Origin of the sequence: Sellimonas catena, from assembly GCF_027924685.1 — a bacterium.
GTDB classification, from domain to species: Bacteria; Bacillota; Clostridia; order Lachnospirales; family Lachnospiraceae; genus Sellimonas; species Sellimonas catena.
In genome coordinates, this window is sequence record NZ_BSBO01000006.1 from 57,672 (window position 1) to 113,884 (window position 56,213).

Annotated in this window: 45 protein-coding genes, 1 tRNA gene and 1 pseudogene (1 of these 47 only partly in view); 8 read left to right on the forward strand and 39 right to left on the reverse strand. The window is 46.4% G+C overall.

What is annotated here, in order from left to right; genetic code table 11:
- From gatB to purF, 8 genes are all read right to left on the reverse strand, one after another.
- Positions 1-1,124: the 5' portion of an Asp-tRNA(Asn)/Glu-tRNA(Gln) amidotransferase subunit GatB gene (gatB, locus tag Selli1_RS04250; RefSeq protein WP_281872388.1), read on the reverse strand. It extends 310 nt beyond the left edge of the window; 1,124 of the gene's 1,434 nt are visible here — the first part of the coding sequence; it begins with the start codon at positions 1,122-1,124; its stop codon lies off the left edge, out of view.
- A 2-nt stretch (positions 1,125-1,126) separates the two neighbouring features.
- A complete protein-coding gene (gene gatA / locus Selli1_RS04255; RefSeq protein WP_087168135.1) occupies positions 1,127-2,611 on the reverse strand; it encodes an Asp-tRNA(Asn)/Glu-tRNA(Gln) amidotransferase subunit GatA in 1,485 nt (494 codons plus the stop codon).
- 12 nt (positions 2,612-2,623) lie between these two features.
- On the reverse strand, positions 2,624-2,914 hold the full coding sequence (gene gatC / locus Selli1_RS04260; RefSeq protein WP_087168136.1) for an Asp-tRNA(Asn)/Glu-tRNA(Gln) amidotransferase subunit GatC: 291 nt from the start codon (positions 2,912-2,914) through the stop codon (positions 2,624-2,626).
- A 13-nt stretch (positions 2,915-2,927) separates the two neighbouring features.
- Entirely contained in the window at positions 2,928-4,256 is a 1,329-nt protein-coding gene (gene aspS / locus Selli1_RS04265) for an aspartate--tRNA(Asn) ligase (RefSeq protein WP_087168177.1), read from the reverse strand.
- A 128-nt stretch (positions 4,257-4,384) separates the two neighbouring features.
- Positions 4,385-5,866, reverse strand: a complete 1,482-nt coding sequence (locus Selli1_RS04270; RefSeq protein WP_087252430.1) for a glutamate synthase subunit beta — start codon at positions 5,864-5,866, stop codon at positions 4,385-4,387.
- Positions 5,867-5,868: 2 nt separating this feature from the next.
- Complete coding sequence (gltB, locus tag Selli1_RS04275) at positions 5,869-10,407, reverse strand: glutamate synthase large subunit (RefSeq protein WP_138373232.1); 4,539 nt, start codon at positions 10,405-10,407, stop codon at positions 5,869-5,871.
- Positions 10,408-10,431: 24 nt separating this feature from the next.
- A complete protein-coding gene (locus tag Selli1_RS04280) occupies positions 10,432-12,033 on the reverse strand; it encodes a CTP synthase (protein WP_281872390.1) in 1,602 nt (533 codons plus the stop codon).
- 170 nt (positions 12,034-12,203) lie between these two features.
- Positions 12,204-13,646 carry an amidophosphoribosyltransferase gene (gene purF, locus Selli1_RS04285; protein ID WP_242958942.1) on the reverse strand — a complete coding sequence of 481 codons (1,443 nt, stop codon included), beginning with the start codon at positions 13,644-13,646 and terminating at the stop codon, positions 12,204-12,206.
- A gap of 293 nt (positions 13,647-13,939) precedes the next feature.
- Here purF and Selli1_RS04290 point away from each other — a divergent pair, with 293 nt between their 5' ends.
- The gene (locus Selli1_RS04290) at positions 13,940-16,051 is read left to right on the forward strand and encodes a glutamine synthetase III family protein (protein WP_191434551.1); all 2,112 of its coding nucleotides are present in this window, start codon (positions 13,940-13,942) and stop codon (positions 16,049-16,051) included.
- 92 nt (positions 16,052-16,143) lie between these two features.
- Here Selli1_RS04290 and Selli1_RS04295 read toward each other — a convergent pair whose 3' ends face one another.
- The 15 genes and pseudogenes from Selli1_RS04295 to Selli1_RS04365 all read right to left on the reverse strand — a co-directional run bounded on the left by Selli1_RS04295 (position 16,144) and on the right by Selli1_RS04365 (position 33,924).
- Positions 16,144-16,845, reverse strand: a complete 702-nt coding sequence (locus Selli1_RS04295; RefSeq protein ID WP_281872392.1) for a hypothetical protein — start codon at positions 16,843-16,845, stop codon at positions 16,144-16,146.
- Entirely contained in the window at positions 16,826-18,232 is a 1,407-nt protein-coding gene (locus Selli1_RS04300; protein WP_281872393.1) for an AAA family ATPase, read from the reverse strand. The genes Selli1_RS04295 and Selli1_RS04300 overlap by 20 nt, the downstream gene beginning before the upstream one ends.
- Before the next feature lie 233 nt (positions 18,233-18,465).
- A complete protein-coding gene (locus tag Selli1_RS04305) occupies positions 18,466-20,127 on the reverse strand; it encodes a DUF4091 domain-containing protein (RefSeq protein ID WP_281872394.1) in 1,662 nt (553 codons plus the stop codon).
- Between the two features lie 91 nt (positions 20,128-20,218).
- Positions 20,219-21,427: a molybdopterin-guanine dinucleotide biosynthesis protein B gene (gene mobB / locus Selli1_RS04310; RefSeq protein WP_281872395.1), complete on the reverse strand. Its 1,209-nt coding sequence runs from the start codon at positions 21,425-21,427 to the stop codon at positions 20,219-20,221.
- A complete protein-coding gene (locus Selli1_RS04315) occupies positions 21,409-22,620 on the reverse strand; it encodes a molybdopterin molybdotransferase MoeA (RefSeq protein WP_281844642.1) in 1,212 nt (403 codons plus the stop codon). The genes mobB and Selli1_RS04315 overlap by 19 nt, the downstream gene beginning before the upstream one ends.
- Positions 22,592-23,209 carry a molybdenum cofactor guanylyltransferase gene (mobA, locus tag Selli1_RS04320; RefSeq protein ID WP_281844641.1) on the reverse strand — a complete coding sequence of 206 codons (618 nt, stop codon included), beginning with the start codon at positions 23,207-23,209 and terminating at the stop codon, positions 22,592-22,594. The genes Selli1_RS04315 and mobA overlap by 29 nt, the downstream gene beginning before the upstream one ends.
- Positions 23,210-23,644, reverse strand: a complete 435-nt coding sequence (locus Selli1_RS04325) for a 4Fe-4S dicluster domain-containing protein (protein WP_204864066.1) — start codon at positions 23,642-23,644, stop codon at positions 23,210-23,212.
- Positions 23,622-24,314: a molybdopterin dinucleotide binding domain-containing protein gene (locus Selli1_RS04330; protein ID WP_330677487.1), complete on the reverse strand. Its 693-nt coding sequence runs from the start codon at positions 24,312-24,314 to the stop codon at positions 23,622-23,624. Before Selli1_RS04330 ends, Selli1_RS04325 begins: the two co-directional genes overlap by 23 nt.
- Positions 24,312-25,706, reverse strand: a pseudogene (locus Selli1_RS04335) (molybdopterin-containing oxidoreductase family protein); the annotation flags it as partial. The gene Selli1_RS04330 and the pseudogene Selli1_RS04335, both read right to left, overlap by 3 nt.
- A gap of 119 nt (positions 25,707-25,825) precedes the next feature.
- On the reverse strand, positions 25,826-27,481 hold the full coding sequence (locus tag Selli1_RS04340; RefSeq protein WP_281844638.1) for a DUF4091 domain-containing protein: 1,656 nt from the start codon (positions 27,479-27,481) through the stop codon (positions 25,826-25,828).
- Positions 27,482-27,563: 82 nt separating this feature from the next.
- Positions 27,564-28,760 carry a Gfo/Idh/MocA family protein gene (locus tag Selli1_RS04345; RefSeq protein WP_281844637.1) on the reverse strand — a complete coding sequence of 399 codons (1,197 nt, stop codon included), beginning with the start codon at positions 28,758-28,760 and terminating at the stop codon, positions 27,564-27,566.
- A gap of 11 nt (positions 28,761-28,771) precedes the next feature.
- Positions 28,772-30,457 carry a right-handed parallel beta-helix repeat-containing protein gene (locus Selli1_RS04350; protein WP_281872396.1) on the reverse strand — a complete coding sequence of 562 codons (1,686 nt, stop codon included), beginning with the start codon at positions 30,455-30,457 and terminating at the stop codon, positions 28,772-28,774.
- 28 nt (positions 30,458-30,485) lie between these two features.
- Positions 30,486-31,376 (reverse strand): carbohydrate ABC transporter permease, encoded by an 891-nt coding sequence (locus tag Selli1_RS04355; RefSeq protein WP_087252419.1) that lies wholly within the window; start codon positions 31,374-31,376, stop codon positions 30,486-30,488.
- A 10-nt stretch (positions 31,377-31,386) separates the two neighbouring features.
- Positions 31,387-32,274, reverse strand: a complete 888-nt coding sequence (locus Selli1_RS04360; RefSeq protein ID WP_087252418.1) for an ABC transporter permease — start codon at positions 32,272-32,274, stop codon at positions 31,387-31,389.
- A 12-nt stretch (positions 32,275-32,286) separates the two neighbouring features.
- Positions 32,287-33,924, reverse strand: a complete 1,638-nt coding sequence (locus Selli1_RS04365; protein ID WP_191427337.1) for an extracellular solute-binding protein — start codon at positions 33,922-33,924, stop codon at positions 32,287-32,289.
- 229 nt (positions 33,925-34,153) lie between these two features.
- Here Selli1_RS04365 and Selli1_RS04370 point away from each other — a divergent pair, with 229 nt between their 5' ends.
- The 4 genes from Selli1_RS04370 to arfA all read left to right on the forward strand — a co-directional run bounded on the left by Selli1_RS04370 (position 34,154) and on the right by arfA (position 40,008).
- Positions 34,154-35,932 carry a sensor histidine kinase gene (locus Selli1_RS04370; RefSeq protein ID WP_281844633.1) on the forward strand — a complete coding sequence of 593 codons (1,779 nt, stop codon included), beginning with the start codon at positions 34,154-34,156 and terminating at the stop codon, positions 35,930-35,932.
- Positions 35,910-37,565, forward strand: a complete 1,656-nt coding sequence (locus Selli1_RS04375; RefSeq protein WP_281844632.1) for a helix-turn-helix domain-containing protein — start codon at positions 35,910-35,912, stop codon at positions 37,563-37,565. The genes Selli1_RS04370 and Selli1_RS04375 overlap by 23 nt, the downstream gene beginning before the upstream one ends.
- Before the next feature lie 39 nt (positions 37,566-37,604).
- Complete coding sequence (locus Selli1_RS04380) at positions 37,605-38,222, forward strand: YesL family protein (RefSeq protein ID WP_281844631.1); 618 nt, start codon at positions 37,605-37,607, stop codon at positions 38,220-38,222.
- A gap of 283 nt (positions 38,223-38,505) precedes the next feature.
- Positions 38,506-40,008 carry an arabinosylfuranosidase ArfA gene (gene arfA, locus Selli1_RS04385; protein ID WP_281844630.1) on the forward strand — a complete coding sequence of 501 codons (1,503 nt, stop codon included), beginning with the start codon at positions 38,506-38,508 and terminating at the stop codon, positions 40,006-40,008.
- A gap of 192 nt (positions 40,009-40,200) precedes the next feature.
- Here the strand turns inward: arfA and Selli1_RS04390 are convergent.
- From Selli1_RS04390 to Selli1_RS04410, 5 genes are all read right to left on the reverse strand, one after another.
- Positions 40,201-40,274: transfer RNA gene (locus Selli1_RS04390), tRNA-Arg, on the reverse strand.
- Positions 40,275-40,416: 142 nt separating this feature from the next.
- A complete protein-coding gene (locus tag Selli1_RS04395) occupies positions 40,417-41,610 on the reverse strand; it encodes an FprA family A-type flavoprotein (RefSeq protein WP_281844629.1) in 1,194 nt (397 codons plus the stop codon).
- A gap of 20 nt (positions 41,611-41,630) precedes the next feature.
- Positions 41,631-42,500: a YitT family protein gene (locus Selli1_RS04400; RefSeq protein WP_087168154.1), complete on the reverse strand. Its 870-nt coding sequence runs from the start codon at positions 42,498-42,500 to the stop codon at positions 41,631-41,633.
- Positions 42,501-42,537: 37 nt separating this feature from the next.
- Complete coding sequence (locus Selli1_RS04405) at positions 42,538-43,143, reverse strand: GNAT family N-acetyltransferase (RefSeq protein WP_281844628.1); 606 nt, start codon at positions 43,141-43,143, stop codon at positions 42,538-42,540.
- 3 nt (positions 43,144-43,146) lie between these two features.
- On the reverse strand, positions 43,147-43,419 hold the full coding sequence (locus tag Selli1_RS04410) for an acylphosphatase (RefSeq protein WP_281844627.1): 273 nt from the start codon (positions 43,417-43,419) through the stop codon (positions 43,147-43,149).
- A 143-nt stretch (positions 43,420-43,562) separates the two neighbouring features.
- On the opposite strand from Selli1_RS04410, the gene Selli1_RS04415 reads away from it, so the two are divergent.
- Complete coding sequence (locus Selli1_RS04415) at positions 43,563-45,272, forward strand: ABC-ATPase domain-containing protein (protein WP_281844626.1); 1,710 nt, start codon at positions 43,563-43,565, stop codon at positions 45,270-45,272.
- On the opposite strand, the gene Selli1_RS04420 is transcribed toward Selli1_RS04415, so the two are convergent.
- Genes Selli1_RS04420 through Selli1_RS04435 form a run of 4 tightly spaced genes read right to left on the reverse strand, consistent with a single transcriptional unit; the run spans position 45,269 to position 48,673 of the window.
- Entirely contained in the window at positions 45,269-46,021 is a 753-nt protein-coding gene (locus Selli1_RS04420) for a sulfite exporter TauE/SafE family protein (protein ID WP_087168158.1), read from the reverse strand. The two genes, Selli1_RS04415 and Selli1_RS04420, sit on opposite strands and share 4 nt — an antisense overlap.
- The gene (locus Selli1_RS04425; protein ID WP_191435216.1) at positions 46,009-47,334 is read right to left on the reverse strand and encodes an amidohydrolase family protein; all 1,326 of its coding nucleotides are present in this window, start codon (positions 47,332-47,334) and stop codon (positions 46,009-46,011) included. Before Selli1_RS04425 ends, Selli1_RS04420 begins: the two co-directional genes overlap by 13 nt.
- A 16-nt stretch (positions 47,335-47,350) precedes the next feature.
- The gene (locus tag Selli1_RS04430) at positions 47,351-47,797 is read right to left on the reverse strand and encodes a hypothetical protein (protein ID WP_281844625.1); all 447 of its coding nucleotides are present in this window, start codon (positions 47,795-47,797) and stop codon (positions 47,351-47,353) included.
- The gene (locus tag Selli1_RS04435) at positions 47,798-48,673 is read right to left on the reverse strand and encodes a DUF3100 domain-containing protein (RefSeq protein WP_087252408.1); all 876 of its coding nucleotides are present in this window, start codon (positions 48,671-48,673) and stop codon (positions 47,798-47,800) included.
- A 131-nt stretch (positions 48,674-48,804) separates the two neighbouring features.
- Here Selli1_RS04435 and Selli1_RS04440 point away from each other — a divergent pair, with 131 nt between their 5' ends.
- Positions 48,805-49,500, forward strand: coding sequence for a Crp/Fnr family transcriptional regulator (locus tag Selli1_RS04440; RefSeq protein WP_087168162.1), 696 nt, complete (start codon positions 48,805-48,807; stop codon positions 49,498-49,500).
- 48 nt (positions 49,501-49,548) lie between these two features.
- Here Selli1_RS04440 and ptsP read toward each other — a convergent pair whose 3' ends face one another.
- The 7 genes from ptsP to Selli1_RS04475 all read right to left on the reverse strand — a co-directional run bounded on the left by ptsP (position 49,549) and on the right by Selli1_RS04475 (position 55,039).
- On the reverse strand, positions 49,549-51,174 hold the full coding sequence (ptsP, locus tag Selli1_RS04445; protein WP_191435222.1) for a phosphoenolpyruvate--protein phosphotransferase: 1,626 nt from the start codon (positions 51,172-51,174) through the stop codon (positions 49,549-49,551).
- A gap of 61 nt (positions 51,175-51,235) precedes the next feature.
- A complete protein-coding gene (locus Selli1_RS04450; protein ID WP_087168164.1) occupies positions 51,236-51,541 on the reverse strand; it encodes a PTS sugar transporter subunit IIB in 306 nt (101 codons plus the stop codon).
- Positions 51,542-51,659: 118 nt separating this feature from the next.
- A complete protein-coding gene (locus Selli1_RS04455) occupies positions 51,660-52,391 on the reverse strand; it encodes an FGGY-family carbohydrate kinase (RefSeq protein WP_281844715.1) in 732 nt (243 codons plus the stop codon).
- Positions 52,273-52,584: an FGGY family carbohydrate kinase gene (locus tag Selli1_RS04460; RefSeq protein ID WP_281844623.1), complete on the reverse strand. Its 312-nt coding sequence runs from the start codon at positions 52,582-52,584 to the stop codon at positions 52,273-52,275. The genes Selli1_RS04455 and Selli1_RS04460 overlap by 119 nt, the downstream gene beginning before the upstream one ends.
- A gap of 225 nt (positions 52,585-52,809) precedes the next feature.
- The gene (lgt, locus tag Selli1_RS04465) at positions 52,810-53,571 is read right to left on the reverse strand and encodes a prolipoprotein diacylglyceryl transferase (RefSeq protein WP_281844622.1); all 762 of its coding nucleotides are present in this window, start codon (positions 53,569-53,571) and stop codon (positions 52,810-52,812) included.
- A gap of 27 nt (positions 53,572-53,598) precedes the next feature.
- Complete coding sequence (locus tag Selli1_RS04470) at positions 53,599-54,567, reverse strand: sigma-70 family RNA polymerase sigma factor (RefSeq protein ID WP_275532796.1); 969 nt, start codon at positions 54,565-54,567, stop codon at positions 53,599-53,601.
- A gap of 247 nt (positions 54,568-54,814) precedes the next feature.
- A complete protein-coding gene (locus Selli1_RS04475) occupies positions 54,815-55,039 on the reverse strand; it encodes a hypothetical protein (protein WP_087168167.1) in 225 nt (74 codons plus the stop codon).
- A gap of 218 nt (positions 55,040-55,257) precedes the next feature.
- Between Selli1_RS04475 and Selli1_RS04480 the strand changes: the two genes are divergently transcribed.
- Positions 55,258-55,806, forward strand: coding sequence for a hypothetical protein (locus Selli1_RS04480; RefSeq protein ID WP_281844621.1), 549 nt, complete (start codon positions 55,258-55,260; stop codon positions 55,804-55,806).
- Positions 55,807-56,213 lie beyond the last annotated feature (407 nt).

The window sequence follows — 56,213 nt, forward strand, 5'->3', positions numbered from 1 at the left end:
GCTGCCAGGTGGCCCGGAGAAAACTTCATCTCCTCCGGACTTTTTCCTGCTTCTTTCAGAAGCCTCATGGCGTCCTGAGTCATCCAGTTTGCAGCCTTCTTTGGCTGCGAACAGATTTTTGCCGTCTCTTCAAACAGATCTGCCATATTTCTGGACTCTGTCAAAATCCGGGCATCGTATTCCGAAAGAGAAAACTCCCGGATAAACCGTTTTTTCTTTTCTTCCCGCAGTTCCGGCTGCTCCTCTCTAAGCCGTCCGATCCATGTATCGTCAATCACGACCGGAGGCAGATCCGGATCCGGGAAATACCGGTAATCTTTAGCGTCCTCTTTGGAACGCATCGGGAAGGAACATTCCTTATTGTCATCCCACCGCCTTGTCTCCTGAATCACTTCTTTTCCTTCTTCCAGAAGTTCAATCTGCCGCATGGTCTCCCCTTCAATTGCTCTCGCAATGGCCTTAAAGGAGTTCAGGTTCTTCATCTCTGTCCTGGTGCCGTAGCTTTCTGCCCCTGCTTCCCGGACGGACAGGTTGACATCCGCACGCATGGAGCCTTCTTCCAGCCGGCAGTCTGAAATTCCCAGATACTGAGCCATGATCCGGAGCTGTTCCAGATAGGCGATGACCTCCTGGGCACTTCGCATATCCGGTTCCGATACAATCTCAATCAGCGGCACACCGCTTCGGTTATAGTCTACAAGGGAGCTGTCCGTCCATGGATCGTGGACCAGTTTTCCGGCATCTTCTTCCATGTGCATCTCATGAATCCGGATTCTTTTTTCTCCCTGTGCCGTATCAACCGACACATATCCGTCATAGCAGATTGGAAGATACAGCTGGGAAATCTGGTAATTCTGAGGATTGTCCGGATAAAAATAGTTTTTCCGGTCAAATTTGCAGAAAGTATGGATTTTACAGTTCATGGCAAGTCCCGCCTTCAATGCGTACTCCACGACCTTCCTGTTCAGAACCGGAAGGGAACCGGGCATTCCGGTGCACACCGGACAGGTATGGGTATTGGGCTCTCCGCCGAATGCGGTCGGACAGCCGCAGAAAATCTTTGTCCTTGTGGAAAGTTCAATATGCACTTCCAGACCAATCACGGTCTCATACTGTTTTCTCATCGTCAGATTTTCCCCCTTTTTGTTCCAGAATATGCCTTCGGAAATATGCCTCTCTCTTTTTCAAAAGCGGCTGCCGCACGGATAATCTTCTTCTCCTGCAGGCAGTCTCCAATCAGCTGGATTCCGATCGGAAGGCCCGCCTTTGACACCGTACACGGTACGGATATGGCCGGGAGGCCTGCCAGATTGACTGCCGCTGTGTAGAGATCTCCCAGATACATCTGAAGCGGATCCGAAAGGCTTTCTCCGATTTTCGGTGCAGTCTGAGGTGCTGCAGGGCCAAGCAGCACATCGTAAGCGGCAAATGCCCGGTCAAATGCCTCCTTGATGACGGCACGGGCTTTCAGTGCTTTCAGATAATATGCATCATAATAGCCCGAACTTAAAACAAAGGAGCCAAGAAAAATTCTCCTTTTCACTTCCGTTCCGAATCCTTCCGAACGGGTCATTTTGTACATCTCATGGAGCGAGTCTGCATGAGGACTCCGGTATCCATATTTGACACCGTCGAACCGGGCCAGATTGGAACTTGCCTCTGCCGAGGCAATAATATAATAAGAAGGAATGACATATTCTGTCATGCCAAGGGAGAACTCTTCCACTGATGCTCCCCGTTCTTTCAGGATCTCCATGGTCTTCTTCAAAGCATCCCGCACTTCCGGGTCAATTCCTTCGTCCAGATATTCTTTCGGAATCCCAACCTTCATTCCGCGGATATCTCCCGCAAGATCCTCCTCAAAATCCAGAGTCTCCCTCTTCAAAGAAGTACTGTCTCTTCTGTCCTGCCCGGCCAGAAGGGAAAGCATCCGTGCACAGTCCGCCACATCTTTTCCAATAGGTCCGATCTGATCCAGCGAGGATGCATATGCGATCAGACCGTACCGGGAAACAGTCCCGTAGGTCGGTTTGATTCCCGTCACTCCACAAAAGGAACTTGGCTGGCGGATGGATCCTCCGGTATCCGATCCCAGGGCAATAAAACATTCATCCGCCGCCACTGCCGCACAGGAACCCCCGGAAGAGCCGCCCGGCACATGTCCGGTATTCCACGGATTTTTTGTCACCTTCCGCGCAGAAGTCTCCGTCGTGCTTCCCATGGCAAACTCATCCATGTTGGTCTTCCCGAGAATAATGATGCCTGCCTCTTTGAGTTTTTCTACCGCACAGGCATCATAGGGTGGGTAAAAACCGCTTAAAATCCTGGATGCACATGTTGTTTCCATACCTTTTGTGCAGATATTATCCTTGACCGCTGCCGGCACTCCGGCAAATGGCCCCTGATATTTTCCGGATCGGATACCCTGCTCCACTTCCTCTGCCCGGGCAAGCGCTCCTTCCCGGTCAATCTGCAGGAATGCTCCGATCTGCGGTTCCATCCTTTCTATCTGTAACAGGGAAGCTTCCACAGCCTCCGATGGGCGGATCTCCCCTTTTTGAATCTTTCGGGCAAGCTCCCCGGCCGTCCATGTCAGATATTCTTCTCCCATACCATTCCTCCTCTATACTGTCTTCGGCACCAGATACTGCCCCTCTTTTTTCTGCGGAGCATTCTCAAGCAGTGCTTCCCACTGATCTTCCCGTTCCACAATATCCTCACGAAATACATTCTGTACCGGAAAGACATGGGACATGGGTTCCACCCCGTCCGTATCCAGCTCTTCCAACTTTTCCATATAGGCAAGGATTTTTTTTAACTCTCCGGCTGTCTCCTGCTTTTCTTCTTCCGTGAGACTGATCTGGGAAAGGATTTCCAGATATTCCATAGTTTCATCCCAGCTGATTTTTTTCATTGCCATCTCCTTTCTACGGCTCCAGCCGTTTCAAATCTCTCGGAAACAGACAGGTCTCCCGGATATTCTCTTCCCCCAGAAGCTGCATGGTCAGCCGTTCCAGCCCGATTCCAAGCCCGCCGTGAGGCGGCATTCCATATAAAAAGGCAGAAAGATAATCTTCCAGTCCTTCTGTCGTCATCTTCTTTTCTCCGATTTTTGCGGTCAGCTTATCATAATCATGTATCCGCTGGCCTCCGGTTGTCACTTCCAGTCCTCGAAATAAAAGGTCGAAGCTTAATGTCACCTTTGGGTCCGCCGGATCATCCATCGCATAGAACGGGCGTTTTCTGGAAGGATAATGGGTGACAAAGACAAAATCCGCGCCGTATGTCTCTTTAAAGTAACGGCCGATCAGTTCTTCCTCCTCCGGTTCCAGATCATACGGTGCCCGCATCGGTCTTTGGTAAACTTCCGCAACAAGCTGTTTCGCCTCATCGAACCGGACAGACGGGATCTCATCCGTCTTCGGAAGCCGGGCGCCAAGAAGATCCAGCCACGGCCGGTACTCCTGCTCCAGAAGGCGGGTCATATACTGCAAAAATCCGGTTTCCACTTCCATCACATCGGTGAAATCATCAATATAGCCCATCTCCAGATCCAGGCTGGTATATTCATTGAGATGTCGTTTTGTATTGTGTTTTTCTGCCCGGAAAACAGGTCCCGTTTCAAATACCCGGTCAAACACCCCCACCATCATCTGTTTGTACAGCTGGGGACTTTGCTCCAGTACCGCCTTTTTGTGAAAATAGTCAAGCCGGAAGAGGTTGGCTCCTCCCTCTGCTCCTTTTGCTCCGATTTTTGGCGTATGGATTTCCGTGAATCCGTTCTGAAAAAGATACTCCCGGAAAGCCCGGCAGATCCCCTCCTGAATCTTAAATTTTGCCCGCTCTCTGAGATTTCTGAGAGATAACGGCCGCACGGAGAGTTTCGCTTCCAGTGAAGTATTCAGTTTTTTTCTGGATACCGGAAGCGGGAAAGCCTTCTTCGACTCGGAAAGTTTTGTGACTTCTTCTGTCACAATTTCCAGTCCGCCGGGCGAACGTTCTTCTTTCCGAATGGTTCCTTCTGCTTTCAGGGTATCTCCTTCCCGGACCTCCCGGTACCCTTCCTTTGTTTTTCCTTCTTCACAGACAAGCTGCAGCAGGCCGTCCCGCCTCCGCAGAATGAGAAAGGTAATCTCTCCCATCCTTCTGACGGAATGGACCGCACCCTTTACTTTTACATGCGCTCCTTCTTCCATGGCCTTTAATGCCGCAGCCGCGCCGGCCGAATCCTTTGTCACACCAGTTATCTTTTCCATCCAATTCACACCCCTGTCTTTTCTATTGCTGTCAAAGCACTGAAAAAAGGCGCACTTACCGCTCATATTCCGGTAAGAACGCCCTTGTTCTTTCATATCCTGCTATTCTTTTATGATCTTCACTCCTGTCAGGAAAGATTGGTATAGCCCATCAGGGAAAGATCTACTTCCCTTGCTGCTTCCTTTCCTTCCCGGATTGCCCATACAACGAGAGACTGTCCGCGTCTCATATCACCTGCCGTAAACACATTCGGAACACTGGATGCAAATCCAGTATCCTCTACCGTGTTCCTGCCGGTCTTTTTGACCTGAAATGCGTCCATCACATAGTCCTCCGCCCCGGTAAACCCGGCAGCGATCAGCACCAGATCCGCCGGGATCGTCTGTTCGCTTCCCTTGACCGGAACCATATCTATCCGCCCGGTCTTCTTGTTTTTCTTCGGTTCCAGCCGGACTGTCCGGATGGCGCATACTTCCCCGGCCTCGTTTTTGATATATTCTTTTACCGTTGTCTGATAAATCCTCGGATCGTTTCCGGAAAGAGCGATCACTTCCTGCTGTCCGTAATCGGTTTTCAAAACCCTCGGCCACTCCGGCCACGGATTATTTTCGCTCCGCTTTTCAGGCGGTTTTGGCATCATCTCAAGCTGTACCACCGATTTTGCGCTCAGGCGCACGGCCGTTCCGGCACAGTCGTTTCCGGTATCCCCTCCCCCGATAATGACAACGTTTTTATCTTTGGCAAGCTCATACGGTACCTTCGCGAAATCCGAATCCAGAAGGGTCTTTGTCACTTCTGAGAGGAAATCTACCGCAAACCGGATGCCTTTGGCATCTCTTCCCGGCGCATCGATGTCTCTTGGCCTGGAAGCTCCGCAGGCAAGGATGACACGGTCAAAGGATGCCAGAATCTCTTTTGCGTCCTGATCCCGTCCCACATCGGTATTCGTCCGGAAGACAACGCCTTCCTCCTCCATAAGCTTCCGCCTGCGCTCGATGGCTGATTTTTCCAGCTTCATGTTGGGAATTCCGTACATCAGGAGCCCTCCGATCCGGTCATGCCGTTCAAATACCGTCACGCTGTGGCCTCTCCGGTTCAGAAGAAGCGCCGCCGCGAGACCTGCCGGCCCGCTTCCGATCACCGCAACCGTTTTTCCGGTCCGGATTTTCGGAGGATGCGGCACAACAAGGCCTTCGGCAAATGCTCTGTCGATAATCGCACGCTCATTTTCTTTTGTCGCCACCGGATCTGTATTCACATTGCAGGTGCAGGCCGCCTCACACAGTGCCGGACATACCCGGGAGGTAAACTCCGGGAAACAGTTCGTCTTCTGAAGCCGTTTGTAGGCCTGCCCGTACTGCTCGTGGTATACCAGATCATTGAATTCCGGAACCAGATTATTTAACGGGCACCCGGAAGCCATCCCGTTCAGATTTCCTCCGAACTGGCAGAACGGCACGCCGCAGGCCATGCATCTCGCGCCCTGCTCTTTCTGCCTTGCAGGAGGGAGCGGTTCGTGAAATTCATGGAAATCAACAATCCGCTCTTTCGGGAGCCGTTCTTTCCCGGTCTGCCTTTCATATTCTAAAAATCCTGTCGGTTTTCCCATCGCTACTGGTTCCCTCCCATCTTTTTCTGTCCTGTACTCTCATAAAATGCTTCGATCTGGGCCTGCTCGCTTCCAAGTCCCATCTCTTCATAGTGTTTGCTCAGGACAAGCATCTTTTTATAGTCATTTGGAATGATCTTTTTAAACTTCGGAAGGTACTCATCAAAATGTTCCAGAATCATCCGGCCTTTTAAAGAACCGGTCTCCTCCACATGTTCCCGGATCATCCCTCTTAATTCTTCCGCCTCGGATTTCCACGTAATCTCCTCCATGGAAATCATGGACTTGTTGATGTTCCGGTACAGCGAATTCTCCTCATCCAGCACGTAGGCGATACCGCCGCTCATACCTGCCGCGAAGTTCTTTCCGGTCCTGCCGATAACGGCAACCCTTCCTCCTGTCATGTACTCGCATCCGTGGTCTCCCACGCCTTCCACCACTGCTGTTGCTCCGGAGTTGCGCACACAGAACCGCTCTCCGGCCATTCCGCAGATGAATGCTTTTCCGGAAGTTGCGCCGTAAAGCGCCACATTTCCGACAATCATGTTTTCATCTGCCCGATAAGTACTTTCTTTCGGCGGATACACGGCCAGCTTCCCGCCGGAGAGTCCTTTTCCGAAGTAATCATTACTGTCCCCGGACAGGCGGATCGTAAGCCCTGCCGGAATAAATGCTCCGAAACTCTGTCCTCCGGTTCCCGTGCATTCCACTGTATACATATCTTCCTGCACCCCTTCCGGATACCGTCTGGTAATCTCGGAACCGAACATGGTGCCGAATGTCCTGTCTGTATTTTTTACGCGGACCTCCACCCGGCCCGGTTTTTCCTTGGCAAGCTTTTCTCCAAGTTCCCTGATCAGCACCGTTTCATCCAGCGTCTTTTCCAGCCCGAAATCATACTCCCCTTTGATATTGTTTTCTCCGGTATACGGATGATCCAGGACCGCACTCAGATCAATGGTCCTGCCACGCTCGTTTTCCGGCTGTTCCTTTGCTTTTAACAGATCCGTGCGGCCTACCATTTCATCAATCGTCCGTACACCAAGTTTTGCCATATATTCCCGAAGTTCCTGTGCGATAAATTCCATGAAATGAATAACGTACTCCGGTTTCCCTTTAAAACATTTCCGCAGCTCCGGATTCTGTGTTGCCACGCCCATCGGGCAGGTATCCTGATTGCATACACGCATCATGACACACCCGAGAGTCACAAGCGGAGCCGTCGCAAATCCGAATTCTTCCGCTCCAAGAAGCGCTGCTACCGCTACGTCCCGGCCGCTCATGAGCTTTCCGTCCGTCTCGATGTGTACCCGGTTCCTCAAACCGTTTTTCAGAAGAGTCTGGTGTGCCTCCGCAAGTCCCAGCTCCCATGGAAGCCCTGCATTGTGGATGGAACTTCCCGGAGCGGCTCCGGTTCCACCGTCATATCCGGAGATCAGCACGACCTGCGCTCCCGCTTTTGCAACGCCGGCCGCAATCGTTCCAACTCCTGCCTCGGATACGAGTTTCACCGAAATTCTTGCATCCTTATTCGCATTTTTCAGATCGTAGATCAGCTGTGCCAGATCCTCGATAGAATAGATATCATGGTGAGGCGGCGGGGAAATCAGGCTCACGCCCGGTGTGGAGTACCGTGTTTTTGCAATCCACGGATACACTTTCCTTCCCGGCAGATGTCCGCCCTCTCCCGGTTTTGCCCCCTGTGCCATCTTGATCTGGATCTCGTCGGCGCTCACCAGATACCGGCTCGTCACGCCGAATCTTCCGCTTGCCACCTGTTTGATGGCAGAGCACCGGTTCTCCTTTGTCCCCTTGGTCAGGAGACGTTCCGGCGACTCTCCTCCTTCCCCGCTGTTGGATTTTCCATGGATCGCATTCATAGCAAGGGCCAGTGCCTCATGTGCCTCCTGGGAAATGGAACCGTAGGACATAGCGCCGGTCTTGAACCGTTTCACAATGGATTCGACGCTTTCCACTTCCTCGATCGGGACGCCGTTTTCCGGATAGTTGAACTCCATCAGACTTCGCAGATACCCGGTTTTCTCCTTGTCAATCTTCCCGGTATATTCCTTAAACATCTGGTAATCGTTCTGCCATACCGACTGCTGAAGCAGGTGGATCGTCTCCGGATTGTACCGGTGATGTTCTCCCTGGCTTCGGAAACTGTGGCGTCCGATGCTCTCCAGTGTCAGGTCCGTATCCAGCCCCAGCGGATCAAATGCCTGACTGTGGAGCCGTTCCACATCTTCTTCGATTTCCTTCATGGTGATGCCTCCCACCCGGCTGACGGTATGGGTAAAATATTTGTCGATCACTTCTTTGGAGATTCCCACAGCCTCAAAAATCTGGGATCCCTGATAAGACTGGATTGTGGAAATTCCCATCTTGGAAGCGATCTTGACAATTCCATTCAAAATTGCCTGATCGTAATCGTAAACTGCCGCATAATAATCTTTTTCCAGAAGTCCGTTTTCAATCATCTCCCGTATGGTCTCATGCGCCAGATACGGGTTCACCGCGCTTGCGCCGTATCCGAGAAGCGTCGCAAAATGATGGACTTCTCTTGGCTCTGCAGACTCCAGAATGATCGGCATGGACGTACTCTTTTTCGTCCGCACGAGATAATGGTGCACTGCGGAAACCGCCAGAAGCGACGGAATCGCCACATGGTTTTCGTCCACGCCCCGGTCTGTCAAAATCAGGATTGTAGCCCCGTCCTTATAGGCACGGTCCACTTCAATAAAAAGACGGTCCAGCGCCTTTTCCATCGGCATGTTCTTAAAACAGATGATGGAAACTTCCGCCGGGCAGAATCCCGGTTTTTTCATATCCTTGATCTTCAGAAGATCCGTGTCGGAAAGAATCGGATTGTTGACTTTCAGAACCTGACAGTTTTCCGGCTGCTCTTTTAAGATGTTTCCTTCTTTTCCGATGTACACGCTTGTAGATGTCACAATCTCCTCCCGGACCGCATCGATCGGAGGGTTCGTCACCTGCGCAAACCGCTGTTTAAAATAATAGAACAACGGCTGATGCTCTTTTGAAAGCACTGCAAGCGGGGTATCCACTCCCATCGCCGCGATGCCTTCCGCACCGTTTAATGCCATGGTCCGGATGGAATCATGATATTCCTCATAAGAATATCCGAAGGCCTTTCTGAGCTTTGCACATTCTTCCGTTGTATACTGCTCCACCTTCCTGTTCGGAATCTTCAGATCCTTCAGCTCCATCATATGCTGATCCAGCCATTCGCCGTACGGCTGTCTCTTCGCATAGTATTCTTTCAGCTCATCATCGTTGATGATCCTTTGTCCGATTGTATCCACCACCAGCATTTTCCCCGGATGAATTCTTCCTTTCTCCAGGATCTGGTCCTCCCGGATATCCTCTAACACACCGACCTCGGAGGCCAGATAAAGGTGATGGTCTTTTGTAATATAGTATCTTGAAGGGCGGAGACCGTTCCGGTCCAGTACTGCGCCGAGAATGTCTCCGTCACTGAACATGACCGATGCCGGACCGTCCCACGGTTCCATCATGGTCGCATAATACTGATAGAAATCTTTCTTCGCCTGTGTCAGTGTATCATTGTTTGCCCATGGCTCCGGGATGACAGACATGACCGCAAGAGGCAGATCCATACCGTTCATCACAAGAAATTCCAGCGCATTATCCAGCATCGCGGAATCAGAACCGCTCCGGTCCACTACCGGCAGAATCTTGTGAAGCTTGCCCTCAAAATACGGGGAGGACATGTTTTCCTCTCTTGCCAGCATCTTATCCGCATTGCCCTGAATGGTATTAATTTCTCCGTTATGCACAATAAACCGATATGGATGGGCCCTCTGCCAGCTCGGCTCCGTATTGGTGCTGAACCGGGAGTGTACCAGTGCAATCGAGGACTGATACCGCTCATCCTGCAGATCCGTGAAAAAGGTGCGAAGCTGTCCTACGAGAAACATCCCTTTGTACACGATCGTCCTGCTGGAAAGAGAGACCACATAGGTTTCTGTTGTGCTCTGCTCAAACTCTCTCCTTACAACGTAAAGCCTGCGGTCAAAGTCCAGTCCCTTTTCTACATCCTCCGGCTTTGCCACGAATCCCTGCATAATTTTCGGCATGCAGTCTTTTGCTTTCTTTCCGAGTACTTCCGGGCAGACCGGGACTTCCCGCCACCCAAGAAAGGTAAGTCCTTCTTTTTTCACGATGGTCTCAAACATTTTTCGGGCCTGGTTTCTCCTTAGTTCATTCTGCGGGAAGAAAAACATCCCGATTCCGTACTCCCGTTCTTCCCCGATATCGATCTGTGCTTTTTTACATGCTTCGCGGAAAAAAGAATGGGAAATCTGAAGCAGAATTCCGACTCCGTCTCCGGTCTTTCCTTCTGCGTCTTTCCCCGCCCGGTGTTCAAGATTTTCCACAATCTCAAGCGCCTGGCTGACTACCCGGTGTGTCTTTTTTCCCTTTATATTTACGACTGCGCCGATTCCGCAGTTATCGTGCTCCAGCATCGGGCAGTACAATCCTTGTTTTCCTTTCATCTGATTCTTCCTTTCGCTTCGTTTCTATTTCTGATGCTCTGCCGCCGCTTTGACAAAGCCCGCAAACAGCGGATGCGGACGGTTCGGCCTGGATTTGAATTCCGGATGAGCCTGAGTTCCGATATAAAACGGATGATCTGTGATTTCAATCATTTCCACAATCCGTTTGTCCGGTGACAGTCCTGCCAGATGAAGCCCTGCCTTTTCCAGCACTTCCCTGTAATCGTTATTGACTTCATAACGATGTCTGTGCCGCTCGGAAATCTCTGTTTTGCCATAGAGCGCACAGCTTCTGGAATGTTCATCCAGCACACACGGATATGCTCCCAGACGGAGTGTTCCGCCGATGTTTTCCACATCTTTCTGATCCGGCATCAGGGAAATCACCGGATGCAGCGTCTCCGGATGGAACTCGATACTGTCCGCATCGTGATAGCCAACCACATACCGGGCAAAGGCAACGATTGCCATCTGCATTCCAAGGCAGATACCAAGATACGGGATATTCTCTCTTCTCGCATAGTCCGCCGCAAGAATCATTCCCTCCGTACCACGCTTGCCAAATCCACCCGGCACGAGAATTCCGTCCACTCCGCCAAGCTTCTCCTCCAGGTTTTCCTCTGTAATCTCCTCCGAGTCCGTCCATCTAAACTGAATATCCGCATGGCAGCTGATTCCGCCGTGCTTCAATGCTTCCACCACACTGAGGTAGGCATCGTGAAGCTGAGTATATTTTCCTACGATGGCAATCTCGACTTCCTGCTTTGGATGACGAAGCGCTTCGGTCATTTCGATCCAGTCTTGAAGATCCGGCTCTCTGTCTTCCAGATGCAGGCATTTTAAAACCGCCTGTGCCAGATGCTCTTTTTCCATGGCAAGCGGCGCTTCATAGAGATAGTCCACATCCAGGTTCTGAAGAACATTTTCTGACGGTACATTACAGAAGAGTGCGATTTTGTCCCGCATCTCCTGCGGTACCGGATACTCGGAACGGCAGACCAGAATGTCCGGCCAGATTCCAAGCCGCTGCAGTTCCTTAACGCTTGCCTGGGTCGGTTTCGTCTTCATTTCTCCGGACGCTTTCAGATACGGAATCAGCGTTACATGAATGAGGATCGCATTCTCCTTTCCCACATCATGCTGGAACTGGCGGATCGCCTCCAGAAAAGGCTGGCTCTCAATATCCCCGACAGTACCGCCCACCTCAATGATGGCAATCCTGTCTTCCCCCGGATCTTTCGCCCGGTAAAACCGTTCTTTGATCTCATTTGTAATATGCGGAATCACCTGAACAGTGCCTCCGCCGTAATCTCCGTGACGCTCTTTATTTAGCACAGACCAGTAAATCTTTCCGGAGGTGACATTGGAATTCTTATCCAGACTCTCGTCAATGAACCGTTCATAATGTCCCAGATCCAGATCCGTCTCCGTTCCGTCATCCGTCACAAACACTTCCCCGTGCTGGATTGGATTCATCGTTCCCGGATCCACATTGATATACGGGTCAAATTTCTGCATGGTCACCTGATATCCCCTTGCTTTTAACAGCCTTCCAAGTGACGCTGCCGTGATTCCTTTCCCCAGTCCGGATACCACTCCGCCTGTTACAAATACATATTTTACCATTCTTTCTGTTACCTCCTTACGACTTTCCTCCATCCGGCAGGATGGAATTTCAAATAAAAAAGGGGGCAAAAGTGCCCGAAACCGCTTTCGTCCTGCGTTTCTTTATCGACACCTTTGCCGCCTTTATTGCCATATGCTCTTTTCTTTTTTTATTATTCCATTACTATACTCTAATTTTCTTCGTTTGTAAATCCCTTTTTTTCGCTTTCCGCAGGAACCGGATAGTGGTTGTCAAAACATGCTTTACAAATCCCCAGATCTCCTACCATTGTCTGCAGGTCCTCAATTTTCATGTATCCGAGGGAATCTGCACCGATAATTTCACGGATTTCTTCTGTTGTATGGTCCGCCGCAATGAGCTGCTCATTGGACGGTACATCCGTTCCGTAATAACATGGATACAGAAACGGAGGGGCGCTGATGCGTACATGAACCTCTTTTGCCCCTGCCTTTTTCAGCATCTGAATCAGGTTGGCCATCGTGGTCCCCCGAACGATGGAATCATCCACCAGCACAATCCGTTTATCCTTTACAACAGATTCCAGAACGTTCAATTTCAGCTTGACACTGGATTCTCTTTCTTTCTGTGTCGGTTTGATAAAGGTCCTTCCGATATAGCTGTTTTTATAAAAGGCGATTTCGAATGGAAGTCCTGCCTCCATGGCATATCCTTTTGCTGCCGTAAGTCCGGATTCCGGAACACCGGTCACAAGATCCGCATCCACAGGCCACGCTTTTGCCAGGGCCCGTCCGGAACGGATTCTGGCATCATAGATTTTAATGCCGTCCATCTCACTGTCCAGACGCGCAAAATAGATGTATTCAAAAATACAGTGTGCCCGCTCCTTCTGCTGCAGTTCCTTATTGGACGTGATGCCTTTTTCCGTAATTGCAACCATCTCTCCCGGCTCAATGTCCCGGATAAACTCTGCTCCTACGGATGCAAGGGCACAGCTCTCCGATGCGACAATGTAAGCATTGTTCCTCTTTCCGATACAGAGCGGTTTCAGACCGAACGGATCTCTCACGGCGATCAGTTTTCTCGGGCTCATCACGACAAGAGCATATCCACCCCGGATCCGTCTTGCTGTATGGAGAACAGCCTCCTCCACATTTCTGGTGTGGACTCTCTCTCTCGCAATATAATATGCAATCATCTCGGAATCTGTCGTTGTATGGAAAATGGCACCTCCGTATACGAGTTCTTCTTTCAGACTTGCAGCATTGACCAGATTTCCATTATGCGCAAGAGCCAGCGTCCCCTTGATATAATTCAAAACAAGAGGCTGTGCATTCTCTCTTGTAGAGCCTCCCGTTGTTGAATACCGGACATGTCCGATTCCAAGATTTCCATGGAGAGATGACAGCGTATCCGGCTTAAATACCTCGCTGACAAGTCCAAGATCCTTATGATATGCGATGTTTCCCCTGTCTCCTTTTGTATCGGATACAACGATACCGCAGGATTCCTGTCCTCTGTGCTGCAGAGAACAGAGCCCGTAATAAACCGATGACGCAACATCATTCCCGTCAAAATCGTAAATGCCGAACACACCGCACTCTTCTCTGACTCCGGTTTCCTGATACTGATCATACTGTAAACATGTCTTCATTTTCCTTCCTCCGTCCATTGATCTCATCATCTTGTAATAGAAAAAACAAAGTGGTTATTACATACCGCGTTCATATTAAGACATTTTAATGGTCTTTTTCGGTTTTGCAAGGGTTTTTTCTTTTTTTTATTATTTTTCAAAAAAAGGATTGACAGATTTCTTGTTTTGTGTTTATACTACACAGCATAAAGCAAAGGCGCTTTGGACATTGTCCGAAGTGCCTTTTTCTGTTGTATGGATCCGCGGATTCATGCATGATTTCTTCAGGAAATGAAAGGAGCAGTCTCTATATGATGAAAGAAGTATCAAAAACCATACCGGAACTTTACGGAAGTCTTGTATTCAATGACAAAGTCATGCGCGAACGTCTTCCAAAAGACACCTACAAGGCACTTCACAAAACCATACAGAACGGAACACACCTGGAGCTTGATGTGGCAAATACCGTTGCCGCTGCCATGAAAGAATGGGCCATCGAGCACGGCGCAACCCATTTTACCCACTGGTTCCAGCCGATGACCGGATTTACAGCGGAAAAACATGACAGCTTTATTTCCCCGGTGGGCGGCGGACAGGTCATCATGGAGTTTTCCGGGAAAGAACTGATCAAAGGAGAACCGGATGCATCCAGCTTCCCTTCCGGCGGCCTGCGTGCCACCTTCGAGGCAAGAGGATATACCGCCTGGGACCCGACTTCCCCTGCTTTTATCAAGGATGGCTCTCTCTATATTCCGACTGCCTTTTGTTCCTACAATGGTGAAGCCCTGGATAAGAAAACTCCTCTGCTTCGCTCCATGGAAGCTCTGAACAAGGAGGCATTGAAAGTTCTTCATCTTCTTGGAAATACAAAAGTGAAAAAAGTCGATACGACCATCGGGTCCGAGCAGGAATACTTTCTGGTAGACAAGGATCTTTATAAAAAACGGAAGGACCTGCTTTTCTGCGGACGGACGCTGATCGGCGCTCCGGCCCCGAAAGGACAGGAAATGGAAGATCACTACTTCGGTGTCTTAAAACCGAAGGTGGCTGCCTATATGCATGATCTGGACGAAGAGCTCTGGAAACTCGGTGTTCCGGTCAAGACGAAGCACAACGAAGTCGCACCGGCACAGCACGAACTTGCACCGGTATTCGATACAGCAAACGTGGCGGTCGACCACAACCAGCTGACCATGGAAATGATGAAGAAAATCGCTGACTCCCATCATCTTGCCTGCCTTCTCCATGAAAAACCATTTGAAGGTGTCAACGGAAGCGGAAAGCATAACAACTGGTCCCTCGTCACGGATTCCGGCGAGAACCTTCTCGATCCCGGGAAAACTCCGGCGGAAAATACACAGTTCCTTGTCTTTTTGATGGCAGTTATCGCGGCTGTGGACGATTACGCAGATCTGATGCGTGTCTCCGTTGCAAGTGCAGGAAATGACCACCGGCTTGGAGCCAACGAAGCGCCTCCGGCCATCGTCTCCATCTTCCTCGGCGATGAACTGACCTCCGTACTAAAATCCATCGAAGAAGGAACCGACTTCCTCAAGCAGAAGCAGATTCTTATGGAGATCGGTGCAAAAGTGCTGCCGCATTTTGCCAAAGACACAACTGACCGGAACCGTACCTCACCGTTTGCCTTTACGGGAAACAAATTTGAGTTCCGTATGCCGGGAAGCGCCCTGTCCGTCGCAGAGCCAAACGTCATCTTAAATACCGCTGTCGCAGAATCTCTGAGCCGGATCTACGAAGTGCTCAAAGACGTCCCGGAAGAACAGATGGAAGAACAGATTCAGGAACTTTTAAAATCCATGATTACGCAGCATAAGCGTATTCTCTTTAACGGAAACGGATACACCGATGAATGGGTGGAAGAAGCGAAAAAGCGCGGGCTTTTCAACCTGAAATCTCTGCCGGACGCTCTGCCGCAGTTTATCGCGGAAAAGAATATTGATCTCTTTATAAAACACAGGATCTTTACAAAAGAAGAGATCTACTCACGGTATGAAATCATTCTGGAAAACTACTCCAAGACGATCCATATCGAGTCTCTGACCATGCAGGACATGGTGAAAAAAGACTTCACACCGGCACTTTTTGCCTATGTATCCGATGTGACAAAGGAAGCGCTCGACAAACGGAAACTCCTTCCGTCCCTGTCCGCGTCTTACGAAGAAAAAATCGTCCAGACGCTGACCGAATCTTCCGAACAGATCGTACTTGCTCTGGCCGCTCTCACCGAGGACACAAAAAAGGCAGAACAGATGGAGGAACCACTTGAGACCGCACGCTATTATCATGATTCAATTCTGAAAGACATGGATACCCTCCGTGCCTCCGTGGATCAGGCTGAAGCCATCATTCCGGGGAGTTACCTGCCATATCCAACTTACGACGAGTTGCTCTTTTCTTTACGATAGGCAGCGCTGGTTCCCCGGGATACTATCTTTTCCTACAGTAGGCAGAGGAGTCCCCGCATCTTTGCGGCGACTCCTCTGCACCCTCTTTTGGGTTAGTTCTTTACTTCTTCTTCAATACCGATACATAAATTTGTATGACGTTCAATCGAATTCATCCCCTCTTCAATATAAGCCCATGATGTTTGATAATCATGATGTACCGAAAAGTCTGAACAACACATAAAGTCTGTAAAGCCTTTTAAATCTTTTTTGTATTTCCTTGCAAAATCATACGCATCCTCTTCCTTTTCTTCTTCTGTACTATTCCGCTTATTATATAGTACATGATCTAAATTACAAGACATATAGTATACCCTATATTGGATATTCCATATCTGCCCCGTTTTTCTTAACCGGTATAAGTTCTCCTTTTTTTGAAGATTCCGCTCTATAATTTCATCAGGCTTTTGTGTATGAATTCCATCCGATTGATATAATATCTCTTTAGCCGATTCATCTTCAATAATTTTTTCATCTGGTATAAACACGGCATCTGTATCTACAATATGGATAATTTGTTTAAAATCTTTTGCTTTATAATGTTGGGAATTTGCATACTTTCGTATTTCATTTCCGAGTTTAGAAATAATATTAGATGATTGAACTCCCTTTCTGGATGTAATATCCCCATGCATAATATGAATGTAAACTTTATCTCTGTCGAAAAGTTGACTCAATGCCACGCCAAGCGCCGTCTCATCCGAGGGTCCCTCCACAATAACAAGCACAATTTTTCTATGGGACAAATGTCTCACCCGCCTCTCGAAATGCTAACGCAATCTCGTAGTTATTTGTTGGACAGTATACTTGTTCATTTTGTTCCCCAAGAACAATATCTCGATAATAAAAGTCCCGTAAATTATTTGTTCCTTTTACATTTGTAAACCGAATATACCGATTTTCCGGATTTGTTGTTGTAAACGCAACAAACCCTTTGTCCAGTGTCTCCAATGGTCTGAGATTGTGTGAAGTAAAGATAAGTTGTCCCTTCCCTTTCTCAGAAATAATGTGCAGCAGTTCTCCGAGAAGATATTCAAAAATCCCTGCATCCAGTTCATCTACTGCTACAGTAATGGATGGGTTATTATAAACTACAATCAACAACTGTAAAATCGAAACGATTTTTTTTATTCCTTCTGATTCATACCGAAACGGAATCGCCTTGTTGTTTTTTAAAGACATTAATTGAATCATTCTTCCCAGGCTTCCATCTTTTTCCACAACCGGTCCCAAATCAATTATATCAATCGTCAGCCCCGGAACTAATTCCTGAAGCACAATATTCATATTCGCAATAATTTTTCTAACAATTTCCATTGCCTTTTCCGGAATTGATGCTGGGATATTCAATGGAAGCAAAAGATTTCCAAAGGATTCTGAAGTATCATCTTTATATTTAAAAGCCAGCGGAAGCGCATTCATATTGATTAGCCCCTCGTGCTCCGTATCAATTATAAACAGTTCTCTGTTTCCAAATCGATGCAATCCTTCCAAAATATCCAAATACAACTTTACCTGACAGTTTTCCCGGAAGCGCCTCATCATTTCTCTGGAAAAAATAAATGTTCTGGACTGCTCTTGAACCAGCCTTTTTGTCACGAGCATCTCTGTCACGTCTTCCGTGCTGTTTCCCAGTAGTTCCTGATACTTTGATTTTGGGAGAAAAATTCCATCTGCGCTTGTATCAATCAACGGACCTTTCCGAATTTTTTTCTCATTTGATGTGTACCCATAACTCAATACTTCATCAAAAATCTTGACTTTATACTTCGTTTTAGAATTTTCCAATTTGTTATCATGATAAGGAGATTCGTCTATAACTTTTTCCATAGAAAACTGATACCAAAGATTACAGCAATAGTCCTCCTGCTGCAATATAAACTGGAATTTTAATGTAGAAGTCCGCTCCTCTACATTAATATATTCTGCATATTTTTCTGGAATTGGCTGACTGCATAATGCAAAACGCAATAACTGTACTGCATCAATGAGTGCCGTTTTTCCTGACCCATTTTGTCCATATAAGCCAAGAATACTTGCACGATAATTCTTTCTTCTGTTTTTTAAGCTAATCGTTCCCTTCTTCACATTTTTAAAGTTTTCTATCGTAATATTCTCAATTCTGATAAACTGTTTCTCCACTGCATTCACCACCCCTGCATTCATTGATATATACAGTATATCATGACCTTTCCCGGTGTTCAACTTTCATTTTTGCATTTAATATTTCGATTTTTTATTTCATACATATTTATATTAGTATCTTTCCGTCAAAGAAAAATATACATGGATTCTCCATTCCCGCTTACATCTTCCCTAAAACGATAATTTATGCCGCTCAAAATAGAGCGGCATAGCTTTTTCATATAATTAAGTTATTGCTGTACCCTTTTGGCGATTTCCCGGTTGATCCGATTTCTGAGAGCGAGCAGGTAATAATCCGATTTCGGGAAGCGCTTGAATGTCAAAGGCTCCGCCAGATCTTCTTCGATACACTCCATGACAAAATCACGTCCTGCCAGGGATTCCAGCAGTTCACATGCCCGCATGTCCTGAAGTGCCTCTTCGTGCACCATCATACGGATGGATTCTTCCGGATGCCGGTCCTCTCCCGGATATACAAGGAACGCATCCCCGGACGGGAATGCTCCGCCTGCATCCGTCACCTGATACGGATTGATCTTCTCAAGTGAGAACTGGCTGTTGTAGAAGTTGTATCCCCAGTGAAGAATTCCGATGATTTTGTATTTATAGAGCTGCAGCCCGTAGATCCGGTTTCTGAGAGACGGCATGGACATAAACCGGTTGCTCACCTCGTAAAACTGTCCGACGCAGTAGTAGGTCCACATATCCGTGAGGCCGTGCTCCAGGAATTCTTCGATCTCATTATTTCCCGGAATCGGCTTGTCTACAAGACCGTGCTTATAGAACTCATAGCTGGAAAGCGCATCAAAGGTGTGGAATCCGTCCAGCAGTCCCTCGATCGACTCTTTCGCGGCCCTGTAGCTCTCCAGATGCTCCTCTCTTGGCTCATCGGACAGATGGAAGTACGTCACCTTGTCAATGCCCCATTCTTTAAGCTTCTGGGTCAGCTGAGGGAGCAGTGCATGGAGGAATTTCGTATACTCTCCGACTGCCGGCGTATGCCATCCGAAAATCTGCTTCTCTTCTCCATCCACCATCGCCACAACTTTTGGCGCGTATTTTGCTCCCCACTGGGAGAACAGGTGGCACATCTCAAAATACTCGATTCCGCAGGACTGACAGAGGTCAACCCACTGTTTCACCCGGTCAAAGCCAAATACATATTCCCCGTTTTCCACCTTGACATCCAGAAGCTGGGTCGTCGTACGCTCAGCTCCGACCGCCGTATCCAGGGCCGGTGTAAAGAGCGGAGTAAGAATCATATTGCAGCCCCGTTTCACATACTCGTGAAGGTAATTTTCAATAATCTCCCAATGTTCCTCTGAGAATACCGGCACATGGTAATAGTCGGCCAGACAGTCCAGGTAAAACCATTCCGTATGCATGATCTTTTGTTTTGGAAGCACGGCATCATAGATAGTCACTTCGGTTTGTGCACTTACAAGCGTCTCTCCGTCTTTCTCCAAACTTACCGTGATCGGATACATTCCTGCTTTCACTTCTTCTATGATCTCGATGTCGATCCAGATACTTCTCCATTTCTGCGGATAGATATCCACTTCATCGTCCTTCAGTTCCCGCAGAAGATCCGGGTATACGCCGGAATCCGTTCTCAGATAATTATCATCCACGATCGGTCCGCAGGTTCTTCCCACCGGAACCGTTTCCACCTTACGCACATGAATCTGATCTTTCAGTTCTGAGTCAATCCGCACTTTCACCCGGTTTTTCATAAATCCGGTGCAGGTACAGGCTGCCTGAAAGGACACCGTCTCCCCTTTCAGTCCGGTCAGCTTCATACACTCCGGCCGGTAAACCGGCCTATCATCCGGAAATACTTTTTCCAGAGAGCTTACAAGCCTCATCTCATAAATTGTCTCTTGCTTTATCATTGCTTTCCCTCCATGACTATAATGTTCTTCTATTACTATACTGTTTCCCTGGAAGGGTTAGCAAATTGAAAGTACAAATATACGGGGTCTTTTATAGTTTATTTCTATCAATCACACCATAGCCGATTCCGACGTCCTCCCCTGTCATCACAAGCTGTTTCACAGCTCTCTGCAGGCTTGTCTGTTCCGGATAGTTTTCTTTATCTTCCCGGATTTCGCCAAATACCCTTTCCTCCGCCTGGCGGAAAGGATAGATGATCTTTTCCACCTCAAACCGGTTCTGGAATTTCAGAATGTTGCTCTGCTGTTTTAAGAGTTTCTGAAGCTTCGGCGAGAGCAGCCACGATTCACAGTCATACATCGTATACTCCGGTCCGAAAAAGCGGTCTGCCTCCGCAAATGATTTTCCGCATTCCTCATCCAGAAGCGGCTCTCCCTCCGGAATGTGCACATGCAGAACCTTATTCTCCGGATCCGGCTCAAACTGAAGTCTTCCAAGCCGGAAAATTTTCATCTGCAACGGGAGCGACAGCCAGCGTTCTTCCACAATACCCGGAATTCCCTTCGTTTTCATGCACCGCCTGTACCAGATCGTAATATCATAAAAGGTATCAAAATAAACGCGGTCGGAAATCCCTTTCTCCATAAATGCCGGGTACAGATCGCATGCCAGACGCAGGTACAGACAGAGATAGAACTGTTCTTTGTCCGTCCTTTTATCTGCTTCCTCAAAAAATGTCTTTGTATCCTCGTAAAATAAATTCTTCCATTTCTGATAAACTGTCTCCGTCATCGGAAAGGATCCCGCACAGTTCCTTCCCTCCTCCGGAAGCTGAATCTTCTCCATCAATGTTTCCAGCTCCATCATCTGACTCCTTTCTTTTCGTATCTTCTCTTCAATCCGGTCCGCAAGTTTTTCTGCATCCGGCAGTTCCTTCGGATCACAGCACCAGTATTTCTCATGATCCGCGTCCTTCATTCCCTCAATCAAAATCACATCCGCCTCAGGAAAAAATGTGGTCAGTTCTTCCAGTTTCGTACCTCTTTGATTTTTCACAAGCTGATATTTTCCGGAAGAAAAAACTGCGGATGCATAGGCACCTGCCTGATAGTGCCTCCAGCTGTCCGTTCCTTCCCGGTCAGCCTCAAAGTCATGGCCGTCATGCTTTATGGCCGCAACCTGAAAGCCTCTTCCGGTGAGAATCCGGATGAGTGATTCCATCAGCGTTGTCTTCCCGGAATTTTTCTCCCCGGCTATTCCAAAGAGCACCGGATGTCCTGCTATATTCTGATATACCATACCTGTTCTCCCTTTTCAATCCGCTCTCTGCCTTTCTCGATTTTTACCAGACAGTTGCAGCCATTCATAGAACTTAAAATCCCTGATTTTTCTTTATCCTGAGGAATGGTAATTCTGCCGGACTCTTCTCTCCCTCTGATGTAGCGGTCTGTTTTGCATGTCTTATGAAAGGCCGTCATCAAAATCCCCTTTTCTTCTTTTGGAAGCAGGTCCTCACATCCCAAAAGACATGCTGCCGCATATCTTACAAAGAGCTCCATATGAACTGCCGCCGCAAATGGATTGCCGGAAAGGCTTACGACCAGCGTCCCCTGTAAGACGGAACATGCTGTCGGGGAACCTGGCTTTACGAGAACACGTTCAAACAGGAAGTCTGCTCCTTCCTGTTTCAGGACATCCTTTACCAGATCTTTTTCTCCCACAGAGACTCCGCCCGTCGTCACAACCAGATCGGCGCAGCCGGCCGCTTTTCTCAGGCTTGTCCGAATAGTTTCCTCCTCATCCGGTATTTCTTCTGCCAGCACAACTTCTCCTCCAAGCTCCCGAATCCGCTCTGCAATCATAAACAGACTGGAGTCGTAAATCTGCCCGGGGCAAAGCGTTTTTCCCGGGAAGCACAGTTCATTCCCGGTGGTCAGTACCGCAATTTTCACTTTCTCTCGCACCCGGACGGTATGGTACCCCGCTGCAGACGCGATTCCGATTCGGATGGCATCGAGCCTGATCCCTTTTTCAAGCAGAAGGTCTCCCTCTCGGAAGTCCTCTCCTGCCGGGCAGTAATTGTCATATGCATTCTGGCTTTTTCTTATTTGTACTTTCCGTTCTCCACCGTCAGTCTCTTCCTGTTTGACAACAGTATCCGCCCCGTTTGGAATCGGTGCCCCGGTCATGATCCGCGCTGCTTCCCCCGGCCTGATTTCCCGCTTCGGATATTCTCCCGCCCACAGTTTTTCCACAACCCGCAGGCAGACCGGCGTCTCTTTTCCGGCATCCCGGATATCTTCCGCACGGAGGGCATACCCATCATAGGGAGATCTTGGAAACGGAGGATTGTCCTGCCAGGCCCGGATCTCTTCAGCAAGGATTCTCCCTCCCGCATCCATCAGGCTGACTTCCTCTGTTTTTTCTTCCCTTACAGCCACTTTTTTTATCAGTTCCTGCGCTTCATTCACTGTCACTGTTTTCCCGTCCATCGTTCCTCCTTTGAAGTCTTCGATATTCCTGCTCTGTATTCAGATTGACGAGCTTTTTCAGCTGTTTTGTCCCGTCGAGAAACGTATATTCCTTCGCTTCTTCTGTCTCAAACAGGCTCTTCATTCTGTAATTTCCCGCTGTGCGCTGCCGTTCCATAACGGGAATCATTGCTTTTGTATAGATACCCGGGAACGGTTCCGGCCCTTTTTCTGTCCGGTAAAATACCGGACGTCCACTCCTCTCATATTCCCGGATCAGCGTTTCTGCCATCTCCTCATCAAGGCCAAAGGTATCGCACGGTACAACAAACAGAGCATCCTGAGGGCACAGCAAAAGACCGCTCATGATCCCTCCAAGCGGTCCTGCTTCCTCATAGAAATCCGTTATCCATCCGGCACTCCCCACAGTCTCTTCTGGAATCTCAGCCACCGAAATATAAAAATTCTCCAGAGAGCGGAGCGTCTCCATTGCCCATAGAGCCAGATACTTCCCCTGATGCCGCAGATAGAGTTTCTGCCGTCCGCCCATCCTTTTTCCTCTGCCTCCCGCCAGAATGTATCCGGCCAGATCGGTTCTCTGTCTGCTCATCTATTCTTTCTCCAGTGTAATTACATCCAGACAGCAGACGGACACACACGCCGGCTCCCTTCCTTCTTTCAGCCGCTCAATGCAGCCGTCACATTTCGCTGCTTTTTTATTTTCATCCAGAAAAATCACATGATCCGGACAGACCTTTTCACATGCTCCGCAGCCGATACACATCTCCTTGTCAACCAGAATCCATCCGTATTCCTGATCCCGGTAAAGCGCACCTGACGGACATACCTCTGCGCATGCTCCGCAATGAGTGCAGCCCGGACAGATCTCATAAGAAAATCCCTTCTCCTCATCTGTCACCTTCCGGATCGTCCGAAAACTTCTTGCATGAATCTCTTCTGCACCATGATGTGCGTCCAGACATGCCGTATGGCACGCATAACATCCGACGCATCCTGCGGTATTAAACTTCAGTCGATACGGCATTTTCTGTCACCTCCGCCTGTTTTTCTATTTTACAGAAATAGCTTTTATATCCCGGGAAACCAGTATAGGGATCAAGATAGTTCCGGTCAATCAGATTGTTCGCTTCCCCTTTTTTATTTCCATGATAAATATAAACTATGCCCGGATTTCCAGTAATGGAATACACAGCAGTTCCCTTCATTTCCCCGACCGGAGAGGTCACTTTCACCGGATCTCCGTCTGCGATTCCGTAAGTCTTTCCGTCATCCGGATGAATCTCCACCATCGGGTTCGTTTCCAGACCGGAAAGCCATGGAAGCCGGTACATTCTCGCATGGAAAAACTGTGGTTTTCTGGCTCCGGTATTTAAAATCAGCGGATACTCCTTCCGGTCCACCTGATCCTGTTCCCGGAAATCCTTGTAGACAGGCAGCGGATCATATCCTCTGCTTTCCTTATATTTCTCAAGTACCAGTGAGGAAAATTCCACCTTCCCGGACAGCGTATGAAACGGCTCATCCTCGTAAGTCCGTTCCCTCGGCGGAAAAATTACTTTCCCTCTCATTCCGGCCGGATGGCTGCGGAGATCCTCCAGCGTCAGCCCCGACGGTTCCAGAATATAATTCATGTAGGATTCGTATCCGCCGGTCAGCACTTTATCTTTCAACTGCATTCTCCGTGCCAGTTCCATAATGATTTCAATATCATTTTTCGCCTCTCCGACAGGCTCCACTGCCCGCTGATTCAGCGCAAACATTCCTCCCCGAAGCGACTTGACCTCCTCACGCTCAAATGTGGTGCAGGCAGGCAGCACCAGGTCTGCCATTTTAGAAGAATCCGACCAGAACAGCTCTGTGTTGACATAGAAATCCAGCGTTCCAAGTGCTTTCTGCAGATGCTCCGGCTGCGGCCACATCCGGTGATTCAGTCCCATGGCAAAGACTGCCTTCAAAGGATACGGATCCTCCTCCAGGATATAGTCCGCAAGTCTCGTGCACTGGGCCTCCTGACAAGGAAGATCAAACCATACCGGAAAATCTTTCTCCCCGACGGCCTCTTCCTTATTATAACGAATGACTTTTCCAAACTCGTTGCACGGTGATGCAGGCCCCGGCCTGGAGCGGTTTCCTCCCTCTATATCATAGTTTCCCGTCAGCGCAATCAGACAGAACACCGCCCTGTAGTTCTGAAAACCATTGATATGATGGACAATCGTTGAAACCGAAAACTGAATTCCCGAAGGCTTGTTGCAGGCATAGAGCCTTGCCGCCTCCCGGATCAGATCCGCGTCCGCCCCGGTAATCTCCTGTGCCTTCTCCGGTGGAAACTTCCGAACATAATTCTTATATTCCTCAAACCCATGTACATACTTTTCCACGAACTCTTTGTCGTAAAGATTCTCCTCAATAATCACATGGGCCATCGCAAGGGCAAGCGCTCCATCCGTCCCCGGCGTGATCTTCAGATGAATATCCGCCTCCTTCACAGTCACTGTATTACGCGGATCCACCGCAATGATCTTCACACCCCGCTCCTTTAAACTCCGGTACATCTTTCCCATCGGTGTATTAGAATGGAACAGATTGCTCGTCCAAAGCAAAAGCGTCTTCGTATGGGCCAGATCCGGAAAACAGATCCCGTTTCAGTAAACCGACTTCCACGCCAGATCCGAAGCCTGAAAGCAGGTACTCGATTCCGTACAGTAATTCTGACTCCCAAATGCATTCGCGAGGCGCAGAAGTGCAGGTCTGTACCATTTCGGGTAACCCGCATAAAATACCACAGACTTTGCCCCGTACCGCTCCTTCACCCGGTTCAGATTCTCCTCGATCAGATCATATGCTTCCTCCCAGGAAATCCGCTCAAACGCTCCGCTTCCCCTCTCCCCGACACGCTTCATCGGATAAAGGATCCGCTCCTCATTATAAAGGTACTGCTTTGACGCCGCTCCCTTAGAACAAAGTCCCCGGCTCTTTCCATTCTCCACACGGCCCTCAACGGAAACAACCTTTCCATCCTCCACATAAACATCCATCGGACACCCGGTCGAACAAATCCCACAGAAAATCTGCTTTTTCTCCATAAACGCTCCGCTGCCTCCTCCCAAACAAACTTCATAGTACGTCTATTATACGTCGGTACACTTCGGAGTGTAAAATAAGGTTTGTCTATCAGTTTATCATCTTTATCTATAGTTATGGACTAAATCCGTTTTGCGATTTCGCGGTTAATCCGGTTCCTCAGAGCAATCAGATAATAGTCTGTTTTCGGGAAACATGTAAATGTCAGAGGCTCTGCCAGATTCTCCTCTATGCATTCCATGACAGTTTCACGTCCTGCCAGAGATTCAAGAAGTTCACATGCGCGCAGATCCTGAAGCGCCTCTTCCAGCACCATCATGCGAATGGATTCCTCCGGATACCCGTCTGTTCCCGGATAAACAAGGAACGGATCTCCCGCCGCAAAACATCCCCCTGCGTCTGTCACCTGATACGGATTCAGTTTTTCCAAAGAATACTGACTGTTATAAAAATTATAACCCCAGTGCAGAATTCCGGCAATCCGGTATTTATAAAGCTGCAACCCGTAAATCCGGTTACGGAGAGACGGCATTGCCATAAATCGGTTACTCACCTCATAAGACTGCGACACACAATAATAAGTCCACAGATTTTCTACTCCGTGGTTCAGGAATTCTTGAATCGCATCATTTGCCGGAACCGGCTGCTCAACGAGTCCGTGTTCATAAAATTTATAGTCCGAAAGTGCGTCCATCGTATGAAATCCGTCCAGCAGGTCTTCAATAGATTCTCTCGCCGCACGGTAACTATCCAGATCTTCCTCTCGTGGTTCGTCGGACAGATGAAACCAGGTTACCTCAGCGATCCCCCATTCTTTCAGCTTTCCCGTAAGCTGCGGAAGCAGCACATGCAGAAAGTCTGTATACTTTCCTGATGCCGGTGTATGCCATCCAAAGATTTTCTCCTCTTTTCCATCTTTGAGTGCAACCACTTTTGGCGCATATGCGGCTCCCCACTGGGAGAAAAGATGGCTCATCTCAAAATACTGAATGCCGCAGCTTCTGCAAAGATCGACCCAGCGTTTCAGTTTTTCAAACCCAAAGTGATACTCTCCTGATTTCACTTCAATATCGAGGAGCTGTGTTGTCGTCCGCTCATGCCCGATGGCCGTATCAAGCGCCGGTGTAAAAAGCGGTGTGAGAATCATATTGCCGCCGCGTTTTACATACTCCCGGATATAGTTTTCCATAATCTTCCAGTGTTCTTCCGAAAAGACCGGCACATGATAATAATCCGCAAGACAGTCCGCATAAAACCATTCTGTATGCAGGATCTTCTGCTTTGGAAGTACCGCATTGTATATGGTAACTTCTGTCCTTGCTTCCGCAAGTTTTTCCTGGCCTTTCGTTAAGATAATCGTAACAGGATATACTCCGGCCAAAACATCTTCTGGCGTTTCAATATCAATCCAGAGACTCCTCCATTGCTGAGGGTAAATATATGTTTCATTATGTTCCAGTTCTCTTAACAGATCCGGATATAAGCCCGCTTCTGTTTTCAGGTAGTTATCATCTGTCCTGTTTCCGCATGCCTTACATACCGGTACATTTTCCACCTGTCTGACACGGATCAGATCCTTAATCTCTGATTCTACCTGTACCGTTACCCGGCGCCGCTCCGAATCTGTACTCGTACAGGCGGCCTGAAAAGAAATCGTTTCTCCCTTCAGGCAAGTCAGCTTCATACACTCCGGACGATAAACCGGCCTTTCCTCCAGAAAAACTTTCTCCAAAGAACTTACAAGTCTTATTTCATACATCTCTTTTTTCTGCTCCATAATTTCCTCCCGTTTTTCATTTCTTCTATTGTAAAAAAACAGGCACAGCTTTTCAACTGTGCCCCTTCAGGCTTTTGCCCGTTTACCGCATCATCCATGCTCCGTTTGTAAAATCCGGTACTGCTACCGGCTGGCTTCCAAGTGTAATAGACTGTTCCGCCAAAGTCGAAATGCTCATCCATGAAGCCATATCATATACATCGATCGGCATCGGTTTATGGTCTCTGATGGCTTCTACAAAATCACAGAAAACAAGCCAGTCCATTCCGCCATGTCCACGTTTTACTCCTTCTTCGAGATACTGTTTCCAAACAGGATGTTCGTACTCTTCTCTGTATTTTTCGACATTTCCCCACTGCTCTTTCCAGGAGAAATCATACTTCTCATGTTCTCCATCCAGAAAAATCGATCCATTCTCCTCGTTGAACAGTCCTTTTGTTCCCTGCACAAAAAATCCTCTGGAATAATACCTTGGAAGAGTCGTGTCCAGTTTCAGTGTAATCGTTTCACCATTTGCACATTTAATCAGTGTCGTGACGATATCTCCCTGTTGAAATCTGACTGCACGAAGTTCCTGATCATCCGGCTTTTCTTTTTTGATATACTCTTCCAGTCCTTCCGCTTTCGACGCCATGGATGTCAGTGACACCATACGGTTTCCATGGTTAATTCCAAGAATCCGTGCAATCGGTCCCAGTTCGTGGGTCGGATAATTTTCTGTATTACGGTGAATATAATTTCTCAGTCTGTAATGCCGTTCTTCTTTCCCGTAAGCGACTTCTTTTCTCAAATCATGCATATATCCTCCGGCACAGTGGACAATTTTTCCAAACACGCCCTTTTTTACCATATGGTATGCCATCATCTCGTCCCGCCCATAGCAGCAGTTTTCCAGCAGCATAATCGGCGTTCCCGTTTTCTCATACGTTTCAACCAGTCTCCAGCATTCCTGAATCGAGTAGGCGCCTCCTACTTCACAACCGACCGGTTTTCCTGCTTCCATCGCCTCGATGGCCAGACGGATATGTGATTCCCAGGAGCTGCACAAAATGACCGCGTCAATATCAGAACATTCATATATCTTCCTGTAATCCGTAGTCTGATACGGCTTCTTTCCTGTCTTCTCCACAATCAGTTTTGCCGCTTTTTCACATCGGTCTTCATATACATCGCACACTGCACTGATCACTGCATCCTCATGATTGAGGAAGACATCCTCCAGAAGCATTGCTCCTCTGCATCCCAGTCCGATCAGTCCGATTCTGATTTTTTCACCCATGATGTTCTCCTTTATCCATAATAATCTGTCTGAAACTTCAGTACTCCGTCCAGCTTAAATGCCTCGCCCGCAATCGGCGGAAACTGATCTGTTTTTTCTATTTTGTTATCCTGAAAAATCAGTGTTTCCAGATTAACCGCGTAAACCAGGCGGTTGTCAAAGCATCGAAAGAGATTCTTCCTTACTTCCAGATACTGATGGTATCTCTGTCCTTCTTCCCAGATCCCGGCACTTGGGGATACCTGAATCGGTGCACTTCCCCATTGGGGAACATACGCACAGTTGATAAACTCATTCTCCTCTAGAAGAATATACTTCGTCGCTCCTGACTCAAACCAATAATTAGAGTCTCCTTCGATCAAAATAGCCGCTCCCGGTGTTTCAAACCGGTTCTTCCGCACAATCACCTGCCCCGCGGTTGTTAGCAAAAGTCCTCTTGCCCTGTTATTTCGAAATGTACATCCCTCCACCAGTACATCCGGCACATAGGATTTGTTCTCTACCACAAATCCCGGTGTCAGAGATTCCATCTCATCGTGGAATACAATATGCTGAAAATCTTTATTCAGCATTGTAACTTCGCAGACTTCTGCTCTTTCTTTTTCCAGCATCGTCCGGTTGTCAATGATCCCGAAGAGTTCTCCCGGCTGTCCCAGTTTTACTCCTTTTTGCATACCTTCCACGAGTTCCACAATGACTTCTTTTTTGTTAAGCACCTTATGAATTCTTCCGTAGATTCCGTGAATATTAACCGGGTCATCCAGCTGATTTTCCACCAGGCAGTCTTTGATCTGAATTTTTCCACCGGCATACACAAAATGAAATCCATCCGCTGTCGCCGTAAACATTCTCTTCTTTACCGGGTGTCTTCGTATATCCACCTGTTCGATTGTAATATTCTTCGTAAACTGCGAGATGACTGCCATTCCGGTGCAGTGATAAATCGTAATATGTCTTAATGTTACATCTGCGCTGTCTGTAAGATAAAAGCACGGATGCGTCCTCCAGTGATGCCGCAGGATCAGAATATTCCCCGACTTTGATGTTTCGGGAAACTTCTGCCCCCCTGTAAGACTGATTTCCACCAGATTCTCCCCTTCTTCCCGGAAGGTCGCCCCATAGGAAGACGGGTATGGCTTGTTGAAACTGATATCCCTTCCCCTGTATACCGGAGCACATCTCCGGGCATCCATTTCCAGACATCCGCAATACAGTTCAGCAAGTCCATTTTCCTCTTCAAAAAAAATGTTCCCGTGAATGATCCGGTATGGATACTCCTCCCGATTGATCTCAAGAAGCATCTTTTTGTCCGTCACTTTCACAATTTTACCTTCTGAATATCCGGTCCGTGCATAGTCAATTGTGATCCCTTCAATACAGATCTCCCTGCATCTGTCAATATGGAACGGCAGAATATCCGTATGGAACAGAAACTGCGTATCTGTTCCGCTGATTTTGACCTGTTTCATCCCGCTCAGATCAAATGCCACCTTTTTTATGGTGTCTTCATCGTGGTTCGATATGTACAGCAGTTTTTCTCCTGCATAATCCGGATAAAAATGGTAGATTCCCTTTTCAAAACGGATTTCCAGCTTTTCTTCTTTCCGTATTTCCTGCAGCATCTTTCTCAGTTTCAGGGTTGTTTCTTTCTCATCTCCGGGCATGATCCCGAACTCTTTTACATAAATCTGCCTCATCTTTCACCTCGCATGCCGATTCTGTCTTTTAACCTTTTACACTTCCAAGGACCAAACCTTTTGTGAAGTATTTCTGAAGAAACGGATAGATAATCATAACCGGGATTGCTCCCAAGAACAGCTGTGCCGCTCTTCCGGTTCTGGCATCCATCTGAATCAGCAACGCCTGAATATCCGAACCCTGGGCAGATCGAAGCAACTGTTCGAAACTCTGCAGCAGAGTCTGCAGATAGGTCTGCAAAGGGTAGTTGTTCGGATTGTTCATATAAATCATTCCGCTGAACCAGTCATTCCAGTGCGTTACAATACAAAACAGCCCCACGGTTGCAAGTGCCGGTTTCAAGACCGGAAGCAGAACTTTCACCAGAATCTGGAACGGACTTGCCCCGTCAATAGCAGCTGCCTCTTCAATCTCTTCCGGGATTCCTCTCATAAAATTCATCAGGATAATCATGTTATAAACCGGTACCGCCCCCGGAAGCACAAGCGCCCAGATTGTATCTTTCAGTCCAAGCCCTGTTACAACCAGATAAGTTGGAATCATTCCTCCTGAAACAAGCATGGTAATGACAAAATAAACCATATAGACGCTTCTTCCTGTGACCTGTTTTTTTGTCTTCGACAGGGGGTATGCCGTAAGAATCATGAGGATCAGATTAATCCCCACTCCCAGAAATACTCTCTCAAACGAGATTAAAAGAGCTCTTAAAAACTTTCCTCCTTTGAGCGCATACTCATATGCGCTCAAAGTGAAGTTCACCGGAACAAATCCTACCGCTCCCGCAGAAACCGCCGCACTGTCACTAAAGGAAATTGCCAGCAGATTGATAAACGGAAGGATACAGGTCAGCGATACAATCGTCAGAATAAAAATATTTACAAAGTTAAAAATTTTATTTCCTTTTGTCTTATACTGCATCTCATCCCTCCTAGAAAATCTTATATCCTGCACACTTGTCAGCAAGAATGTAGGATGTCAGTACCAGTACTGCAGAAACGGCAGATTTAAACAGGCCGATAGCGGCTCCGACTGAGTACTGTGCCTGCTCAATACCAAGGCGGTATACATAGGTATCAATAATATCTCCGGTCTGGTATACGATCGGGGAGTATAGATTATAAATCTGGTCAAATCCCGCATTCAGTACGTTTCCAAGAGCAAGTACCAGCATCAGAATAATGGTCGGCATCAAAAGCGGAAGTGTAATATACCGGATCTGCTGCCATCTTGTCGCTCCATCAAGAATCGCTGATTCATACAATCCCGGATCAATACTGGTCAATGCGGCCAGATATACAACTGTCCCGAATCCAAAACCTTTCCAGATATCTGTCACGATCATTGTCCACGGGAAAATAGATGCATTCCCAAGAAAATTAACCGGACCGACTCCAAAAATTCCAAGGAACTGATTGATCACTCCTGTATTAGAAAGAATATCGATTAAAACTCCGGCCATAATAACCCAGGACAAAAAGTTTGGAATGTAAATCAACGTCTGAAAAATTCGTTTCAGTCTGTTGGAAACCAGTTCATTGAGCAGCAGTGCGAAGAAAACCGGTACGACAATTCCTCCGATCAGCTTTGCCACCGCAATAAAGAACGTGTTCCAGATTGTTCTCAGGAAAGCCGGCTGGCTGAAAATATATTCGAAATTTTTCAGACCGACCCATGGGGATGAAAAACCAAGCGCCGGGTTGTAATCTTCGAATGCGATAATCACCCCGTAAAGCGGGATATATGCGAATATGAAGATCAAAATCACGCCCGGAAGCAGCATGAGATGATACTGCCATTGTCTTTTTAATTTTTTCATACGCCCACCTTCTTAGTTGTTTCCATAGGTTTCATTGATTTCTTCTGTCGCCTTTGCACCGCCTGCGCTCTCCCAGTCAGCTACCAGTGTATCAAAATAGTCAATGCTTTCTTCTCCTACAATAATTTTGGTAAATCCTTCGATCAGGATATCATCCAATGTACTTCCTGCACTCAGAAGTGTCTCTGTCTGAGGTCCCCACATAGCGTCACGAATATATTCTTCGTTATCGATAATCTCCTTGGAAATACGATATGCCGATTTTGGTCCGCCCTGCTGCAGATAATCTCCTACTCCTGTAGATGCACCTTCTTTGATAAAGTCTACACAGTTGGAGTATTTTACTCCGTCTTTGCCAAGTGTTGCAGGATCTTCGTCCAGACTTACCGCAAGTGTATCGGTAACTTTGATAAACTGATTGTAGTCTGTATCTGGATTGATAACACGGAGAGCATACGGAATATTTGTATATGCGTTTCCAAACAGTTCGTTGATAAAGTCAGTATCTTCCTGATCTCCTTCATCCATGACATGTGCGTAGAAGTTAAGGAGCTTCAGCACTGCTTCTGGATTCTTGCAGTCTTTGCTTACTACAATATAGCCATAGTTTGCAAATGTAACATTTGCAAGAACTTCTTCACCGTTAGCCGACGGAATCTTATACGGTTCAAAGATTGCGTCTGTTCCGAGATTCTGTACGACACTCGGGCCCGGATCGTATCCCCAGTACTGATAGTACGGGCTTACACCTGTCTGTTCGCTGATTTCGCCTTCCAGCATTTTTTCCAGATCTTTTGTAGTGAACTCCGGATCTACAATTCCGTCTGCATACCACTGTGTATATGCTGCCAGCGCTTCTTTCATCTCCGGCTGTACCGAGCCGTATCCAAGTGAGCCGTCGGCTGTTTCCACCCAGATATCCGGGTGTGCTCCCCATGCTACCGCGAGCATTTTAAAGCAGTCCAGATCCTGATTTTCTGTCAGGCCGTATCCGCCGTAATTTTCCTGGAAAGCTTTTGCGATCGCAATCACATCGTCCATCGTCTGAGGATCTTCCAGCTTCAGATTCTCTTTCCAGTCTTTCCTGATCCAGATCTGGTTTGGCTGGTCGATGATTCCATAGGACAGCTGAGGAATTCCATACAGTTTTCCGTCCAGATGTCCGGTTTCAAACGTATCGCTCTCCTGTTCCATATAACCTTTCAGAAGATCGGATGCATATTCATCAAAAATATCTGTCAGGTCGTAGATCATATCCGCTTCTTTCAGCTGACGAAGCTGCTGAGCGTCAACACAGAACACATCAGGAATACTTTTGTCTGCAATGGTCAGATTCAGTTTTGTGTCATAATCATTACTTACCCAGTCATTTACAACCTCAATGTTAAACCATTCTTTGTACGCACGATACCACGGGTTGTCATCATAACTGTCTCCTTCCGCGAACTGGATTCCCGCGTTTTCCGGAAGTACAGTGCTGATTGTCACGGTTTCTTCATACGGATCCCACGGATCTTCCGGAATCTCTACGGCTTCTTTACTGGATTTGGATGAACCTCCACCGGTTCCCTGTTCCATACAACCGGCCAGCAAACCTGCCATCATACATCCGGTCAACAAGACTGCAAGTACTTTTTTTCTTTTTCTCATTTTCACTCCTCCATTTCTTTATGAGATTTCATAAGGTTTCTTCTATTATCCAGAATTACCCGGAAAATAACCATATAATTTCTTTTCTTTTTTATAATTTATTGACAGTTAAAAATAAAACAGCCGGATTTTTATACAGATCACAATATTTTATAACTTTTCCAAATTGAATCGCTTCCTTTTCATGATATACTATCTTTAATAAGAAAGCATCAAAGGAGAAGACCAAATGAAACGAAAAAATACATTACTGAAAAAAATTGTGATTCTGTTTTTATGTCTAGTTTTTCCATTGATCATTGTATGGTTCTTTACACTCCGATACAGCAATCAGATTCTGAGACAACAGGTGCTTTCTTCCATAGATTCCAATAACACAACCTATATTTCGCACCTGAATAATTCTCTTTATACCATTTACGGATCCGGTTTTACTCTCGTCCGGCAGTCCAACCTCCAGACATTTTCAAACGGTTTTTCCGGTCTGTCCACTTACGGAAGGTCAACTCAGATCAATCTGCTGAGAGAAGAACTTTCCGCAATTGCATTGTCGCTTCCATTCTGTCAGTCCGCCCATATCTTTTTTGAAAATCTAGGAGTCATGTACAACTCCGACGGATATCAGCTTGGAAGTTTTACCTCTATCACAGAAGAAGAATGCGAAACTCTGAAAAAGATTTCTCAGGAAACAGGTGCCTTTCACTATTATCAAAATCCGCTCACCGGGCAGGAAGAACTTGCCTGTTGCCTGATGCCATTTTCAAACGCCTCCTACGGACTCATTTTCGTACTTTCCGTAAGCGATCTGCAGTCTTATATGGAAAATAACAGTTCCTATGAAAATGAATATTACCTTTTTACGATCGGAACACAATTTTCTTTAACTGATATGGGCAAAGATATGGAAGAGGAATTGCAGGACATGCAGGAAAGATCGGCTGAATCGGACAGCACTTTTCCCTGTGAAGTCATCACGCTTGACGGTATAGATTACTATGCATTTGTTTACGAAATGCCGGATATTTCCTTCCAGTATGTCCGCTTAATTCCAACAGCAGACATCATAAGCGCTGCAAGCATAACACCTGTGCTGCATCTTCTTTTTCTGATGTTAATTTCAGTTGCATGCATCGTCTTCTTCGTGGAAATCTACCGCCTTGTCCACAGACCGCTTGTACAGCTGATCAATGCATTCCGCGAAGTCGAGAAAGGAAATTTCAAAGTGCAGATTGACAATATGAACAGTCCGGACTTTGCCTATCTGTATCATGCTTTCAATGAAATGACTAAAAAACTAAATCAACTCATTGAGAAAGACTATACCCAGAAACTTCTTCTGCAAAAAGCAGAACTGAAACAGCTCCAGGCTCAGATAAATCCGCACTTTCTCTATAATAGTTTTTTTATGCTTCAACGGATGATCCAGACAGAGAATATCGAAGATGCACAGAATATTGCGAATGCGCTCGGTCTTTATTTCCGTTATCTTACCAGAAACAGTATGGATCATGTGACACTCGCTGAAGAATACGAACACGCAAAAAATTATGCATATATACAGGGACTCCTTTTTACCGGACGTATACGGATTGACTTTGAACAGCTCCCTGATGGATTTGAATCCATTGTCGTTCCAAAACTGATATTACAGCCGATTCTGGAAAATGCGTTTAATTACGGGCTGGCAAATAAGATCAAAGACGGTATCTGTCAGGTCCGTTTTCAAGCATCCGGTGACCTGTTGAGAATCGACATCGAAGATAACGGCGAAGAACTTACAGCTCAGAAACTACAGCAGCTCACACAGAATCTTCTGGCGGTCCAGGAATCCGGTTCTGATCTGGAAATGTCCGGCATCCTGAATATCCAGCGCCGGCTGATTATCTTTTCCAATACTCATGATTCGCTGCACGTGTCACGTTCTTCACTCGGTGGGCTGAAAGTTTCCATCACGCTTGATAAAAAAATTAAGGGGGATCTTACAAATGAAACTACTGATCGTAGATGATGAACACTATATCGTAAATTATCTTGCCGCCCTGATTTTAGAACATGCCGGCGAGGATCTTGAAGTTTATAAATGTTACTCTGGAATCGAAGCATTGGATCTTGCAAAGACTATGAAAATTGATCTGGCACTGCTGGACATTCATATGCCCGGACTATCCGGTATCGATACCGCCTCAGGCATCGCCGGATATTATCCCGACTGCCGTTTCATTTTTCTTACGGCATTTGATAATTTTGAACACATTTATGCTGCTGACAAGCTTGACCACTCCCGCTATCTCCTGAAAACGGAAAGTGATGAGGTCATTTTGGATGAAGTATTTTCTGCAATCCGGGAAATTCAGTCGGAAGCCGCCAAACTTCATCTGTTGTCTACAGCAAGTCAGAAGTCCATGCTTCTCTCCCATCTGCTGCAGCAAACCATTTTAAAAGAGATTTTTTCAGGTGGAAGTATTGATAAAATTATCCAGTCTCTTCAGATCAGTTTCTCAGAATTTCCACTTGATCTGAACTCGCCCGTTTTCCTGATGTACACCCAGATCCATCATCGTACATTTCAGGAAAAATACCGGATTCATTCCAGGACAACGCTGGAATATCTGCAGCTCATGGACCGGCTGTGCGTCAATAAATTCCACTATTCCATGTTGGATCTGGAACAGGGTACCTTGCTGTGGCTGTTTCAGCCCTCTTTTGACCCGTCCCTTGCTTCCGAATTCGACCTGCTGGAGTCTCTGGCAAATGATTTCAGTGATTATTGTACGGATACCCTGCACCGCCATGTGACAGTTGTGCTTTATCCTGCCGCCTCAGACTGGGAAAACATATACAAAAACTTTTACACGTTGCAGCAGTATGCGGACTCTTTTATCACCAAGGCTCCTTTGATCTATTCCTCGGTCAACATTCTGGATGATGAGCCTTCCTCATTATTCCTGCATTCCGGGGACTATATTGAACGGACCGAAATCGATCGTCTTCTTCAGGAACTGACATTTTCCTTATATCAGGGAAGCGAAACAGACTATGCCGCTGTTTTGAAGAAACTCGAAGAAGAATGCACAACCATCCGGAGCATGCATGATATTCGGGCGATCAAAATTTATATGTCCATCGCCCTGCTGCTTTTAAACTACATTGACCTGTATCAGCTTCAGGAACACCTTGCTTCTAAAATTGCGCTTTACCAACTGTACTACATTTATGACTTTTCCTCATGGAAAGAAGCATTTCATTACATTGGCTCGCTGTCACATCACCTGTTCGAGATACAGGATTCCAAAAAAACCGATAAAAACAATCTGCTGATTCAAAAAATCAAACTTTACATCGGTCAGCACCTGAGCGAAACCATCAATCTTGCCACAATCTCGCGGGTTGTAAATTATAATGAGACCTACATTTCGCGACTGTTCAAGCAGCTCACAGGAATCAGCCTGTCCGAGTATGTTTCCCAGGAACGAATAAAGAAGGCCAAACAGCTTCTGTCATCAACATCCGAATCAATACAGAATATCGCAGCTGTTACCGGGTTCGATACCTCACAGTACTTTTCTATTGTATTCAAGAAAATGACCGGGGTTTCACCCAGCACCTACCGTAAAACCCATTTATATACCCGGGGCGACTGATGTCCCCGGGCAGTTTATATCGGAAAGAGAGGTAAATCTATGAATCGACTGTTTAATATGGATAATATCGTAATGCAGACGCTCGGAAAACTCTTTGATCTTGTTGTGCTGAATATTGTTTTTATCATCAGCTGTATACCGGTTTTTACAATCGGAACATCCATCAGTTCCCTTTATACAGTCACGCTGAAAATAGTGAGAAAAAAAGAACCATACATCATCAAAGGCTTTTTTGAGGCTTTCCGCTCCAATTTCAGGCAGAGCACAATCCTTTGGATCTTCTGCCTTATTATGATCTGCTTCCTTGGATACGACTACCGGATATTAAATACACAAGGCTCCGATTTTTCCATATTGCGCATCCTCCTGATACTGATCACCCTGATTCTATGCGCAATTTTCCTCTATTTATTTCCGGTTGTATCCCACTTTAACAGCCCGACAACAAAAGCATTACAGAATGCTCTCCTTCTCAGCATCGCCCACTTACCATGGACACTGCTGCTGTTCCTGTATTACGGCACGATACTTTACCTGCTTCTTCACTTTCCTCAAATACTGGGACTATTCACACTGATCGGAATGTTCTGCGGATTTTCCCTGTCCGCCCTTCTCACCTCACTCATATACAATCACATATTTAAAAAGTATGAATAATTATATATCATCGGGGACGTGTTCCGGTGTTTCGGAACCCGTCCCCGATGAAAAAAATCTGACAATTCCTTTTCCGCCTTATTTTTAGCGGGGTTCCGGCGTTTTTTGTCCATTTACGTCGTGTACCTGTGAATTGAAATCTGTACTGATCTATGTGTTTCTATGATATACTGTCTTTAGAATATTCTATAGTTTTAATTTTTAAGCCATTCATAAAAAGTATCATTAAAAGTAAAGTAAGCATGACGATTGTATCACGCGAAAAGAGCAAGGAGGATTTTAAATGAAAAAAGCAGAAATTATTGTGGACAGGCATTTTCTTATCGGGGACGTCGACAAACGGATCTTTGGATCTTTTATTGAGCATCTTGGACGTGCTGTATATGAGGGAATCTATCAGCCCGGGAGTCCTTTTGCAGATACAGACGGAATGCGTACCGATGTGTTGGAACTGGTTCGTGAACTTCAGGTTCCTGTCGTGCGGTATCCTGGCGGAAATTTTGTATCCGGTTATCACTGGGAAGACGGTGTAGGTCCGAAGGATCTGCGTCCAGCCCGGCCGGATCCGGCATGGCAGGTCATCGAGACAAATGCGTTTGGACTAAATGAATTCGTGACCTGGGCACAGAAAGCGGATACGGAAGTTATGATGGCAGTCAATCTGGGAACAAGAGGTCCTGAAGATGCCAAAAATCTTCTGGAATATTGTAATTTTGAAAGTGGCACATATTACAGCGATCTTCGAAAAAAGCATGGGTACGAAAAGCCTCATCATATCAAACTCTGGTGCCTGGGAAATGAAATGGACGGGCCATGGCAGATCGGTCACAAGACAGCTGTGGAATATGGACGTACCGCCGAAGAAACCGGACGAATGATGAAAATGCTGGATCCTTCTATTGAAACCGTTGCCTGCGGAAGTTCCAATCTTGAAATGCCGACCTTTGGCTCCTGGGAAGAAACCGTGCTGGATCTGTGCTATGATCAGGTAGATTATCTGTCCCTGCATCAATATTATGGGAACGCAAATGGTGACACTGCAGATTTCCTCGCCAGCAGCGTAGGCATGGATCAATTTATTTCATCTGTAATCTCAATTTGCGACTGCGTCAAAGCCAAAAAGCGAACGAATAAACAGATCAATCTTTCCTTTGACGAGTGGAATGTCTGGTACCACTCCAATGACGCCGACGCAAAACTTCCAAAATGGAGCAAAGCCCCGCATCAGCTGGAGGATATTTACAATTTTGAAGACGCATTGCTCGTTGGAAGCATGCTTATTACTTTACTCCGCCACGCAGATCGTGTAAAAATTGCCTGTCTGGCGCAGTTGGTTAATGTCATCGCCCCAATCATGACATCTGATACCGGTGCATGGAGACAAACCATTTTCTATCCATTTTTCTACACAAGCCGATACGGCCGTGGTACAGTCATGAATACCATTGTGAAAGCCCCTGTATATGAAAGCAGAACATATGGCGATGCTTCTTACCTGGATTCTGTACTCATATGGAATCAGGAAAACGACGAACTTACACTCTTTGCAGTGAACAAAAGCCTGGAAGAAGATCTCGAAATTTCCTGTGATCTGCGCCAGTTTACTGAATACCGGATCGTTGACCACAAGATTCTCACACACGAAAATTTAAAAGCAGTCAACACAGAAGATCACCCTCTGGAAGTTACACCAGTCTCCGGCCAAAACGCAGCACTCGATTCCGGAAAACTCACCGCCCTCTTCCCAAAACACAGCTGGCAGATGATCCGAATGTGCAAAAAATAATATTTTGGGGACGTGTTCCGGCGTTTCGGAACCTGTCCCCGATGAAAAAAATTTGACAATCCCGTTTTTGCCTTATTTTACGCGGGTTTCGAGCATTTTTTGCTCATTTACGTCGTGTACCTGTGCATCGGAACACGTCCCCAATGTTTTACAATGAAAAAAAGAGTTCTGATTAATCAGAACTCTTTTATACGTGGGTTAGAGGATTCGAACCCCCGACCTTTTGGTCCGTAGCCAAACGCTCTATCCAGCTGAGCTAAACCCACACAATGTAGAATTGTCTTTGTTGCTTTGGTTATCTGTTGTCCTCAGCAACAAAAATAATTCTACACGATGTTTTCGTATTTGTCAACACTTTTTTTACATTTCAGTCTTATTTTTATCTATATTTTACCTTCGCCTCTGTTTCTATTTCAGAAGTTCTCCTACGAACGTTCTGACCTCCTCCATCTGTACCGGCTGAAGTGCGGATTTGATGCTGATTACAGGCTCTACGATTTCCATGTTTTTCATAGACTCAACGATAGCTCTCATGTGTTTGCCTGCCATTGGAGCCCAGGTGCCGTTTTCCAGAAGGGCAATTTTCTTATTCTGTACATTGAGTGCTTTCATGTCATTGAGAAAATGCTCTATCGGCGCGAACAGACCTGCATTGTAAGTCGGGGCTGCCACAACGATTCGGTTGTACCGGAATGCTTCTGCGATCAGATAAGAGCAGTCCGTCACGGAAGCATCGTACATCTTGATGTTTTTCATTCCCTGCTCCGCAATCTCTGCTGCCAGAACTTCTGCCGCGTTTTCTGTATTTCCATACATGGATCCGTAAACAATGAGGACGCCGTCTTCTTCTGCTTCATATCTGCTCCACTGGTCGTATTTCTCTAAGAGAAGTTCCAGATCATTTCTCCATACCGGTCCGTGAAGCGGACAGATCATGGCGATATCAAGTCCGGCTGCCTTTTTCAGGAGTGCCTGTACCTGCGGGCCGTATTTACCGACAATATTTGTATAATATCTCCTTGCGTCCTCCATCCAGACGGCGTCAAAGAAGATCTCATCATCAAAGAGTGTTCCATTTAATGCACCGAATGTTCCAAACGCATCTGCGGAGAACAGGATCTTCTCCTTTGATTCGTATGTAACCATGACTTCCGGCCAGTGTACCATCGGTGCTGTCACAAAATTCAGTTCATGCTCCCCTAAAGACAGCTTGTCTCCTTCTTTTACGAGAAAGGTATGCTCTGCCTTTGTTCCGGCATAAAACTGTCCGATCATCTGCATGGTTTTTGCGTTTCCGACAACAGTAACTTCCGGATATTTTTCAATGATCGCTGCAATATTTGCACAGTGATCCGGCTCCATGTGCTGAACAACAAGATAATCGAGTGTCCGTCCATCCAGAACGGCCGTCACATTTTCCATAAATCTCTCTGCAACTGAGCTGTCTGCTGTATCCATCAGTGCTGTTTTCTCATCCAGAATCACATAAGAATTGTAGGAAACTCCTCTTGGAACCGGGAACATATTTTCAAACTTGGCAATCCTTCTGTCATTTGCTCCTACCCAATGAATTCCATCTGTTACTTTTCTAGTACAATGCATGTTTCACTCTTCCTTTCTCTTTATTCTGCTTTTTTCTTTTTATCCACATTGATATTCCATTTGCCGATTACCTGGCTGACATTATATACTGTCATAAATGCCTGAAATTCCGACTTGTGTAGATAATTTAACAGCTGCTTATATTCATTTGGCGTCATAATCGTGACAAGTTCTGTCTTCTCCTGCCCGTCATAGCCGCCGCGCGCTTTATAAATGGTTACGCCGCGCTTCAATTCCTGCATGATGTATCTTTGTATTTCCTCATATTCATCAGAGAGAATACAGATCTTCTTCCTCTTATTGAATCCATCAATAAAGTAATCCACCGCGATTCCGTTGGCATAAGTCCCCAGTATGCTGACAATCAGTGTTCCCACATCATACACAAAAATGGATGTAAATGCAGTAACCAGCCCGCTGACCGTCACCGCCTTTCCAATCTCCGCATGGGTGTACTTGCTGATAATCTTTGCAACGACATCCAGTCCGCCTGATGAGGCATTTGCATTGAACAAAATTGCCTGTCCAAGTGCGATAATCAGAATATATGCTACCAGATCATATACGCTGTTGCCTGTAAGGGATTCCGTCACCGGAACAATCTGCTCAAATACCCATAAAAATACCGGAAGAAGAAGCGAGGTATAGATCGTCTTTGCTCCAAATTCTTTTCCGATAAAGATAAATCCTGCAATCAGCAGTACCACATTCAAAATAAAGGTAATTGTAGACATCTGCATATGCAGAAGCTCAGCGAGTACCATCGCCAGACCGGATACACTTCCCACAACGATCTTGCTTGGCACCATGAAAAAATATACCGCAGCCGAAACAATCAGCATTGCCACTGTAATCAGCAGCCCCTCTTTTAAAATTCCTTGTTTCCCCATATGTTTTTTCCTCTCTTATTTCGTCTGACATTTACTTCTATATTATAGCAATCTTACTTTGATTTACAACAGCAATTTCCTGTTTTTTTGTTCTTTCTTCCGTACGTATGACAGCCATGTGAATATGGTCTTCCCACTTTCCATTAATCTTTAAATATTCCCGGAAATACCCTTCCTTTTCATAGCCGCACTTCTCCAGCACCCGCAGGGAAGCAAGGTTTTCGGGCATCACGTCAGCCTCCATCCTGTGAAGACGAAGCTCCTCAAAACCGATCCTTGTCCCTTCCCGGACAGCCTCGGTTCCAAGCCCTTCTCCCTGACGTAACCGGTCAATCCGGTAGCCGATTACACCTGAACAGAGACTTCCGTACTGGATCTGGCTGAGGCTCAATGTCCCGACCACCTTGTGCGGTTTCCCCTTTTCAAAAAGGTAAAAGGAATACCATTCTCCTTTTTTTGCTTTTTCCCTTTGAATATCCAGCCAGATCTCCTGAAACTCCGGAAGAAAAAATTCCTCCGGCCGTCTTTCCTCGCACTTTTCGAAAAGCTCCCGGTTCTCCGAAAAAAATTCCACAGTCATCCGGGCAAATGCAGGATCCGCCATCCGAAAAATCAACCGGCCGGTCGTATAACGCTTTCTCATATCCTATCCTCGTACAGAGAATTCACTTTCTCCCTCCACGGCCGGGATCTGGAGAATCTCTGTCTTTTCTATCCGGATAAATCTGTCGGAATTCAGCTCCTGAAACAGCCGTTCAATCATAACGCCGTTTCCCTGCACTTCCATTTCCACATTTCCATTGTACATATTTCTCACCCATCCGGTCAGATGCAGATCCTTTGCTGCCTGCATTGCCCGCCAGCGAAATCCAACTCCCTGTACCCTGCCGTAAAAATATACATGCTTTCTGATCAACATTCCACAGACTCCTTTCTCGTCTTTTGTCCTGTTTTTTCTCCATGGTGGTGCCTCTTCCATTTTCTGTCAAAAAGACACCCTGTATTTATTATGCCACATTCCTCTTTTTTTTGCTATAATCAAACGGAAAGGAGTTTGAATTTATGAACCACGCATCTGATTTAAAAAAACAGCTTTTATCCATACACCGGAAAAGTTATCCGGCCTATAAATCCTTGAAAGGAGTCTACGATTTTGGCGAGTACACTCTCAGCATCGATCATGTGCAGGGGGATCCGTTCGCTTCCCCTTCCCATGTAACCATCCGGATTCCTTTTTCCGTCCACCGGTTTCCAAAGGACCTTTACAAGACACCGGAAACCAAAGCCGCCTTTGAAGATCATCTCCTGAGACGGTTTGCTTCCCAGATCCGGAAGTTCAGTTTCCAGGCAAAAGGGTCCGGAAAGAGCGGCCTGCTCTCCGTGAGCAGCTGTGGACAGGAAATTCTTGCCCGGACCGCATGTGAAATCTGCACTTCCAAAGACAGTACGCTGATTTTCCGTTTCCATATCGGCTTTCCGGCAAACGGCCGGACCATCAATGCCACCGAACTTGAGAAGATCCTGTTTGATTTTCTCCCGTCCTGTGTAGAACGTGGGTGTCTTTACCGGACCTGCGACAAGAAAAAGCTGACCGAAACCTTTGAGCTTGCGGAAGATCAGACGTTTATCCGAAAAGAAATTCATCGTCTTGGTCTTGCCGCTTTTGTGGCAGATGGATCCATTCTGCCGCGTCAGAGCGGCGTTTCCGATCTTCCGATGAAAGACGGGGTTGCCTTTTCTTCCCCGGAATCCCTTCGGGTTACCTTACATCTTCCTCACAGGGGAAGTCTCTCCGGCATGGGGATTCCACGCGGGATCACGCTCATTGTGGGCGGTGGCTATCACGGAAAGTCCACGCTTTTAAAGGCGCTTGAAACCGGAGTCTACCCGCATATCGCGGGGGATGGCCGGGAATATGTCATCACTGATGAAAGTGCGGTAAAACTCCGTTCCGAAGACGGGCGGATCATCAAAAACGTAGATATTTCCCTGTTTATCAACGACCTGCCAAACGGCCGGGACACTACTTCGTTCTCTACTTTGGACGCAAGCGGCAGTACTTCCCAGGCGGCCGGGACTGTGGAAAGCATTGAGGCCGAAAGCCGTCTTTTCCTGATTGATGAAGATACATCCGCCACCAACTTCATGGTACGGGATACGTTTATGCAGCAGGTGATCAGCCGGGAAAAAGAACCGATCACGCCATTTCTGGAACGTGCTCAGGATCTTTATGAAAAGGCCGGTATCTCCACCATCCTTGTGGCCGGAAGTTCCGGCGCCTTCTTCCACATTGCCGATACAGTTATCCAGATGGACTGTTATCACCCGGTAGATATTACCGAAAAAGTCAAAACACTCTGCAAAGATTATCCGCTCTCTCCGTCCTCACCGGCTCCGTTCCGGATGCCTTCGGCAAAGCGGATCTTCGCCCGGCCTTCCAAAAAACAGGCAGACCGGCGGGATGGAAAAATCCGTCAGCGTTCCAAAGATGTATTTTCCATCGGGAAAGAGGAAGTCGATCTACGGTATGTAGAACAGATCAAAGATTCCGAGCAGACTGCTTCCCTTGCCCTGCTCCTTGGATATGCAAAAGATCACTATTCAGACGGGAAAAAGACAATCCCGGAAATCGCAGATCTGCTTTATCAGGAATTAAAACAGAACGGCTATTCCGGGTTCTTCAGAAATTCTTATATTCCAGGCGGCTATGCCATTCCAAGACTTCAGGAAATCCATGCCTGCCTGAACCGTTACCGGGGTGAATCCCGCTAACCGGTGATCAGTTTAAAAATAGCAAGCAGTACAGAAAAGACTGCCACCCCTTTTTTCAGTATGTCCGGCCGGATCAGCTCGGAATTTCTGCTGCCGGCCCATACACCGATTCCGTGGCTGATCAGGCTCAATGGAAGCAGCAGGATCAAATCCTGCATACGGCATCCCATCGCATAGCCGATGCTGGACGGAATCGCAATAAAAATCGAGTCAAACAGCGCAATGCCGACCGCTGTTCTGACCGGAACTTTCAACACAACAAGAAGCGGCATGACAAGGATCGGTCCCCCTGCCCCGGAAAGGGCACAGATCAGGCCGGTCACCGCTCCAAAGATCAGCCAGAACACAGGAGGAATCTTCTGTTCTGTCTGGTCTTTTTCTTTCTCCTCCCCCGGCTCTTTCCTGAGCAGAATGGAAAGTCCGGAGAGCAGTACCACAAGATACAGAATTTTCTTTACCATCCCTTCTTCAATCAGAAGGTTGAGTCTTACTCCCCCGATGGCGCCGATGAAGCTTCCAATACTGATCCAGACCGCCAGTTTCAGATCCAGATTTTTCGCCCGGTAATAATTGTACGCCCCCAGCACTCCCGAAATCAGAAAGGCAAAAAAGCTAAGCGCAAGTCCCTGCATGGTCGACATTCCCAGAAATCCGGAATACAGCATCGGAAGCAGGAATCCTGCAATCCCTGTCAGCCCGATCATACCTCCGATCAGAATGTTCGCAATGACAATAATCAGATACTCCATCTTGATTCTCCTTTTTCAAAAGCAAGTGCCTCGCTGCGTATTTTTTCTTCATCCAAAGTAAGAATCTCACGGTTTCTCATCAGAAATCTTCCGCCAACAATCATGTCTTTCACATCTCCTGCCCCAACACTTTCCAGCAGTGTATTGGAGATTTTCCCATGAATCCAGAGGTGCGGTGCGTCCATATCAATTCCGATCAGATCCGCCCGTTTTCCCACAGCAATTGTAGCCGGTTCTTCTCCAAGGCAGGCTGCGCCTCCTTTTACCGCTATATCCAGAATCTTCTTTGCAGGCATGACTGCAGGTTCTGCAAGAGGCGCCCCGTGCGTCACATTCATCACAGACCGGAAGATTTTCATTTCATTCCAGATGCTCAGACCTCCATGAGCCGCCCCGTCGGTTCCAAGTCCTACCGGGATACCCCTTTTCAAAAGTGACGGAGTATCCGGAACCGCTTTTCCACAATTACTGAACGGGCAGTGACAGATTCTGACACCTCTCTCCCGAATCAGTTCCTTTTCCTCTTCCGACAGAAGCAGACTGTGCGCCCCCAGGAACCACGGTCCCAGCACGCCTTTCTCTTCCAGGAATTCATAAGGCCGTTTCTGATACCTGGAAAGGTACGGATTGATTTCCCCCGGATATTCGTTCATATGTGCCTGAATCGTTGTCTTCTTTTCTTTTGCCCGCTCAGCCGCCATCTCAATCAGCTCTTCCGAACAGGAAATGAGAGAACGAAGAGAATAGAAAACTTTCAGATTGCCCTTTCCATGAAAACGCTCATAAAGGTCATCCGTTCTTTGAACCGCTTCTTCCGCCGTCATGGCAATCGATTCCGGAAGTCCGTCTTCATCCATCGTCGACATTGACAGCGCTCCGCGAAGCCCGCTCTTCTCATAGACCTCCGCTGCCGCTTCCATATAGTAGCTTCCCGCGTCGATAAATCCGCATGTCCCACTTCTAATCATATCCAGCGCGGCAAGCGATGCGCTCAGCCGCATCTTTTCCTCATTCAGTGTACTTTCAAACGGCAGCATGATCCGTTTCCAGATCATCGGCATTTCATCCAGTACACGTCCTCTCAAAAGCTGCTGTCCGGTATGCATATGTGCATCAATCAGCCCCGGCAGAAACACCTTTCCACGGCAGTCTACTGTTTCTTCTGACTCATAGTGTTCCCCGGACGTTCCCTGCTCCCGGATATCTGTGATCACACCGTCCTTGACGGCGATCTCCTTTCCATAGACCATCTCCCAGTTCTCATCCAGAAAATCCACATTCGTAAGAAGAAGATCGATCTTTTCCTTTTTCATAATTTTTCTCCTCCTGTCAGATTGCATTCGTAAGTGACAGAACGACCTGCGCAATCAGCGAGGAACCAAAAAATGTTCCCGTCATAACAAGGATTCCAACAATAATCATTTTCCAACCTTGTTTCAGAAACGATTTGATCTGATCGCTGATCGAGATCCCTGCAAAAGCTCCAACCATAGTAAGCGGTGCCGTGAAATTGATTTTGTTGACCGCCTCAATGACTCCCTCTCTCACCGGGCAGATCGGACACGCAACCAGAAGTCCGATAATCGAGCAGTAGGCAATAATCGGAAGCTTTAACGGCACAATTTTGCTTACCAGAACAGCCACGAGAGAGATTCCAAGAAGAATCAGAATTCCCGGCAGCGAATCCATAAAGTTCACATCAAATCCCACAAAATTTGCAAGGCCGATTCCAAGGCCTGCGACTACAAACATGACAATCCATTCGATATATCTCATTTATGCTTCCTCCACTTTTTCTTCCGCTTTTCGTGTCAACACTTCACTCGGCTCGTGCCTGAGTTTTGCAAATTTCGGCTCCAGCCAGGTATACAGTTTCTGGCAGAGCGGGATTCCGATAAAAATAGCAACATAGATTCCCGTCAGGCCGGACAGTGTCTCACTTGTACTTGCAAGAGCAGAAAGTTCTGCCGCCATATCCGGATAAATAGCCGTGATACTCGCCGTCGCACTTGCCATCAGAATTCCGGCTCCGACTCCGGATGCCATTCCAAGGGCGTATGGATGGAAAATTCCTGCTGCCGCTGTCATGGTAGTGAGAAATCCAAAATAGATCGTACCTACCATACCTCCTACCACATAGATGGAAAGACTTCCTCTCGCCTCCGGTGAGTCCGGTCCGAAAATATCGGTAATCAGTGCGAGGTTTGATTCCCTGTTGATAGAATGTGTTGCTCCGATCGCTTCTCTTTTCAGGCCAAGCAGCAATGCAAACGGAAGGGCAAGGAAAATGGTTCCCAGGTTTCCGATCTCCTGTAAGAGCAGGGCCGGTCCAGCGGAAAGCACCACTTCAATACTTGCTCCCGCATTAATTCCAAGCTTTGCAATAAACGGGCAGATCGCCACGATCACAAGCTTAGATGCCGCCTTGACCTCTTTTTTCCTGAAGAACTTCAGAACTTCCGGTCCTGACAGGACTCCCAGAATCAGGGCATAAAAAATCGGAAATAAAATCAGTTTTCCCGGTCCAAGCGGGATTTCAATCTGCCCGATTGAATCAGCAATTAAAATAAATACAAATGCCGCAAGAATGATACGATACTCGTTTTTCATTCTCGCTTTTAGTGACGGATATTGAAAAGCTTCTTTTTTCATCTCTCTCATTCCTCCTCTTTTTTTCTACCCGGACATATTAGCACAGACTTTTTTTCTAAAAAAAGGACAAATGGGATGTTTTGGAGATTTTTTTGTAGTATACTGTAAAAAAAGTTGAAAGAGGTAGAAACATGACGCTGGAAGAACTGCGTGTCCGTGTACCGGAACTGAATGATTATCTGAAATACATGCCTGACAAACTAAACGAGCGTTATTGGATACATACCTATCCACCGGGAACAATTATCCATCAGAAAGATGAACCACTGGAATACTTCGGAATTGTCTGTGAAGGCTCCCACCGTGTAATTAACGAATTTGAAAACGGCAACGTCTACATGATCGAGCGGAACGATCCCATCGATTTTGTAGGGGAAGTCACCATCCTTGCTGAAAAAGAACGCACTTCCGTGACGATTGAAACATTGACCGAATGTACCGTCCTTTATTTTTCCAGAAAAGATTTTGAAGACTGGATCGAAAATGACATTCATTTTCTCCGTCTTGTTTCCAGAAAAGTCGCCTACAAACTGTACCGCTCCTCTTATAACCGGGGCAGCAAACTCTTTTATCCTCCACAGTATCTTCTCCTTGATTATCTTGTCAAATATCTTGCTGAAGAACATAAATCTTCCGGCATGATTCCAAAGACACGGCAGCAGCTCTATGAGGAGATCGGTATCTCCGTCAAAACACTTAACCGTACCATCCAGAAATTGAAAGAGGAACATCTTGTCAGTACGGTAAAAGGAAAACTTTCCCTCAGCGAGGAGCAGATGAAAGCAGCCCTGATTTATCTGAAAGAGAAACGCCATATGAGCAAATAAAGACAGCAGCCTTCCATTTCCGGATGGCTGCTGCCTTTTATACGTTTTTTATTCTGCTGAAAGATCCAACTCTCTTACTCTGTTTCTTACCGGAAGTACAAATGTCGGAGAAACGGAAAGCTCGTCCACTCCCATTCTGAGGAATGTCTCTGTCAGTTCCAGATCTGCTCCAAGCTCGCCGCAGATGCCGACCCACGCGCCTCCTTTGTGTCCATTCTCGATTGTCATCTGAATCATGCGAAGCACTGCCGGATGATGTGCATCATAGAACTCATCCAGTTTTGGATTCTGACGGTCAATTGCCAGTGTATACTGGGTCAGGTCGTTTGTTCCGATACTGAAGAAATCAACCTCCTGGGCAAGCTGTTCACTGATCATGACAGCCGCAGGTGTCTCGATCATGACACCGATTTCAACATCTTTGAATGGAATTCCGGACTCTCGAAGTTCTTCTTTTACTTCTTCCAGAATCTGTTTAATCTTCCTTACTTCATCAACAGAAATAATCATCGGGAACATGATGGAAATATTTCCGTATGCGCTCGCCCGCAACAGTGCTCTGAGCTGTGTTTTAAATACTTCTTCTCTCGTCAGACAGATACGGATTGCGCGGTATCCGAGAGCCGGATTTTCCTCTTTATCCAGTTCAAAATAATCCACCTGTTTGTCAGCACCGATATCCAGTGTCCGGATAATCACTTTCTTTCCGGCCATGTTCTCCGCAACAGTCTTGTATGCATTAAACTGCTCTGCCTCTGTCGGATATGTGTCGGATTCCAGATAGAGGAATTCACTTCTGAACAGACCGATTCCTTCCGCGTCGTTCATCAGAACAGATGCTGTATCCGCTACACTTCCGATGTTTGCATACAGATGAATTTCTTTTCCATCTTTTGTAATCGTCTTCTGTCCTTTTAATGTCTTGAGAAGTTTCTGTTTTTCTTCTTCTTCAACCACCGCTTTTTTGGCTTTTGCAATTTCCTCTTCATCAGGATCAATGATAACGCATCCCGCATATCCGTCCACAATTGCCATATGGCCATGCCACTCTTTCTTTATCGGGATACCGATAATTGCCGGAATATTCATTGTTCTTGCCAGAATCGCCGTATGGGAGTTGGATGATCCATGCTCTGTTACAAATGCGAGAAGTTTGGACTTATCCATCTGAACAGTTTCACTTGGTGCAAGATCGTCTGCCACAAGAATCACAGGCTCTTCCAGATTCCCCATATCATTGTCATATCCGGATAATACAGAAACCAGACGCTCGGAAATATCTTTTACGTCGGCCGCACGGGCTTTCATATAATCGTCATCCATCTCTGCAAACATTGTGGAGAAGTTATCTCCTGTCATTGCCACAGCGTATTCCGCATTAACACTTTGTGATTCAATCATATTTTGGATGGATCCGTTATAATCCAGATCATCTATCATCATCATGTGTACTTCAAAAATTGCCGCGCCTGAATCACCGACCTCATGCAGCGCTTTTTCGTACAGGCCCTGAAGCTGCGCTTTTGCGGTTTCTTTAGCCTGTTCGAAACGCTCCAGCTCCGCTTTGGGATCATCGATTTTCGTCCTCTTTACCACTGCCGTATTTTTCTCATAGAAAAACACTTTGCCGATGGCTACCTTTCGAAAGATAGATTTTCCTGCATATTTCTCCATACCGCTACTCTCCTTTTATAAATATAATGTTCTTCCTTCCGGCATCCTCTCCTAAATATCCTTATTCAAGAATTCCTGCTTCTTTCAGTTTCGCCTCAATCTCAGACGCAGATATTACGTTCTGCAGGGCAATGAGTTTTGCTCCCTGCTTTTCTGCTTCCGTAAACATATCTGCAAAGTGCTGAGCACAGATCACCACATCATACTGCGGAGCAGTCTCTCTGCCTTCTGAAATCGGGCAATGATGTACTTTTCCCGGCTCAATTCCATGTTTCTTTAATACCTTTTCCAGTGCCATCTGAGCCATCAAACTAGAACCTGCCCCATTTGCACAACATACTAAGAAATTTAAACTTTTATCTGCCATCTTCTAAGCTCTCCTCTCTTATGTTATGCTTTTTATTCTACCACAAAACTCAGATTTTTTTAATCTTTTTTACTGAATTTTCCCTCTATTTCTTTACATTTTTCCTCCGAAAACTTCTTCACGGTCCTGCCCCCTGGGCTCCAAGTTCTTTGTCCTCGATCACATCAATCGGTATCTGAAGCACATCGGCAAACATCTGAACCCAGACATCCGATTTTGCCGCCCCTCCGGAAAGCCGGATCGTTTTCGGGCACTCCCTGTTTTTCAAAAGTTTCTTTACATGTAATGCGTGCGAAAAGACAATTCCCTCATAGACAGCCCGAAGCATATGTTTCTTCGTATGATATGCTGTCAGTCCTACGAAGGATCCCCTGGCCAGCGGATTAACATTGGATCCATTCAGGAACGGAAGAAAAATCACATTGCAGTCCCACGGTTCAATGGAAGCGACCCAGTCGTTCGTCACATCGTAAACCGATCCCTGTTTTTCTTCTGCCTCTCTCTTTTCATAATTCATCAGATTCTGTATAAACCACTCCATATTTCCCGCGGATGTCGGACTGCTTTCTTCCACCAGAAAATATCCAGGAATGCAAAACATGGAATTCAAAGATACCGTGCCATTCGTGACCGGCTCCCTACGGATAAATTCATTGATGCTCCATGTTCCCGCAATCATGCAAAGCTCCTTTTCACTGCAGAGTCCGGATGCAATGCCGCAGGCATTGACGTCAAACATGCCCGCTGCCACCGGAATTCCAGCCGGAAGTCCGGTCTGCTCCGACCAGATACAGCCCTTTCCCGTGTCCGGAAAATGATACTCCGGCGATCTTTTCCGGATCCACTCCACTTTCATCTATCGCCCTTTTGATTGATTTCGCATTTACTTTCCAAAGCTCATTCATATCCCGTTGCGCATATCCCGGTTTCGGCGTCAGTGTCTGTGTCGGAACAGTTGCTGACGCAAGCTGCTTTCCCTTCTCATCAAACAAGGCTGTCTTGGAAAATGTCCCGCCATTATCGATTCCTATCAAATATTTCATCCGTCTGTCTCCTTCCTTTCTCTGTTCTTTCCCATCGGTTACCATAGATCAAGAAAGCCCAGAATACAGATTTCCGGTATTCTGGGCTGTTCTTTATTCTTCTGTCATCTGCGGAACATCCGGACAGTTCGGTCCAAAATGTTTCAGCAATACAAGCGGCTCTACCTTACTGCCGTTTGTAATTGTTACTCCTTTGACTGCTGCCTGTTCCGAAACAAAAAACTACTATTTCATTACTAATGCTTTTTTCTTTCCTGTAAGCAGCACTACTATCCCGGCTGCAAAAATGAAAATAGAGATAAACTGCGATGTGGAAAGCACTCCAACGCTTCCTCTCTCCAGGTCTCCCCGGAAAAACTCCAGAATAAAGCGTCCTGTACTGTAGAAAATAAGGTAACATCCTGAAACTGTTCTTTCTTTCTTCGCATACCTTGCAATCAGACAAAGCACAATACAATTCAGGAAATCCAGAATACTGGAATAAATCTGCGTCGGTATCAGCGCCACATCATTTGGTGCAAAATCGGATGTGTGGAATGTAATGGAAAGCGGTGAATCCGTCTCTTTTCCATAACAGCACCCCGCAAGCAGACATCCAATCCTTCCAAATCCCTGGGCCAGAGCGATTGCCGGCGCAATCAGATCAAAATACTGCCAGAATTTTTCTTTTTTGATTCTGCAGACTACATATCCTGCCAGAACTCCTCCAATAATTCCTCCATAGACCACAAAGCCTTCCATTTCATCTATGATTACACCCGGATCTTTGATAACCCGATCCAGAATTGTCAGATAATATAGTGCTTTTGCTCCAAGCAGCCCAAAAACTACCGAGCTTATAAAAAGTGTAAATACGATATCCGTATTCATTCGATATTTTCTGGCCCGGAACTCTGTCATCAGATAAGCCGCAATAAATCCAATTCCTATCATCAGTCCATAACCGTGCACTGTCAGCCCGCCAATTGTTAACAAGTCATTCTTCATTGTTTCTCACCTGGTTACAGTAAATATTTATTCAAAATATTCATTTTGTCCTTTCTCTCTCATTCTTTGCCTCAGTCTTCTGAGTGCTTTACTTTCTATCTGACGGATTCTCTCTCTTGTCAGATGCATTTTCTGTCCAACTTCCTCCAATGTATAGACACGTTCACCATTCATGCCAAAACGCATACGGATAACCTCCTGCTCACGTTCCGGCAGAATCTTCAACAGCTCTTCAATTTCTTCACCTACTATCGTAGAAATTGCCGCAGTCTCAGGCTGCTGTGCATTGCTGTCTTCGATAAAATTCTCAAGACTGCTGTCCTCTTCTTCTCCTACCGGCGTTTCCAATGAAACCGGAGTTCTGGCATATGCCAGAATATCTCGTACCTCTTCTTCCGTCTTGTCGCCGAGCTTTGCCGCTATCTCGGCTGGTGTGGCTTCTCTTCCAAGCTCCGTCATAAGCTCCTTGGAAGCTCTCCTGACTTTTGTAATATTTTCAGACATATGTACCGGCACACGAATCGTTCTGGACTGATCCGCAATCGCCCGAATCATGGACTGTTTGATCCACCAGGAGGCATACGTTGAAAAACGGTAGCCTTTCTGATAATCAAACTTCTCCACCGCTCTCATCAGCCCGATATTTCCTTCCTGAATCAAATCCATCAGCTGAAGCCCGTGTCCCACATACTTTTTGGCAATCGAAACCACAAGGCGAAGATTTGCCTCTTCCATCTTTTTCTTCGCCTCAAGATCACCCTCGGCAATCTGTCTTGCAAGCTCCTGCTCTTCATCCGGAGTCAATAGCGGGATCCTGTTGATCTCATTCAGATACATTCGGATCGAATCTCCTGCACTGTCTCCGTACATTTTAGAGTCCACTGTTTCTGCCTCGGTTTCCTGTGTCTCCTCATCTTCGACATCTTCCAGAAGTCTCGCCTCTTCTTCCTTTATATCATCCGGAGATAAGATTCTTTTCTTTTTTTTCTCTTCCACAATTCCCCTGCCCTTTCTTCTGCCTGACCCCTGCTATGTTGATTAAATCTATATTTTCTCCTTCAGAGGGTGTGTGCATGAACTCTTACTGCGCTTCTTTGCAAAGACAATCAGCACAACAGCCGGCTGTTGTTTCAGCCGGCTGTCTGTTCTTAGCTTTTGTGGCTATCCTGTCAAAACCAGCATTGTCTTACACTTTATTGTATCATGACTTGCTGATTTCATACAAGAATCTTATTCATTTTTCTTATTTTACCAAAGCCATCCTTCCATTTACCGGAAGGTTTGGCAGATGTTCAAAATAGAACTGTTTTTCTCTGTCTGAATATTTCAGCTCAACCGGAATCCAGCCTCTTGCAACATTAATATATAGATACTGTCCCGGTTTGATAATGCTTCTTCCCTCACCGTTCAGAGCTGATAATATACAGACATTTCCATCTTTTCCTGTTTTTAAAAAACCAACTAACAAAAAAATACCTCCTTATCAATACTCTGCCATCTACATATTTATGATCTACTTTGTACAATACGAAGTATAGCAAATGATTATGACCTTTTTATGGATAAAATTTAAAACATTTCTAAGATTTTCCTTAATACTATACAAAAAATTTTTTTATAGTATACTAAAATTAAATAACAATGATTGATTTTCCGCTTTTATAATACAGAACAGGAGGGAAATCTATGAAAAGAAGGACAAAGCATGGGATTATATCAGCTCTGGTTTTAATACTGCTTTTCTCCCCGTCAGGATGTTCTTCCAGGAAACTTGAATACCATGGAAATCTGGGCTATGATCTGAGCAACATTGATTATGAGGAGGTTGTATTCAATATCTACCATTCCAATACGGAGCAGCACACCTGGGAGAAGCTCACCGAATTCTTATGTTCTCCTGAGAAGGGGCACTATGCAGATATCCGGTTGGAGGGCAGCGAAAACAGGATCACCGCAATTGTCGAAGATAATTATGTCGCAGAAGAAAATGATACTGAAACTTTCTATACAGAAGACATCAACAGTTATGAATTTGCAATTAATGGATTTCAGGGCACTTTAAACGGCTTTCAGACATTTGAAATCGAAGATACCGCTGAAGAGCAATACTACCGCCTCTATCCTGTCACCAATGACAGCGGTATATCGTATTCACGCGATCTGAGTCTGAATACTCCTTACGATGAAGAGGAAGTAAATCTGGATAATATTCTGATTACCATGACAATCGAATAAGAATATCTGCAGCGTTCAAATACTCGTTATATAAACTGGATTTTTTCTGTTGACTATTTACTCTCTCTTTTCAGAAAGAAAACAGTAATTACTCCGGTCAATAACAGGAAGGTTTCCTTAGCATATTTTTTCCCTTTTCTTATACTAAAAAGTGCCCGTATCAATGAAATTAATATGACCAGTATAAGATAAAAAATCAATACTACTAATATACTCAAAAATACTTCCATGAATTTTTCTCCCTGCTTTGCGTTTCTTTTCAACTATCTAAAATTCACTTACTAAGACTTCCCATACCTGAAATGGGCTTCGCTCCTTGAAAATTCAATATTTCAGATGACAAAATAGTGATTTATGCCCCTATAGACTCTGGATGGAGTGCGTTACGCAGATATTTCGGTAGTCTT

Coding starts and splice junctions, on each gene's coding strand:
- Selli1_RS04360 (WP_087252418.1), bottom strand. CDS start 32,274: ATGAAAAAATTAAAAAGACAATGGCAGTATCATCTCATGCTGCTTCCG.
- Selli1_RS04355 (WP_087252419.1), bottom strand. CDS start 31,376: ATGCAGTATAAGACAAAAGGAAATAAAATTTTTAACTTTGTAAATATT.
- Selli1_RS04395 (WP_281844629.1), bottom strand. CDS start 41,610: ATGCATTGTACTAGAAAAGTAACAGATGGAATTCATTGGGTAGGAGCA.
- Selli1_RS04420 (WP_087168158.1), bottom strand. CDS start 46,021: ATGGAGTATCTGATTATTGTCATTGCGAACATTCTGATCGGAGGTATG.
- aspS (WP_087168177.1), bottom strand. CDS start 4,256: ATGGAAAAGATAACTGGTGTGACAAAGGATTCGGCCGGCGCGGCTGCG.
- gltB (WP_138373232.1), bottom strand. CDS start 10,407: ATGAAAGGAAAACAAGGATTGTACTGCCCGATGCTGGAGCACGATAAC.
- purF (WP_242958942.1), bottom strand. CDS start 13,646: ATGAAGACATGTTTACAGTATGATCAGTATCAGGAAACCGGAGTCAGA.
- Selli1_RS04290 (WP_191434551.1), top strand. CDS start 13,940: ATGAAAGAAGTATCAAAAACCATACCGGAACTTTACGGAAGTCTTGTA.
- mobA (WP_281844641.1), bottom strand. CDS start 23,209: ATGAGCAGACAGAGAACCGATCTGGCCGGATACATTCTGGCGGGAGGC.
- mobB (WP_281872395.1), bottom strand. CDS start 21,427: ATGGTATATCAGAATATAGCAGGACATCCGGTGCTCTTTGGAATAGCC.
- Selli1_RS04365 (WP_191427337.1), bottom strand. CDS start 33,924: ATGAGAAAAAGAAAAAAAGTACTTGCAGTCTTGTTGACCGGATGTATG.
- Selli1_RS04430 (WP_281844625.1), bottom strand. CDS start 47,797: ATGAGATATATCGAATGGATTGTCATGTTTGTAGTCGCAGGCCTTGGA.
- gatC (WP_087168136.1), bottom strand. CDS start 2,914: ATGAAAAAAATCAGCTGGGATGAAACTATGGAATATCTGGAAATCCTT.
- Selli1_RS04380 (WP_281844631.1), top strand. CDS start 37,605: ATGAATCGACTGTTTAATATGGATAATATCGTAATGCAGACGCTCGGA.
- Selli1_RS04410 (WP_281844627.1), bottom strand. CDS start 43,419: ATGTTGATCAGAAAGCATGTATATTTTTACGGCAGGGTACAGGGAGTT.
- Selli1_RS04315 (WP_281844642.1), bottom strand. CDS start 22,620: ATGGACGGGAAAACAGTGACAGTGAATGAAGCGCAGGAACTGATAAAA.
- Selli1_RS04330 (WP_330677487.1), bottom strand. CDS start 24,314: ATGGAACTGGCACGGAGAATGCAGTTGAAAGATAAAGTGCTGACCGGC.
- Selli1_RS04345 (WP_281844637.1), bottom strand. CDS start 28,760: ATGGGTGAAAAAATCAGAATCGGACTGATCGGACTGGGATGCAGAGGA.
- Selli1_RS04450 (WP_087168164.1), bottom strand. CDS start 51,541: ATGGCAGATAAAAGTTTAAATTTCTTAGTATGTTGTGCAAATGGGGCA.
- Selli1_RS04400 (WP_087168154.1), bottom strand. CDS start 42,500: ATGGGGAAACAAGGAATTTTAAAAGAGGGGCTGCTGATTACAGTGGCA.
- arfA (WP_281844630.1), top strand. CDS start 38,506: ATGAAAAAAGCAGAAATTATTGTGGACAGGCATTTTCTTATCGGGGAC.
- gatA (WP_087168135.1), bottom strand. CDS start 2,611: ATGGGAGAAGAATATCTGACATGGACGGCCGGGGAGCTTGCCCGAAAG.
- Selli1_RS04270 (WP_087252430.1), bottom strand. CDS start 5,866: ATGGGAAAACCGACAGGATTTTTAGAATATGAAAGGCAGACCGGGAAA.
- Selli1_RS04415 (WP_281844626.1), top strand. CDS start 43,563: ATGAACCACGCATCTGATTTAAAAAAACAGCTTTTATCCATACACCGG.
- Selli1_RS04440 (WP_087168162.1), top strand. CDS start 48,805: ATGACGCTGGAAGAACTGCGTGTCCGTGTACCGGAACTGAATGATTAT.
- Selli1_RS04305 (WP_281872394.1), bottom strand. CDS start 20,127: ATGATAAAGCAAGAGACAATTTATGAGATGAGGCTTGTAAGCTCTCTG.
- lgt (WP_281844622.1), bottom strand. CDS start 53,571: ATGAAGAATGACTTGTTAACAATTGGCGGGCTGACAGTGCACGGTTAT.
- Selli1_RS04460 (WP_281844623.1), bottom strand. CDS start 52,584: ATGAAATATTTGATAGGAATCGATAATGGCGGGACATTTTCCAAGACA.
- ptsP (WP_191435222.1), bottom strand. CDS start 51,174: ATGGAGAAATATGCAGGAAAATCTATCTTTCGAAAGGTAGCCATCGGC.
- Selli1_RS04405 (WP_281844628.1), bottom strand. CDS start 43,143: ATGAGAAAGCGTTATACGACCGGCCGGTTGATTTTTCGGATGGCGGAT.
- Selli1_RS04280 (WP_281872390.1), bottom strand. CDS start 12,033: ATGGTAAAATATGTATTTGTAACAGGCGGAGTGGTATCCGGACTGGGG.
- Selli1_RS04325 (WP_204864066.1), bottom strand. CDS start 23,644: ATGCCGTATCGACTGAAGTTTAATACCGCAGGATGCGTCGGATGTTAT.
- Selli1_RS04425 (WP_191435216.1), bottom strand. CDS start 47,334: ATGAAAAAGGAAAAGATCGATCTTCTTCTTACGAATGTGGATTTTCTG.
- Selli1_RS04435 (WP_087252408.1), bottom strand. CDS start 48,673: ATGAAAAAAGAAGCTTTTCAATATCCGTCACTAAAAGCGAGAATGAAA.
- Selli1_RS04340 (WP_281844638.1), bottom strand. CDS start 27,481: ATGGAGCAGAAAAAAGAGATGTATGAAATAAGACTTGTAAGTTCTTTG.
- Selli1_RS04375 (WP_281844632.1), top strand. CDS start 35,910: ATGAAACTACTGATCGTAGATGATGAACACTATATCGTAAATTATCTT.
- Selli1_RS04480 (WP_281844621.1), top strand. CDS start 55,258: ATGAAAAGAAGGACAAAGCATGGGATTATATCAGCTCTGGTTTTAATA.
- Selli1_RS04350 (WP_281872396.1), bottom strand. CDS start 30,457: ATGAGGCAGATTTATGTAAAAGAGTTCGGGATCATGCCCGGAGATGAG.
- Selli1_RS04370 (WP_281844633.1), top strand. CDS start 34,154: ATGAAACGAAAAAATACATTACTGAAAAAAATTGTGATTCTGTTTTTA.